This is a genomic window from bacterium (assembly GCA_024226335.1).
In the GTDB taxonomy this organism is placed as follows: Bacteria; Myxococcota_A; UBA9160; order SZUA-336; family SZUA-336; genus JAAELY01.
On the sequence record JAAELY010000341.1, the window covers coordinates 1 to 43823 of the forward strand.

At 62.7% G+C, this 43823-nt stretch carries 41 protein-coding genes and 1 pseudogene; 25 read left to right on the forward strand and 17 right to left on the reverse strand.

Translation table 11 applies throughout. The features are described 5' to 3' along the window. The 4 genes from GY725_17630 to GY725_17645 form a co-directional block, all read right to left on the reverse strand. Window positions 1–453 (reverse strand): dihydrodipicolinate synthase family protein (locus tag GY725_17630; GenBank protein ID MCP4006010.1); only part of this gene is annotated, 453 nt, incomplete at its 3' end. Continuing rightward, window positions 450–2246, reverse strand: a complete 1797-nt coding sequence (locus tag GY725_17635) for a DUF2264 domain-containing protein (GenBank protein ID MCP4006011.1) — start codon at window positions 2244–2246, stop codon at window positions 450–452. The genes GY725_17630 and GY725_17635, both read right to left, overlap by 4 nt. Beyond that, window positions 2243–3022: a TIM barrel protein gene (locus GY725_17640; protein MCP4006012.1), complete on the reverse strand. Its 780-nt coding sequence runs from the start codon at window positions 3020–3022 to the stop codon at window positions 2243–2245. Before GY725_17640 ends, GY725_17635 begins: the two co-directional genes overlap by 4 nt. Further along, window positions 3019–4029: a hydroxyacid dehydrogenase gene (locus GY725_17645; protein ID MCP4006013.1), complete on the reverse strand. Its 1011-nt coding sequence runs from the start codon at window positions 4027–4029 to the stop codon at window positions 3019–3021. The genes GY725_17640 and GY725_17645 overlap by 4 nt, the downstream gene beginning before the upstream one ends. A 50-nt stretch (window positions 4030–4079) precedes the next feature. On the opposite strand from GY725_17645, the gene GY725_17650 reads away from it, so the two are divergent. Next, window positions 4080–4778 carry a TetR/AcrR family transcriptional regulator gene (locus tag GY725_17650; protein ID MCP4006014.1) on the forward strand — a complete coding sequence of 233 codons (699 nt, stop codon included), beginning with the start codon at window positions 4080–4082 and terminating at the stop codon, window positions 4776–4778. A 134-nt stretch (window positions 4779–4912) separates the two neighbouring features. Here the strand turns inward: GY725_17650 and GY725_17655 are convergent, their stop codons facing one another. Next, entirely contained in the window at window positions 4913–6385 is a 1473-nt protein-coding gene (locus tag GY725_17655) for an acetyl-CoA acetyltransferase (protein ID MCP4006015.1), read from the reverse strand. Window positions 6386–6427: 42 nt separating this feature from the next. Between GY725_17655 and GY725_17660 the strand changes: the two genes are divergently transcribed. The 19 genes from GY725_17660 to GY725_17750 all read left to right on the forward strand — a co-directional run bounded on the left by GY725_17660 (window position 6428) and on the right by GY725_17750 (window position 26529). Further along, window positions 6428–6934: a nitroreductase family deazaflavin-dependent oxidoreductase gene (locus tag GY725_17660; GenBank protein MCP4006016.1), complete on the forward strand. Its 507-nt coding sequence runs from the start codon at window positions 6428–6430 to the stop codon at window positions 6932–6934. Window positions 6935–6943: 9 nt separating this feature from the next. After that, window positions 6944–8020, forward strand: a complete 1077-nt coding sequence (locus tag GY725_17665; protein MCP4006017.1) for a hypothetical protein — start codon at window positions 6944–6946, stop codon at window positions 8018–8020. A gap of 59 nt (window positions 8021–8079) precedes the next feature. Beyond that, window positions 8080–10455 (forward strand): CoA transferase, encoded by a 2376-nt coding sequence (locus GY725_17670; GenBank protein MCP4006018.1) that lies wholly within the window; start codon window positions 8080–8082, stop codon window positions 10453–10455. Further along, on the forward strand, window positions 10452–10943 hold the full coding sequence (locus GY725_17675) for a GreA/GreB family elongation factor (protein MCP4006019.1): 492 nt from the start codon (window positions 10452–10454) through the stop codon (window positions 10941–10943). The genes GY725_17670 and GY725_17675 overlap by 4 nt, the downstream gene beginning before the upstream one ends. 121 nt (window positions 10944–11064) lie before the next feature. Next, window positions 11065–12258, forward strand: a complete 1194-nt coding sequence (locus GY725_17680; protein MCP4006020.1) for an acyl-CoA dehydrogenase — start codon at window positions 11065–11067, stop codon at window positions 12256–12258. Between the two features lie 66 nt (window positions 12259–12324). Beyond that, window positions 12325–13464, forward strand: a complete 1140-nt coding sequence (locus tag GY725_17685) for an acyl-CoA dehydrogenase (protein MCP4006021.1) — start codon at window positions 12325–12327, stop codon at window positions 13462–13464. A 205-nt stretch (window positions 13465–13669) separates the two neighbouring features. Continuing rightward, window positions 13670–14902, forward strand: a complete 1233-nt coding sequence (locus GY725_17690) for a cytochrome P450 (protein ID MCP4006022.1) — start codon at window positions 13670–13672, stop codon at window positions 14900–14902. A gap of 24 nt (window positions 14903–14926) precedes the next feature. Continuing rightward, the gene (locus GY725_17695; protein MCP4006023.1) at window positions 14927–16174 is read left to right on the forward strand and encodes an amidohydrolase family protein; all 1248 of its coding nucleotides are present in this window, start codon (window positions 14927–14929) and stop codon (window positions 16172–16174) included. A gap of 5 nt (window positions 16175–16179) precedes the next feature. Continuing rightward, on the forward strand, window positions 16180–16590 hold the full coding sequence (locus GY725_17700; GenBank protein ID MCP4006024.1) for a glyoxalase: 411 nt from the start codon (window positions 16180–16182) through the stop codon (window positions 16588–16590). A 207-nt stretch (window positions 16591–16797) separates the two neighbouring features. Then, the gene (locus GY725_17705) at window positions 16798–17196 is read left to right on the forward strand and encodes a hypothetical protein (protein ID MCP4006025.1); all 399 of its coding nucleotides are present in this window, start codon (window positions 16798–16800) and stop codon (window positions 17194–17196) included. Then, window positions 17193–17570, forward strand: coding sequence for a hypothetical protein (locus tag GY725_17710; protein ID MCP4006026.1), 378 nt, complete (start codon window positions 17193–17195; stop codon window positions 17568–17570). The genes GY725_17705 and GY725_17710 overlap by 4 nt, the downstream gene beginning before the upstream one ends. Window positions 17571–17590: 20 nt before the next feature. Continuing rightward, window positions 17591–18808: a hypothetical protein gene (locus GY725_17715; protein MCP4006027.1), complete on the forward strand. Its 1218-nt coding sequence runs from the start codon at window positions 17591–17593 to the stop codon at window positions 18806–18808. Continuing rightward, window positions 18805–19296 (forward strand): hypothetical protein, encoded by a 492-nt coding sequence (locus GY725_17720; GenBank protein MCP4006028.1) that lies wholly within the window; start codon window positions 18805–18807, stop codon window positions 19294–19296. Before GY725_17715 ends, GY725_17720 begins: the two co-directional genes overlap by 4 nt. Then, window positions 19296–19976 (forward strand): hypothetical protein, encoded by a 681-nt coding sequence (locus GY725_17725; GenBank protein MCP4006029.1) that lies wholly within the window; start codon window positions 19296–19298, stop codon window positions 19974–19976. The genes GY725_17720 and GY725_17725 overlap by 1 nt, the downstream gene beginning before the upstream one ends. Next, window positions 19973–22261, forward strand: coding sequence for an MMPL family transporter (locus GY725_17730; protein ID MCP4006030.1), 2289 nt, complete (start codon window positions 19973–19975; stop codon window positions 22259–22261). The genes GY725_17725 and GY725_17730 overlap by 4 nt, the downstream gene beginning before the upstream one ends. Next, on the forward strand, window positions 22258–23586 hold the full coding sequence (locus GY725_17735) for a phenylacetate--CoA ligase family protein (GenBank protein ID MCP4006031.1): 1329 nt from the start codon (window positions 22258–22260) through the stop codon (window positions 23584–23586). The genes GY725_17730 and GY725_17735 overlap by 4 nt, the downstream gene beginning before the upstream one ends. Next, complete coding sequence (locus GY725_17740) at window positions 23583–24566, forward strand: methyltransferase domain-containing protein (protein ID MCP4006032.1); 984 nt, start codon at window positions 23583–23585, stop codon at window positions 24564–24566. Before GY725_17735 ends, GY725_17740 begins: the two co-directional genes overlap by 4 nt. Continuing rightward, window positions 24563–25573 carry a hypothetical protein gene (locus tag GY725_17745; GenBank protein MCP4006033.1) on the forward strand — a complete coding sequence of 337 codons (1011 nt, stop codon included), beginning with the start codon at window positions 24563–24565 and terminating at the stop codon, window positions 25571–25573. The genes GY725_17740 and GY725_17745 overlap by 4 nt, the downstream gene beginning before the upstream one ends. A 68-nt stretch (window positions 25574–25641) precedes the next feature. Further along, complete coding sequence (locus GY725_17750) at window positions 25642–26529, forward strand: hypothetical protein (protein ID MCP4006034.1); 888 nt, start codon at window positions 25642–25644, stop codon at window positions 26527–26529. Window positions 26530–26547: 18 nt separating this feature from the next. On the opposite strand, the gene GY725_17755 is transcribed toward GY725_17750, so the two are convergent. Both GY725_17755 and GY725_17760 read right to left on the reverse strand, forming a co-directional pair. After that, window positions 26548–27579: an aldo/keto reductase gene (locus GY725_17755; GenBank protein ID MCP4006035.1), complete on the reverse strand. Its 1032-nt coding sequence runs from the start codon at window positions 27577–27579 to the stop codon at window positions 26548–26550. A 108-nt stretch (window positions 27580–27687) separates the two neighbouring features. Beyond that, window positions 27688–28635, reverse strand: coding sequence for a TIGR03619 family F420-dependent LLM class oxidoreductase (locus GY725_17760; GenBank protein ID MCP4006036.1), 948 nt, complete (start codon window positions 28633–28635; stop codon window positions 27688–27690). A gap of 53 nt (window positions 28636–28688) precedes the next feature. Between GY725_17760 and GY725_17765 the strand changes: the two genes are divergently transcribed. Continuing rightward, a complete protein-coding gene (locus GY725_17765; protein MCP4006037.1) occupies window positions 28689–31088 on the forward strand; it encodes a heavy metal translocating P-type ATPase in 2400 nt (799 codons plus the stop codon). Between the two features lie 49 nt (window positions 31089–31137). Beyond that, the gene (locus GY725_17770) at window positions 31138–32112 is read left to right on the forward strand and encodes an NADPH:quinone oxidoreductase family protein (GenBank protein MCP4006038.1); all 975 of its coding nucleotides are present in this window, start codon (window positions 31138–31140) and stop codon (window positions 32110–32112) included. Between the two features lie 27 nt (window positions 32113–32139). On the opposite strand, the gene GY725_17775 is transcribed toward GY725_17770, so the two are convergent. From GY725_17775 to GY725_17805, 7 genes are all read right to left on the reverse strand, one after another. Then, on the reverse strand, window positions 32140–33015 hold the full coding sequence (locus GY725_17775) for a fumarylacetoacetate hydrolase family protein (protein MCP4006039.1): 876 nt from the start codon (window positions 33013–33015) through the stop codon (window positions 32140–32142). A 149-nt stretch (window positions 33016–33164) separates the two neighbouring features. Further along, window positions 33165–33368, reverse strand: a complete 204-nt coding sequence (locus tag GY725_17780; protein MCP4006040.1) for a hypothetical protein — start codon at window positions 33366–33368, stop codon at window positions 33165–33167. A 91-nt stretch (window positions 33369–33459) separates the two neighbouring features. Continuing rightward, window positions 33460–33636, reverse strand: a complete 177-nt coding sequence (locus GY725_17785; GenBank protein MCP4006041.1) for a hypothetical protein — start codon at window positions 33634–33636, stop codon at window positions 33460–33462. Between the two features lie 27 nt (window positions 33637–33663). After that, window positions 33664–34869, reverse strand: coding sequence for an amidohydrolase family protein (locus tag GY725_17790; protein ID MCP4006042.1), 1206 nt, complete (start codon window positions 34867–34869; stop codon window positions 33664–33666). Next, window positions 34866–35762 (reverse strand): ribosome small subunit-dependent GTPase A, encoded by an 897-nt coding sequence (gene rsgA / locus GY725_17795; GenBank protein ID MCP4006043.1) that lies wholly within the window; start codon window positions 35760–35762, stop codon window positions 34866–34868. Before rsgA ends, GY725_17790 begins: the two co-directional genes overlap by 4 nt. Then, window positions 35759–36493 carry a gamma-glutamyl-gamma-aminobutyrate hydrolase family protein gene (locus GY725_17800; protein ID MCP4006044.1) on the reverse strand — a complete coding sequence of 245 codons (735 nt, stop codon included), beginning with the start codon at window positions 36491–36493 and terminating at the stop codon, window positions 35759–35761. The genes rsgA and GY725_17800 overlap by 4 nt, the downstream gene beginning before the upstream one ends. Beyond that, complete coding sequence (locus GY725_17805) at window positions 36486–37892, reverse strand: glutamine synthetase (protein ID MCP4006045.1); 1407 nt, start codon at window positions 37890–37892, stop codon at window positions 36486–36488. The genes GY725_17800 and GY725_17805 overlap by 8 nt, the downstream gene beginning before the upstream one ends. A gap of 89 nt (window positions 37893–37981) precedes the next feature. Between GY725_17805 and GY725_17810 the strand changes: the two genes are divergently transcribed. Further along, window positions 37982–38866: an alpha/beta hydrolase gene (locus GY725_17810; GenBank protein ID MCP4006046.1), complete on the forward strand. Its 885-nt coding sequence runs from the start codon at window positions 37982–37984 to the stop codon at window positions 38864–38866. On the opposite strand, the gene GY725_17815 is transcribed toward GY725_17810, so the two are convergent. The 3 genes from GY725_17815 to GY725_17825 all read right to left on the reverse strand — a co-directional run bounded on the left by GY725_17815 (window position 38841) and on the right by GY725_17825 (window position 41845). Then, the gene (locus tag GY725_17815; GenBank protein ID MCP4006047.1) at window positions 38841–40043 is read right to left on the reverse strand and encodes an amidohydrolase family protein; all 1203 of its coding nucleotides are present in this window, start codon (window positions 40041–40043) and stop codon (window positions 38841–38843) included. The two genes, GY725_17810 and GY725_17815, sit on opposite strands and share 26 nt — an antisense overlap. Next, window positions 40040–41413 (reverse strand): amidohydrolase, encoded by a 1374-nt coding sequence (locus GY725_17820; GenBank protein ID MCP4006048.1) that lies wholly within the window; start codon window positions 41411–41413, stop codon window positions 40040–40042. The genes GY725_17815 and GY725_17820 overlap by 4 nt, the downstream gene beginning before the upstream one ends. 126 nt (window positions 41414–41539) lie before the next feature. Continuing rightward, window positions 41540–41845: a flagellar basal body rod protein gene (locus GY725_17825; protein MCP4006049.1), complete on the reverse strand. Its 306-nt coding sequence runs from the start codon at window positions 41843–41845 to the stop codon at window positions 41540–41542. Window positions 41846–42163: 318 nt separating this feature from the next. On the opposite strand from GY725_17825, the gene GY725_17830 reads away from it, so the two are divergent. After that, entirely contained in the window at window positions 42164–43087 is a 924-nt protein-coding gene (locus tag GY725_17830) for an integron integrase (GenBank protein MCP4006050.1), read from the forward strand. 205 nt (window positions 43088–43292) lie between these two features. Further along, window positions 43293–43682 (forward strand): annotated as a pseudogene (locus tag GY725_17835) (TIR domain-containing protein). Window positions 43683–43823 lie beyond the last annotated feature (141 nt).

The window sequence follows — 43823 nt, forward strand, 5'->3', positions numbered from 1 at the left end:
CATCGGGCCGAGTTCAAACCCGAGGTACGAGTCCCAGTCTGCGGCCATGCGAGCCTGCGCCCCGACCCAGTCTGACCCGCCGAGCGCGTTCAACCCGTGCGACGGAAAGAGGACGGGCGTACCCCCGCGCGATGCAATCTCTTCGACGGCGCGGTGGTACGCGGGCTCGTCGAGCGAGTCGCCCGGTTTGTCGGCGACGAACGCACCCGCGACGAAGTCATCCACACAGGCCTGCGTCGCGTCGAGGATCTTGACTCGGGTGGCGGCGTCCAGCGAGTGCACATAGCCCGTGTCCATGTTCACCGCAGGCACGAGCCCGGACTCGGCGGTGCGCGCCACGTGAGCTTCGAAACCGGCCCAGTCGATGTCGCCCGTCGCGCTGAACGGAAGCAGAACCGCAGACATGCCCGCAATCTTGCGGCGTGGTCGCAGGCGCTCGTGGGCGAGTGTCATCGCGGCGCGACCTCGTCCAGCCAGGCGAGCAACGCGGTCACGTCGCGGGGTGCTGCGTCGGCTGCCACGGACTCGTCATCGGTGCTGGCGCCGATCGCACACACGAGATCGTGAACCCCCGGCTCGAGATCGCCTGCGAGCCGGGGAATGACACTGAACGGGTGGGCCAGATTCGTATTGGGAGGCTGCGCAGAGCAGGTGGCCTCTCGATCGCCGACCAGGTCGACGGCCGCCGTCGCGCCGTGGGGCGAACTCGCTCGCGTCGCTCCGGACTTCGACAGCTCATCGAATCGACCGGGCACTTCGAGCCCCAACGCGAAACCGGTCTCGATCGTGCGCAGGCGACGATCGGTCACGACCCGATGGGCGCGCAGATGCCACGGCGCCCCTCCCGACAAGACCGAGTGTACGGTCACGCCCTGGCATGGCGACCAGCGCGAATAGACCCGCGTGTCGCGAACCTCGTGGCTCTCGACGGTCTCTCGCGCATAGCGCTGGCCACTGGCTGGGTCCTCGAATACGATCGTAGAGTCGCCCAGGCCCCGGGCCGGGTCAGCGCCGAGCGCGAAACGCGTCGAGTACGCCATGCGACTGTACTTCGCGATCCCCTGATTGAAGTAACTCATCCCGTCGTGACCGCCGCTCACTGCGACGCTCTGGCAGGCATCGCGCGCGACGACCATGCCCGCTCGGGGCAAGGCGTGCGGTTCGCCCGGTGGGGGCGCCGGTTCTTCCGCGACCGTCCAGAAGGGGTGGTCTTCGGGCGCGGCCAGACACAGGAAAGCCTTCAGCGCCCAGTACGGTGAACCCGCGGAGCTGTACTCCTCGCGCATCCACGGATTGTTGTAACACCAGCCCAGACTCAGTACGCCGTCGCGATCGGAGATCGGGTGCTGCGACCACCAGCGCAGGTGACGCAATAACTGTCCCTTGATCCGCCCCCAGGGCAGCGCTTCTTCGTCGGCGAGGACCAGGGCCGACCAGAAAGCGGCGGCGGCGAAGCGATAGGTCAGGCTGCGACCAAAGGACAGAGTTCCCCCGTCCGCGTCGAACCAGGTCTCGAAATCCGGCGCGTACAAGCGCGCGCGTTCGCGGAACCTGGCCGAACGCGGATCCTGCGGTCGCGCGTAGGCGTAGATGAGCCCGTAGGCGTGGATCGCCCAGGCCACATAGTGATCGCGGCTTCGCCCGAGACCGTCCATATACCAGCCATCGCCCAGGTAGTAACTGTCGATCTTGTCGAGCGAGGCTTCGACTGCGGCTTCGTCGGTCGGTCGTCCGACTCGCTCCAGACCCAGGTTCACCAGTACGCGGAAGAACTGCCAGTTGTTCGGGAACGGGTCGTGCTGGTTGATTCGCCCGAGCCAGGCGACGAGATGGTCGCGGGCTTTCTCATCGAGCGGTTCCCAGAGGACCTCCGGTACCAGAAGGAGGCCGAAGCCAACCGCGGCCTGTTCGACCATGGCCTGGGTGGCGCTCTCATACATGGACCAGTGTTCCGGGTGGTCCGGATCGGATCCTGCGGCCAGGCCGCGAACCCAGGGTTCCCAGTGATCCCACGTCCCGCCCCCGGCCACCAGGGGAGCCAGACCCCAAAGGGGCCGGGCATAACCTTCGAACTCGGCATCGGTGTGGCTGAAGGCCGCGGCATAACTTCCGAGCCGGACGCGCGCACCACCCGGACTGAAGTGCGGGAGAAGCGGAGTCACGAGATCGCGTACGGCGCGCTGCAGATCGCTGCGCGAGCGCAAGGGGTTTCCGGCGAGTGGATTCGCTCGGGGATCGGTCGTCATACACACTCCTCATCGATCCAGCCGGCGAGGACGGCGGCGTCGCGACGCAGGGCTTTTGGATCATCGTCGGGCAGGTATTCGAGGAACGCACAACGCGGTACGGGGAAAGTGCGTTCTTGTGCCGCCTGGCGCAGCGCAGCCCGCCACATGGGTTCCAGAAAATCGAGCGGCCGTCGCTGCGCGGGCGTCGGATCCCATGAGAAGACGTGCAGATGGGCCAGTCGGTCCTGCACACGCGCGAGTTCGGCCAGCGAATCTTCGGCCTTTGCACCGGCCACGGGTTGCCAGTACGTGAAGACGTTTGTTCCCGCACCTTCCAGTAGAGCGAGGGTGCTGGCCGCGGTCTCGGTAAGAGTACCGGGGTGGAACTCGAGGCCAATCGCAAGTCCGCGCCCGGCCGCGCGCACACCCGCCTCGCGGACGGCATCGGTGACATTAGCGCGCTCTTGCGCAGTCGAGTCCGGACCCGTTCCAAACGCCGCCCAGATGCGCAGAGTACTCGCCCCCAGCGCTTCGGTCGTGTCGAGGAGTGCGTCGAGTTCGGCGTCTTCGCTCTTTCCGGCGAAGTAATAGGAGCCGTACGAAGGGCAACTCAGGCCGGCGTCGCGACAACGCCGCGCGAGAGCGCCTGCCGCGGTCGGGTCGCCCGGAGGCACGTGGGCGTCGGAACCCCATTCCAGGGCCCGGAGACCGGATTCCTCCGCCATACGCAGAACCGCGTCCACTTCGTGTTTGCGAAAGCTGATCGAGCACAACCCCGGCAACACGACGCTCACGCCTGGCGCTCCAGTTCGGTGCGGCGCACTTCGTGATGCAGAGCTTCACCGCGAGCCAGGCGGCCGATCTCGTCGATGGCGAGCTGAGTCATGCGCGGGATCTCCGTGCCGAGCGAACCGGCGATATGGGGTGTCAGGAAGACATTGCTCAAGCCGCGCAGCGGAGAGTTATCGGGCAGTGGCTCCGGCTCGGAGGTATCGATGACCGCGCGAAGACGCCCGGAAACCAGCTCCACCTCGAGTGCTTCTGCGTTGCAGATCCGACCCCGTGCGGTGTTGATCAGTGTCGCCCCGTCGCGCATCCGCGCGAGTTCTCGCTTGCCGATCATTTCGGTCGTCTCGGGAATGAGCGGCGCGTGCAAGCTCACGACGTCGGAGCGTTCGAGGAGTTCGTCGAGACCGACCGGCTCGGTCGCCATGGCGCGGGCCTCGGCTTCGTCCAGATACGGATCAAAGAGCAGAACCCTCAGATCGAAAGGTGCGAGCATCTCGATCACACACCGACCGACGCGCGATGCACTGACGATCCCGACCACCTTGTTGCGATTGCCGACGTCGAACCCGACGCGTGCGGCGGCAGCCCCACTCGCGTGGTAACGCTGGTTGGAAGCGAAGGCGTCCTTGTTCGCGAGCAGGATCGCGGCGAGCGTGAACTCGGCGACGGGCACTGCGTTGGCGGCGGCCGCAGAACAGACCCGCACACCTCGCTCCCACAACTCCGGGGTGACCATTTCTTTAACCGTTCCGGCGGCGTGGGCGATGAGTTCGAGATTCGGAGCCAGATCGAGAGCCGCGGCGTCGATCGCCGGGCACCCCCAGCCCGTCAGCAGAACCGTCGCGTCGCGCAGCCTTTCGGCCGCGCCCTCGACCGCAAACCCCGCGAGCGGGGTCCGATCCGGCAGATCGGCGATCGCCTCCAGGGCGCTCCACTCCGTCTCGCCGCAGAGCAGGGATTCCAGTCCCGGGATGAAGACCGGCACGACCACCGGACGCCGCGTCGCAGGCATGCAAATTCCTTTACAACTAACTAGTTGGTTAGTACACTGTCCGGAACGAAATGGCAAGTACACGATCTCTCGGCCCAGGGGCCGCAAAGGCCACGAACAAGCCCGCGAAAGCCTCGCGAGCCGCTGCCCGGACTCGCCGACGCGAACCCGGGGACGCTCGCCGCTCGATCCTCGATGCGGCGACAAGCGAGTTCTCGGTCCACGGTCTGGCGGGCGCCCGGGTCGATCGCCTGGCCGCAGCCGCCGGGCTGAACAAGGCGATGATCTACCACTACTTCGGCGACAAGGAGGGCCTGTACCTGGCGGTGCTCGAGCGCGCCTACGCGGGAATTCGCGAGGCCGAAGCTCAGCTCGACTGGACCGACGCGCCGCCCGCAGAAGCGGTCCGTCGCCTGGTTCATTTCACCTGGGACTACTTCGTGGCCCACCCCGAGTTCCTGTCTCTGCTGAACACAGAGAACCTGCAACGAGCCAGATACGTGCGCCGCTCGGAACACGTAGCGCATCTGCAGTCGTCGCTTGTCGATGGGCTTCGCGCGGTGATCGCGCGCGGCGAGGCGAGCGGTGAATTCCGAAGAGACGTAGATCCTGTTCAGCTGTACTGGTCGATCGCTGCGCTCGGCTACTTCTATCTTTCGAATCGCCATACGCTCGCGGTCAGCTTCGAACGCGAACTCGACTCGCCGGAAGCTCTCGCCGCGCGACGCGATCACGTAACGGATGTCATTCTCGGCTACCTGCGTCCGTAGACAGATACCAGAGTTGCTCACGGTGCCGAGGCCGAGCCGTCAACGTCGGCAGCGCACGCGCCGAACCTATTCGGTTCGGTTCGACCTCCGAGAGCGGCTTCGGCGTTTCTGCGAGCGGCGAAAGGTTCAGAGATCTACGACACGCTCAGCTTGCCCTTGCCGTCGATGTTCCCGCTTCGGCCACAGAATTCCTCCCGCATCATCGCCTCTAGCACGGCTGGATCTTCTACCGTTCCCCAGGTGCGTCGACCGTCCTCTGTAAGACATGCCACGTGGGCGATTCTGGGTTGGCCGGACTTGTGCGCGACGGTATAGGCCTCCACGACGACCGGTCCCTCCCAGTCAATCAGTGCTTCGCGCAACGGACTTGCATCCGCCTGTTCCTGGAGGTTCTCGTAGCGAAAGCCGCCCTCGGGCTGTTCGGTGGAGTAGATCGCGAAGGCGTGTTTGGCCAACCACCCGCCATTGCCGTGAACCAGACCCCTGGAACCGCGATCCTCGCGGACGACTTCGGCCATGCGTGTGATGGCGTGAAGCGTGGCGCTGTTCAGCGGCCCGCCGCCAAACGTCAGTCCTCCGGTCACGGTAAGGGGGCGATTTTCGGGAACACCGAGTTCGTTTGCAGCGACCTGAACCGAGGACGGAAAGCAGCTGTAGAGATCCAGATGCTCGATCTCTTCGATCGTCTTGTTCGCGAGTTCGAGTACGCGTTTTCCCGCGATCCGCACTGCGGGCGAGCGGTGAAACTCCTTCCGGTTGGACAGGAAGAGACTGTCGTTGGCCTCGGTTGCGGAGTGCGGGAAAACGAGCTTGTCCTCGGGCACACCCGCCTCCCGTGCGGTTTTCAGCGAGCAGACAATGACGCCGGCGGCCATGTCGACCCGGGCATTGGCATTCATCAGTCGCGTGTAGGGATAGGAAATCATCGGATTGTCCGGCGAAGCCCGACCGATCTCCTGCGCCGTGTACGGTTTGCGAATCCAGGCATTGGGGTTGTCACGAGCGACCTCGTTGAAACCCGCCCAGAGTTCAGCGATCCGCTCTTCGTGAGTCGTCAGGGACTCGCCTTTCGCAGCGCGAAGCGCGCTGTCGATGATGGCGAAGATATCGCTGGCGCTGTTCATGCCGCGCGCAAGTTCGGCATCGTGAAAGATCGCCTTGTCCAGATCGACCATGCGATCGGGAACACCGGGCGCTTCGGTTTCCGTCAGTTCGACGCCCTGGCGTTGAGCCTGCCCCACGCTGCGACCTTTCTCGCCGCTGGTCACCAGCGCGACCCCGCAACGCCCCGCTTGAATCTCGCGGGCCGCGTCGATCACGCAGGCCTGCGCGTAGTTTCCGCCGTAGGGAGTGCCGACGGTCTCGTCCGGCATCGCGCTGAGTCTGCGCGCGATCTCACGTCCGGGATCTCCGTACGCCCAGGCACCGCGAAGCACGTAGATCGAATTCGCTCGCTGCAGGAGTTTCGGGGCTCCGGCGTCTTCGCCGGCCTGCTCGAGCGCGGCCACCATCATCTGCAGGGGTTCGGCCGCTTTGCGCGGATCCTCCAGACGCTGCAGAATCTGGCCCACGCCGACGATGACCGGGACTTCTTGCGATGAACTCATTCTCTCTCCTGGGATTGCTTGCGCAGCTGATATATTGCCTCGGTGGAAGAAAAAGTGGATCCCGAGCGTCAGGCCTCTGCCGAGAGTGACTTCGTCGTCTGGCTCTCCACCTCCCCCGTCTTCACCTGGCTGATCAAGAACGTGGCAGCGCGGCTGGATCCGCTGATCTTCCGGGCCACAAACGGTCGCTTGACTTCGCTGGGCCCTCCGACCATGCCCATGCTCACGATGACCGCGATCGGCCGCAAGTCCGGCCAGCCGCGATCCGTACACCTCGCCTGCCTGGAGCACGAAGGGGATCAACTGGTCGTGGCCAGTGCCATGGGTCAGCAGAAGCACCCGGCCTGGCGCTACAACATCGACGCAAACCCCCAGGTCGAGGTACAGATGCGCGGCGAGCGCTTCAACGCGCGGGCCCGGGTGTTGAGTGACTCAGAGAAACAGAAGGTCTGGGACGACGTGCGACACGCCATTCCACAGATGAAAGTCTACGAGAAGAGAACCGAGCGGAAGATTCGCGTGTACCGCTTGAACCGAATCGGTTCCTGAGGAGATCCCGTGACGCAGATGTACAAGGTCATCCAGTGGGCAACGGGTGTCGTGGGAAGTGCGGCCCTGCGCGGAATCGTACGGCATCCCAAGCTCGAACTCGTCGGAGTCAAGGTCTATAGCGATGCCAAGAAGGGGCTCGATGCCGGAGAGATCGTCGGTATCGATGAGACCGGAGTCATCGCGACACAGGACGTGGCCGAGATCATGGCGCTCGACGCCGATTGCGTGATCTACTGCCCGCTCCCCTGGGATCTGGGCGAGATGTGTCGTCTGCTGGAGTCCGGCAAGCACGTGATCACGCCCTGCCCTTACTGGTTTCCCTTCATCCAAAGCCCCGACGTTTCGGCCGCGATTGCCGCCGCGTGCAAGACGGGCGGTGTCAATATGCACGCCTCGGGATGCAATCCCGGCGGCATCGCCGAGCGCTTCCCTCTGACCTTCACCGGCTGGTGTAATCAGATCGATCGCATCACCATGACCGAATGCGGAGATTGCCGAACCTACAGTTCGGAAGGCGTCATGCGCAACGTGATGAACCTGGGCCGAACCCCCGACGAGGCCATGAGCAACCCTCTCAAGGCAATGCTGGCCAATAGCTGGTATGAGCCGATCGACATGATTGCCGAAGGCCTGGGAAGCAAGGTGATTTCCTACGAAGCGAAGCACGACTTCATCCTGGCCAATCAACCTATCGAGACCGCGGTCGGCATCATCGAGGAAGGCACGATCGCATTGAACCACTACAGGCATATCGGAACGACGCGAGAAGGCACCGAGATCATTCAGGAACAGATCTGGTACGTGGACGACATCAAACAGACGCGCCTGCAATCCAAGATGGACATCCCGCGCGAATCCGGCTGGCGAATCAAACTCGAAGGCGATGTGAACCTGAACATCGATATCGATTTCCCAGCTGAGCTGACACAGGATGAGCGTGTGGCGCAGGGACTGAGCACGACGGCTTTTCACCTGGTGAACTCCGTACCCCTGGTGTGTGAAGCGGATAATCCTGGGCTCAAGACTTTCCTGGATCTACCCATGATCACCGGATGCATGGGAACTCACGCAACAGATCGCTGAATGACAACACGGATCGGGTCAACTAACGAATCCTGATCGCGGTTCGCGAGGGGAACAACATGCGCGGGCTGAAAGACATACGGGTCATCGACGGCTCGAGCCATATCGCCGGGCCGTATTGTGGCAAGCTCTTTGCGGACGCCGGTGCGGATGTCATCAAGCTGGAAACGGCGACAGGTGATCCATTGCGCGGCTGGTCGGTCAATGGAGTCGATCTCGGCCCTGAAGACGCTGCGCTATTCCGGTATCTGAACGCATCGAAGCGAAGCGTCGTCGGCTCCCTCATCGATGGAGAATGCGATGACCTGATCGCGAGCGCGGACCTGCTGATCGAAGACCTGTCCGTCCAAGCCTACGATCGCAACGCAGTTCTCGAACGCCATCCCGGCCTGGTGATCCTCACGATCACGCCGTTTGGTTTGACGGGTCCGCTGGCCGACCGACCAGCCAGTGACTTCAGTATTCAGGCTGAATGCGGATCGCTAGGTGGGCGGCAGCGTATCGGTGGTGAGCCTTTTCAGGCGGGTGGAGGTGTAGCCGCGTGGGCCGGAGGCTGTTTCGCCTCGGTTCCTGCGCTGGCCGCGGTCCGAAGAGCGCAGGCGACGGGCCAGGGCGAGCACGTCGACTTTTCACTGCACGAAGTGACCGGGATGGCGACGAACTGCTACCTCGATCTGATGTGGAGCATCCTCGGCCGACCGCCGGTATCGGGTGCGCTGCCCAATATCGAAACACCTTCGATCGAACCCACCAGCGATGGCTTCGTCGGCTTCACCACCTACACACCGAAACAGATGTCCGACTTCATGCTCTTGATCGAACGCCCCGATCTCCATGAGTCAGGCGAATTCGATCAGTTCGGTCAGCGTCTCGGACGCTTCGAGGAGTGGGAGAAGGTCCTCCACGCCTACACCCAGAAGCACACGAGCCACGAGATCATCGAACGCGCCCACGAGTTGCGGATACCCGTCGCACCGATCTGCAATGGCCAGACGGTACTCGAGCAGGATCAGACCCAGGCGCGCGGAGTCTTCGTCGAGGATCCATCGGGCGGATTCAAACGACCGATTCCTCCGTATCGCATCGATCATCAGTCGCTCCCGAGCGCGCGCACCGCACCGCGTCTCGGCGAGCACGACGGCCGGATCGAAGCGCGAAACCCGCAGAGACCGCAACCCGAGGGAAACCGACGCCTGCCACTGGAGGGCATGCGCATCATCGATGTCACCACATGGTGGGCCGGCCCGATCGCCACGCAGATGCTGGCGATGCTCGGCGCCGACGTCATTCACGTCGAATCCATCCAGAAGATCGACGGCTGTCGGAGCGTGGGCAGCACTTTCGCGGCTCAACAGGAAGCCTGGTGGGAGTGCAGCTTCATCTACCTGTCGGCCAACACGAACAAGCGCGGCCTGACGTTGGACCTTTCCAGCCCCAAGGGGATGGAGGTGCTCGAAAAGCTGATCCTCGACGCCGACGCCCTGGTGGAGAACTACAGCCCGCGCGTGATGGACGGCTTCGGCGTCAGCTGGGAAAGGATTCAGGAACTCAATCCCCGCTGTCACTATGTTCGCATGCCGGCCTTCGGTCTGGACGGACCGTTGCGCGAAAACGTGGGCTTCGCCGCGACCATGGAGCAGATGAGCGGTCTGTCGTGGTTGACCGGACACCTCGAGGATCAACCGCGGATCCAACGCGGCCCGTGCGACCCGGTTGCGGGTGTACACGCCGCGTTCGCCTTGCTGGTCGCCATGGCCGAGCGCGATCACAGCCAACGCGGTCACTTCATCGAATGTTCAATGCTCGAAGCCGCACTGAACATCACCGCCGAGCAGGTGATCGAGCACACGGCCTACGGGAATCTGATGAGTCGGCAGGGGAATCGCAGTCCAGAAGCCGCACCCCAGGGACTGTACGCGTGTCGCGATCACCAGCTCGCCGAAAACCCGCAGTGGCTCGCGCTATCGGTCACCAGCGAAACGCAATGGCGGGCGCTCGTGGAGCTACTCGGACGACCGGAATGGGCCACCAAGATCGACGCAGATCTACCTTCGCGACGCGCCCTCCATGACGAGATCGACGAAGGACTGCGCAATGCATTCGCGCAACGCGACAGGGACACGTGGATCGAAGAGCTTCTCGCCGTCGGCGTGCCAGCCGCCGCGATCCTCGATCCCCGTTCGCTATCCACCCACCCGCACTACCTGGCACGTGGCTTCGTAGAGGAACTCGAGCATCCGGTCATCGGTCGCCAGTTGACGATGGGCGCACCCTTCCGCTTCGCCAGCGTCGAGCGCTGGCTGAACTGCGCAGCACCGACCCTCGGCCAGCACAACGACGAGATCCTGCGCGAACTCGGTTACAGCAAAGACGAGATCGACAACCTGGCAGCCGAAAAGATCATCGGAACTCTGCCCGAAGCTCACTCCCGGTGAAGACGATCGACAAGACACGGGTGCTCGAGGCGCTGCGCAAACGGATCGCTGATGCACTCGACGGTTTGACCGACTCGCAGAAAACGACCGCGGCCGGTGCAACTCACGAAGAGACACGCGCCGAAGATCCGAAGGACACGCGCGCCGTCGAGGCGAGCTACCTCGCCCGCGGACTCGCGCGGCGTGTCGAGGCGTTGGAAGCGGAAGCAGCGCGACTCGCGAGCATGACGCTCGCGAGCTTCGAACCCGACGATGCAGTGGCCATGACCGCGCTCATCGAGATCGAGGATCAGCTCAGCGGTCCTTCCATCGTTTTCCTCATTCCGGCCGGCGCCGGTGAAACGCTGGACGTGGATGGAACGATGATCCGTCCCGTGACACCGGGCTCACCCATGGGGCGGGCGTTGCTCGGAAAATGCGCTGGCGATGACATCGAACTGGAGCTACCGGCCGGGACTCGACATCTCAGCATTTCGTGGGTTGTCTGAGCGAAGAGCCCAACCGGGGTCGGAGCATTTCCCATACATGGGATCGATGTGTTATCTCCGAACGCGGAAAACGGATCCCGCGTCTCGTCCAGAGCAGCGGCCGCATTTGGAGGAATTACCGATGCCCGACGCATCTCTCGAAGCGTTCCGCTCGGAACTCGTCGAATGGCTGGAAGCGAACTGTCCGGCTTCACTTCGACCCGGCGCCACATCGACGAAAGAAGACCGCGATTCCTGGCAACAGGTCTATATCGAGCGCGGTTATACGATGCCAACCTGGCCGCGCGAATACGGCGGCGGAGGCCTTTCGAAGGACGAAGCCCGGGTTTTGAGCCATGAGATGGGACGCTTCGCAAACTGGGTCCCGGTGGCCAGCTTCTTTGGCACCTCGATGCTGGGACCCGTTCTGCTCGAGTTCGGCAACGAAGAGCAGAAGAAGGAGCACCTGCCCAAGATCGTGAGCTGTGAGATCCAGTGGTGCCAGGGGTACAGCGAGCCGGGGGCCGGTTCCGACCTCGCCAGTCTGCAGACCCGCGCGGTGCGCGACGGCGACAAGTACATCATCAACGGTTCGAAGATCTGGACGACGGGCGCGAACAACGCCGACTGGATTTTCTGTCTGACCCGCACCGATCCAGATGCGGCCAAGCACGATGGCATCAGCTTCATCCTTTTCGATCTGCGCCAGCCGGGCGTCACGATCTCGCCGATCCAGCTGATCAGCGGCGCCTCCGAGTTCTGCCAGGTTTTCTTCCAGGACGTCAAAGCCGAGGCTCGCAACCTGGTCGGCACACTGAATGGCGGCTGGACGATCGCCAAGCGCCTGCTCCAGCACGAACGGGCCATGCTCTCAGGCGGCACCGGAGGAGGAGGAGAGCGCCCCCAGGCCAAGAAGGGTCCGGTACCCGCTCCGACCAGTGCGTTGGCGGAAGCCGCGCGAGCCCATCTCGGTGAAAAGCAGGGTCAGTTGGCGGATTACCCGCTGCGCGATCGCATCGCCCAGAACGAGATGGACGCACTCTGCTTCGGGCTCACACTCAAGCGCAGCGGTGAGCAGGCGAAAGCCGGACAGGGTCCAGGACCGGCGACCTCCATGTTCAAGCTCTATGCGAGCGAATTGAACAAACGCCGCTCAGAGATATTGATGTCGGTGCGCGGCGCAGCGGCTCTGGGCTGGAGCGGCGATGAGTTCACCCCGCTCGACATCATGGAAACCCGTGGCTGGTTGCGCTCCAAGGGAAACTCGATCGAAGGCGGCACCTCCGAGGTGCAATTGAACGTCATCGCCAAGCGCGTTCTGGGCCTGCCGGACTGAGCGACCGGACCCGAACACGCAGCTACTTCCCGATTTCTTTCGACGCGATTCAAAGTGAGGACAGACATGAGCCTGGTACTGAGCGAAGAACAGGAACTCATCCAGCAGGCAGCTTCCGAGTTCCTGAAGGAGCAGACGCCGATCACACACCTGCGCGAGATGCGAGACAGCGAGGATCCGGTCGGCTTTTCAAAAGCGCTCTGGAAAGAGATGGCGGAACTCGGCTGGGCCGGCATCCCCTTTTCCGAAGATGTAGGCGGTGCAGGCCTGGGCCTGGCCGAACTCGGTGTGATCGTCGAGGAATGCGGACGCACTCTGTCCCCCTACCCTTTTCTATCGAGCGTCGTTCTGGCCGGCGGGGCGATTGCGCTCGGCGGTAGCGAAGCCCAGAAGCAGGAAATCCTGACGGGCCTCTGCAAGGGTGAAACTCTGCTCGCCCTCGCCTTCCAGGAGACCGGGCGCTTTTCGCCCTGGGCCATCGGCACCAAGGCGGAAAAAGCCGGAGATGGATTTCGGATTTCGGGCGAGAAGCTCTTCGTACTCGACGGCCACGTCGCCGACCATCTGGTGGTGGCCGCGCGAACCAGCGGCAGTTCGGGCGAAGAAAACGGCATCACACTCTTTCTGGTAGATCCCTCGACGCAGGGTTGCACGGTCACCCGCTCGAGCATGATCGACAGTCGCAACGCGGCGCGAGTCGCGCTCTCGGACGTGACGGTCACCTCCAGCGCCGTACTCGGCGAAGTCGATCGGGGTGCGGAAATCCTGAACGCGGTTTTCGATCGAGCCACAGCGATTCTTTCGGCTGAAATGGTGGGAATCATCTCCGAGGTCTTCGAACGCACCGTCACCTATCTGAAAGAACGCGAGCAGTTCGGAGTGCGGATCGGCACCTTCCAGGCGCTGAAACACCGCGCCGCTGAGATGTTCTGCGAAGTAGAACTGGCCCAGGCGGTCGTACTCGACGCCCTTCGGGCTCTGGACGAAGACCGGCCACACGCTTCGCGTGTGGTGAGTGCGGCCAAGGCGCGCTGCTCGGACGCTGCCAGTCTCATCACCTGCGAAGGCTTGCAGATGCACGGGGGCATCGGCATGACGGACGAAGAGGACATCGGCCTGTTTCTCAAGCGCGCGAAGACGGCCGAACTGAGCTTCGGCGATGCGGCCTTCCATCGCGACCGCTTCGCCCGCCTGACCGGATTCTGAGACCGGCTCGGCGAGGCCGCAGCACCGGGCCAGCCAAGGATCGTCGAAGGCTCTACTGCGTGGGACGAAGCGCCTTGCCTGGTGTTCGCGACTGGTGCAAGCTGGCACTAGTCGCCCCCGGAACGGGCGGCTCGCCAATGCCGGTTGGTACGAATCCTGCGTCGGAAGGGGTCGGGCACCGCCGGACACGAGGAGTTCGAAAACGATGTCCCAGATCGATCCCCACCGCCTGGTCGACCCTCAATCCTATGCCGCAAACGGCTACCCGTTTGCCGAATGGGCCCAACTCCGCCGAGAGTCCCCGCTCCAATTGTTCGAACCCGAGGGCTGGCCAGCCTTCTGGGCGGTCACGAAACATGCGGACATCGTGGAAATATCCAAGCAGCCGGAGCTCTTTCTGAACGGTCCGGGGATGACCCTGGTGCGGGACCGCGGACAGGATTCTGCAACCCAGCAGACGATCAAGACGATCATCAATATGGATCCTCCGGAGCACCGGAAGTACCGCGGGATTGCCAGTCCGTTTTTCACGCCGAGAGCTCTGCAGGGTCTCGACGGCCTGGTCGAGGAAACGGCGCGAACGCTGGTCGACGCTCTGGGACCCCAGGGCGAATGTGACTTCATTAACGAGATCGCCTCGACCTACCCGCTCAAAGTCATCTGCCGGATTCTGGGTGTGCCCGAAGCCGATGAGCCCTTCATCCTGAAACTCACCAACCAGCTCTTCGGTACCGAAGATCCGGAGTTCCAGCGCGAAGGTGAACGCATGGAGGCACTCCGCGAACTCTTCATGGAGTTCTGGGAGTATTTCGGCAAGGTGATGGCGGACCGCCGCGCAAATCCGCGTGACGACCTGGCCAGCATCTTTGCCAATGCGAAGATCGACGGCGAGCCGATGGGTGAGCTCGAGACAATGGGCTATTGCCTGGTGACATTCACGGCCGGGCACGAAACGACCCGAGGCGCCATCGGCGGCGGCATGCGCGTCCTGATCGATCAACCCGACCAACTAGCTTTATGGCAACGCAAGCCCGAGATCACACCTACGGCGATCGACGAGATCGTCCGCTTCGTGACGCCGGTCAACCACATGGTGCGAACGGCCTCCGAAGACTGCGAACTGAGTGGTCAACAGATCAGAGAAGGACAGCGACTGGTTCTGTTTTACGGCTCTGCCAATCGCGATGAAGACATCTTCGAGCGACCCGACGAACTCGACCTGGAACGGGACCCGAATCCGCACCTGGGATTCGGCATCGGCGAGCATTTCTGTCTGGGAGCGAACCTGGCCCGCAAGACGAGCGGTGCGATCTTCACGGAACTGGTCACACGACTCGAATCGATCGAAATCACGGGAAAGGTCGAGCGAACCGCTTCGAACCTGGTCCCGGGACTGAAGCATCTGCCCATCCGCTACCGACTCTCGGCGGCGGGCTGAGCCAACAACGAAAGGACGCACGACGTGGCGCGAATTATCTTCACAGGAGCAAATCTGGTCGACGGGAAAAGTGCCGCGCGGCGCGATGCAACGATCGTCGTCGAAGATGACCGCATAACATCTGTTGGAGATGATGCCGTCAAACCGGGGCCCGGAGATCGCCTGGTCGAACTCAACGGCGATACCCTGATGCCGGGAATGCATACGTGTCATTACCACGCCAGCTATCAAGACTACGGACTGGACATTTTTCCGATCGGAATCGACCAGCCGGGAGGCGTGCTGCTCCTGCGCTCCGCCAACGCGGTTCGTTCCGCATTGATGACCGGTTTCACGTCGATCGTAGGAGCCGGTGGCGGTGACGACATCGACGCCCAGCTCGTGATCGCGATCGAAGAAGGCATCATTCCCGGTCCGCGCATCCTGCCCTGCAGTCGCGACTTCGGAACGCGCGGCGGCTACATCGATCTGTCGAACTGGTGGTGGAAGCTCGGCAACACCGGAGCAAGTCTACTCCTGTCCGGACCCGACGAATTTCGGGATGGTGCGCGTAACGAAATGAAGCGCGGTGCCCAGATGATCAAGATGTATGTGACCGGCGGACACGGCAATACCAAGACCGCCACTTCGGAGTACAGCCGAGACGAACTCGAGGCCGTGGTTCGAACCGTTCACGAGCGAGGTCGGCTGGTGCGGGCGCATTGCGCCTGGAAATCCGAAATGCTCCAGTGCATCGAACTCGGCGTCGATGTGATCGACCACGGCGACGAGATCGATGATGAAGTGATCGCCGCCATGGTCGAGGCGGGAACCTTCCTGGTGCCCAGCGCTCTCTTCCTGGAGAAGCTACTGGGGATCGAAGAGCTTCGCGTTCCGGGTACCGAGGAACTGATCGAAACGACCGAACGGGAACTCGAAAACTTGAAGAAGTGGGTTCCCCGCGCCCAGAAGGCGGGCGTCCGACTCCTGCTCGGCGACGACTACGGCGCGGCTCCCCTGCCCCACGGAAACTACACCGAAGAGATGGAGTTCTACGTCAAGCACTTCGGCATCTCGCCGCTCGAGATCATTCGTTGGGCGACAGTGAACGGAGCGGAACTCGAGGGAGTGACCGATGAACTCGGCACGGTCGAGGAAGGCAAGCTCGCCGACCTGCTCGTGGTCAACGGAGATCCCAGTGTCGACATCAGCGTCCTGCGCGACCCGCAGAATCTGCGCATGATCATGAAGGGCGGGGAACTCGTGAAGGACGAGCTCCCGGCTGCGAGCTAGACATCTTGATCGCATCGGCTCCATCTGAAGCGAAGTTCGAACTCTTCGTAAACGATCCAATTACCTCGATCGAGTTCTACGAGGCGGCGGGTTTCGAAATCGTCGAAGCCAAGTCCGACGGCTACACGACCCTTCGCACGGGACCGATCGTGATCTCTCTTTCGCCGCTCTCTACCTGGATTCCCTTGCGCTGGCTGTCCGTACTTCGGGGACCGCCACTGGGCACCGAGATCGTGCTCTACGCCGATCGACTCGAAGATACGCAACGGCGCCTGACCGAAGCCGGATTCAAGCCCACTCCAGTCGTGCTTCAAGAATGGGGCCTGCGCGACTTTCGGGTTCGAGATCCGGAGGGCTACTACATCCGCTTCACGGAAGGGCGCGCCGCGACGCTGGCGCCGACTGGCTCCGAATAGCCGGGAGCCTGCGAAATCCCCCGGATTCCGCGCTCCGAACGATGAACCTGCCGCTTGCTGAGCGCCTGAAACCGGGCCGCCCAGCGGAGCTTCATCTCCCCTTCATATTCGCTTAACCGCGCTCTCATCCACCGCCCCGATGATGTCATCAGGTGAGCCCGATGCACCCGGTGGACGATCCGTCGGAGAGAACTTGTGGGAGAGCAGATGCGCGCGACCAAATTCAGATTTCTGGCACTTGCAGCCGTCGCGGTCTTTGCGTCGGGCTGCTTCTCGGTGCGACACAGCTACAACGGCGACAAGATCCTGACCACGGACGGGAGCATACCGGGGGTCACGCTACGACCCGCCGGGCACTTTGAAGCTCACGATCGACAGTTCTTCTGGCTTCACGGCGGCATTCCGGTGGGGGAAAACCTCAACGGCGCAGCACTGGCTGCAAAAGCGGCCGGAGAACACGATGGCGTCGTCAATCTGAAACTCTCGGATGGTCAAGACTTTACGGACATGGCGATCTCCCACGTAGCCTGCGTGCTCACTCTTCTATGTGGGACCTGGTCGGTGTGGGTCGAAGGCGATGTGGTCGACCTGGAGGACGGGCGATGAAGACGGCAAGCTTCAGAATTGCACTCGGACTCGCGATCGCCGGGTTGTGCAGCGGTTGTATGTTCAAGGTGAGCCACGAGTTGCCGCCGAAGACCTACTTCGGCAAGCTTCCCAACGCTCCTGCAGCCACGGAGCAGAAGTTCGAACGCCAGGGTCACAAGAACTGGTGGCTCGCGGGCCTGGTGCCGTACTCGGACTGGGGCACTCGGGATCTACTCGCATCAAGTAGCGGCGTACAGCGCATCGAGGATCTGGAGATCGAAACGACGTTCGACACGTTCGATACGATCGTGTGGGTGATTCCGGGTTTTGCCTACGGGTATTACCTCTGGGCACCACGCTCGATCAAGGTCAAAGGTGTCGAGGTCCGGTGACGAGGTGCTTCGAGATGACGATGGCGCGTTTGCTGGCGGTGCTCTTGTTCCTGCTACCGCTTGGCGCATTCGCAGGGGCGCTCGAGCGCGTCGACCTGCACGCGAGCAAGATCGAGGGCTGTAAAGGACTCCCCCTTCCGAGTACAGATCGCTCGTTGCGCATCTCTGGAAGCCGCGCGGTCGATGTAGACGCCCGCTACTGGGTTCTCGATCGCCCGGCAGCTTTTGAAAACGGTGTGGCCGTCACGCGTTATCGCGTAGGCGAGGGCCTGCTGCGGATCGAATCTCGACTCGCTTCGGATTTCACGCAGGAAGTCGTGTCGATCCGTGTGGAGCGAACGATCGAGCCATCATATCTGGCGATCTATCTGGCCGGAGTCACGCTGCCGTGCGAGCGACAAACGCGTTACTCGGTGAAGCGGGGCAAGGACACCGACGGCGACATCGAGCAGCTCGCCGAGTTCGACCGGAACCTGCACCAGGCCGAGGAGCTCGGGTACGATCGGCTTTTCAGCGAGGCCGAAGCCCTGCTGCGCCGCGCGATTGAGTTACGTCCCGACGACTCCGCTGCGCATTGGATGATGTCGCGCCTGAGTTATCTGCACCTGGAAGCGCGCGCGAGTGAGTTGCCGAGTTCTCAACGCGTTCAAGGCTACGAAGAGGCGGAGGTCTGGGCCGACCAGGCGGTCGCCCGCGCTCCCCTGAAAGCCGAGGGGTATCTCTGGCAGGGAGTCGCGCGCGGGCGCATCGCGACCAGCCTGGGCAATATTCGAATCGCTCTCCAGGGAGCCTTCGGAGGCCGGGGACCCAAGTGGCTGGAACAGACGCTGGCCAGGGCGGCTTCGCTGCAGGACGACTATCGCTTCTTTGGCTTCTCGACGCGCGCGGACGCACTGTACGCCCTGGCACAGTTCTACCGGCTCGCCCCGGACGCCTGGTATATGAGCGTCGTCGGAACGCGTGGCGACCTGGATCGTTCCATCGAACTCCTCGAGCAGGCCGTGGAGATCCAGCCGGTGCGAATCGAGTACCGCAAGGAACTGGCCGTCGGATTGCTGTGTCGCGGTAGCAGCGACGATATCGCTGCGGCGCGGTCACAACTCGAAGCGATCCTGCGGCTTCCCGCGATCAGCGCGATCGACGGCATCGACCACGCGCACGCGCGAGCCATGCTCGGCGAAAGCCCACAGAACATCTGCTGGTACTCGCGGGATGGCTTCCAGAAAGCGGACTCGTGAGGCGCGTCGCAAAGTTCTCGCTGCTGATCTGCATCATGGCCTTTGCCGTGAATCCGGCATTCTCGCAGGAACCGAAATCGGACAAGGGCCGCGTCTGGCAGATCAACGGTATTCGACTCGAACAAGACCAGATCGAACGACTGGCTCTCGACATGGCCGAGCGCACCGTAAAGGCCGTCGAGGAGAAGGTCGAGGGAATCGCCCTGGAAGACAGCCAGCGGAGCGCAATGCGCAAAGCCTACCGCAAGGTCTCACTGGACGTTTACGACGAAGTCGTGCGTGTCGTGAGTGAAGAAGCGACGAGTAATGCGCAGAAGGAGACGCGGGTACGCGAACTCATACTCGCCGGGCAGAAGCGCAGTCACGCGCTCCTGGTCGAAGTTCTCGACGATCGTCAGATGCGTCTGTACTCGAAGTGGGAGGACCAACAGGTGGAAGCATTCCAGAGCAAACGCTGGGAAAATCGACGCCGGCGGAGACGGCGCTGATGCTCCGCACGACACTCCTGCTAACACTCCTCCTGCTCGCGCCCAGCTCCGCTCACGCCGACGGATCGAACTCCGGAACATTGGACTCCGGAACATTAGACTGGGAGGTGCAAGAAGATCCCGCGGGGCCCGGTCTGACCTGGCTTCGCGGAGCGCGCGATGGAGTACTCGGACTCTTCGACACAGTCACCGACCTGCAGCTCAGCCTGTTCTCGGAGACGTCACTGCTTTTGGGTACGGTGGTCATGGCCGCTTCCGACACTGTAGGAGTCGTGGATGACAACCCGGTCACCCAATACGTCTTCAAGGCCGTAGCCAGCAAGTCGCTGGCCAAGACCGCCTACCTGCTGAATCTCGCCGGGAGCGAGGCCATTCTGGGAAGCCACGGATTGGAGAAGGAGTGGTACATCGAGGCGGCTCTGACCGAACTCAACCCGCTGCTCGGCGGCGATCCGGTAGGTCCAGCCATTCTGTTGGACCCACTCGACTTCTTCGATGACCGCATGGTGCACACTGCGGTGTACCGCTCTCGTATCCCAGGGACGGTGGCCCTCGCCTCGCTCGGAGCCGACGGTCTGCTGCGACCGCTGAGTTGCCTGGCGCGCATCGCCGGTCTACACAAACCTGCGGATGCGCTGCAGGCCAGCGCGACGGCCTTGATGCGCCGGGCCATCGATTGAGGAACTTCTCGAGCGCCGTCGAGCGTCTGGTTTCCGCTAGCGGAGCACTCTTGCTCGGTGCTGCGCTCCTGCTCACGCTGGGGCTCGGAATCGGATACGCGCAACTCGGCTGGACCAACGATCCCGAGGTCATCACTCTGGAAGGCTCGGATGATCTGGACTTCTACCGGGGCTTCGTCGAGCGCTGGGGCAGCGATGAACTGATCGTACTGGCCTACCCGGTCGAAAATGCTTTTGCACCGGCACGCCTGAAACAACTGCGCTCGCTGACCGATGCGCTGCTCGACCTGGATTCGGTCCGCTGGGTTGCATCCCTGGACACGGCATTCCAGATCGATACTGGCCCCTTCGGACCCTATGCGCGCCCACTGGTACCCGACGATGTCGAGTCCGCCGCCAGCCTGCGTGCGGAAGCACTTTCCAGCCCCTTCGTTCGCGATGCGCTGGTCTCGGCCGACGGTCGCGCATTGCTTCTGGCCGTCCAGCTGGCAGGTGCAGACCTGGACAACTCGGAGATCGAACGTTCGGTACTCGCCGGAATCGATCGAGTTCTAGAAGATCCCGAGTTCGCCGATCTACAGGTACACCGGGCAGGCTCTCCGGTATTCAATCGCGCGCTGACCGAACTCAACCAGCGGGACAATGCGCTTTTCACCCCGCTCGCGCTGGTGATCATCGCCCTCCTGCTCTCGGCGCTTTTCCGCAGTGTGCTGCCGACGGCCCTGGCACTTGGCGTCGTAGGGATGAGTCTGGTCTGGACTCTGGGCGTCATGGGCTGGCTGGGCGTTTCGATGAACATCACGACATCGTTGCTCCCTCCACTTCTGATGGTGATCGCCGTGGCCGACGCCGTACACATCATCGCCGCCTACATCGAAAGGCTGGGCGAAGGCGACTCCCGCGCCCAGGCCCTGCACTGGACGCTTTTCGAAGTCGCACCCGCATGCTTCTGGACCTCGCTGACGACGGCACTCGGCTTCGCGTCGCTCCTGCTCGTACGCATCGAAAGCGTGCGCGTGTTCGGAGTATTCGCCGTGCTCGGCGTCTGGATGGCCTTCGCAGTTGCGGTCATCGTGCTTCCGGCGGCGCTGATTCGTCTGCCTCTGGAGGGCGCGGCGCGACGACGTGCAGAGCTTCCCGTACTGCGCAGACTGGCCGGACTAGCATCGCGGCCGTGGACGGCGATCGTCGTGCTGGTTGTCGCACTGATCATCGGAGCGATCGGTGCTCCGAGAATCGAGGTCGCAACGCACGATGGCGAGTTCTTCCAAGCCTCCCACCCCGTAAACCTGGCCTATCGTTTCATCGAATCGAAGCTGCAAGGCGTGACTCCGCTGGAAATCGAGATTCGCGCACCGGAACCCGGAGCATTGCGAAGTCCGGCGGCGCTGCGCGGAATTCAGCACCTGCAAGCCCATCTTCAGGGACGTGAAGAGCTGACCGCGGGTACTTCGATCATCGATCTGATCCTGAGCACCTCCCCGGGAATCGATCTGGCGGACGACGCGGCCCTGGAACGCGCGCTCTTCCTGCTTCAGACGATCGCTCCTGAGGAAGTCGAACGCTTCCTGCACGAGGACGCAACGCTGGGCCGGATCAGTTCACGAGCAATGGCCATGACGTCGGCACAGAGTGAAGCTTTGATCGAAGGGCTGGAATCCCGGGCGGCCGAACTCTTCGACGCGGACTGGCAAGTGCGCTTCACCGGGCTGGTTCCGGTGTTTTCGCAGATGGAGCAATATCTGGTCGAAGGTCAGTTGCGCAGCTATCTGTTCGCGATCTTCGGCATCGGAGTCGCACTCTGGGTGATCTTCCGCTCGCTCTTCCTGGCCGTGCTCGCACTGGTAGCCAATCTGGTGCCGATCGGCATTGCGGCCGGCGTCATGGGCCTGGCCGAGATGCGCCTCGACGTGGCGACGATCATGGTCGCGTCGGTCGCGCTGGGCATCATCGTCGACGATACGATCCACGTGCTCCACGCTTTTAATCGCGCGCTCGCACAGGGACTGGAGGTCGAACCTGCGGTATCCCGGGCACTCGAAGTCGCTGGACGGCCGGTACTGCTCACGTCGCTGATTCTGGTCTGCGGATTTGCGGCGCTCGGGCTTTCGGATTTCCAGCCGACCGGGCATTTCGGGCTTCTGGTCAGCATCGCGGTAGCGGGTGCGCTCGTCGCAGACCTGATTGTGCTGCCCGCAGCACTCATGCGCCTGCCAGCCCACATAACAAGTTCGATCGGAAAAGGTATTCCGGACGAGAGTCCAGACAGGAGCCTCAAGGCATGATGTATTCGAGTACGCTGGTTTCGACACTCAACAAACTTCGCCTCCTTCCGATCACAAAGCGGCGTCTGTACATGACCCCGGCGAAGCTGGAAAGCGTTCAGTTGCGCATGCTGCAACGCACGCTTTTCGACGCTTACCGTCACGTACCGCTCTACACCGAGAAGTTCGACAAGGCGCGATTTCTTCCAGATGACCTGCGGAGCCTGAGCGACTTGGCTCGTTTTCCGATCACGGAGAAAGACGAAGTCCGCGACGCGTTTCCGAACGGATGCATCCGACGGGGTACCGATCTGGCGCAATGCCGCATCCAGCAGACCTCGGGATCCTCGGGTCAATGCATGGAGATCGCACTCGATCGCAAGAGCGACGACCACCGCACCCTGTTCACCGAAAGAGTCTACCGACTGCAGGGGTTCACTTTCTGGCGGCGGGCCGCCTATCTCTTCCCCTATCCGCTTCCGCTGCAGAAGAACCTCGGCTTGTACCGCAACAAGCACATTTCGACGGAATCGCCGCCGGAACAGATCGTGGCAACACTTCGCGACTGGCGACCTCATCTGCTGGCGGCCACACCCAGCGATCTTCTCGATTTGTGCGAGAAGGTCGATGACGACATGACGCAACTGGGAATCAAGGCCATCTCGGTGCACTCCGAACCCATGTCCGCAGATGAGAAGGCGTTCGTTTCGGGGCGCTTTGGCTGTCGGATCACCACCAACTACTACTGCAACGAAGCCTGGGCAATCGGCGCAGAGTGCAAGAGCGGTTCGCTGCATCAGTTTCCGGACAGCACCGTCGTGGAAATCGTCGATGACCGCGGCCACCCGATGCCGCGCGGCCAGATCGGACACGTGCTGGTCACTTCACTACACAACTACGCGCAGCCGTTCATCCGCTACCGTCTCGGAGACATGGCCGCGTGGGATCCTTCAAATGAACCCTGTGCTTGCGGTCTGGTTCTGCCTCGCCTGCTCGCATTGGAGGGTCGTGACGATGACTACATCGAGTACCCCGACGGTCGACGCGTTCGTCCGTCCAATCTCACGGTCGCTGTGAAGAGCCCCTGCTTCGAATACCCGGGAGAACAGATCTTCCGCGACTACCGGATCACCCAGGACTCTGACAGGAGCGTGACGGTCTATCTGGTTCCCGGCCGTGACCGCGAGCACTTCGACGAGTGCGCAAAACTGGGTCGCGCAAATCTCGCAACCGTTCTCGGAGAACCTTTCAGCGTATTCCTCGAAGTCTGCGACGGCCTCGATCGAGGCACCGGCGGCAAGCGCAAGATCGTGGAACGCCTGTTTCGGCGGGAGCCAAACGGGTGACTCCCGCCGATCTGCACAGATTGAGCTTCGACTTCCGCGCGGCGCGCGCAGTGTATGCGGGCGTAGAACTCGGGATCTTCGAAGCCCTGGCAGCCGGTCCGGTCGATGTGAAGACACTGTCCGAGAGACTCCCTGCGGATCCTCGGGGACTGCGCGTTCTTCTGGACGCGCTGACGGCACTCGATCTGCTGCTGCGCAATGACGATCACTACTCCCTTGGCGACTCTGCAGCCGTCGCACTCGTTCCCGACTCCGAGGGTTATCTGGGCAACCTCTTCCTGCACGATCTCTGGCACTGGACCAGCTGGGCGGGACTGGACGCGGTGGTTCGCGATGGCGCACCGCAGCCGGATCGCCAGCACGATCGACATCTGAGTGATCCCGCGGTTCTCACCCGCTTCCTGCCCAATTTCAACCTTGCCATGGAACAGAGTGGGCGGGAATTTCTGACTCCGCTTGCAGACCTGATCGCCGACCTCGAACCCGAATCCATTCTGGATCTCGGAGGGGGTGGCGGTGTGTTGTTGCTGGAACTGTTGGAGCGTCTACCCCGGGTGCGAGCCGTACTTGTCGAGCACGGCTTTGCGCTAGAGCATGCGCGCAAGAATATCGACGCCCACCCAGAGGGGAAGCGGCTCGAACTTCTCGATCTCGACTTCGAACAGAACGAGATCCCCTCGGGCCATGACGTCATCGTCCTGTCCCGCGTGATCATGGGCTTCACAGCAGAACGGGCGGCCCTCGTACTGAAAAGAGCCGCCGAGCAGCTGGCACCGGGCGGCGCACTGGTCGTGGCCGACTTCGATTCGACCTCGCGCGTCGGTGCGCTGCTTTCCCTCGACATGCTGCTCAACACCGGTGGCGGAGTGCACGATGGTCGTCTGATCCTCGACTGGATGGGCCAGGCCGGGCTGGAAGACGAAAGCCGTGGACATCTACTGCCCTATTTCGGTTTCTGGATCGGAAGGAAGCTACCTTGAAAGCGTTCGCCATCGCACTGAGCCTGCTATTCGCGTGTTGTACCGTCTCGGCCCGGGCCGAAGCAAGCGTGTACACGCCACCGCCCTGCCTCGACATGAGCTCGGCCGCGTCAGAAGAAGACCTCCTGCGCTGCTACGCACCTGTCTGGATCGCGCCCGAAACAGAAGCCAGCTACAACCGGATTGGATCGCCGGAGCTGTACCGCGGGTGGCTCGGTGGCACAAAGGCTCGTGTAGATACGAAACGGGCCACGATGTACGGCGAGATCCGACGCGATCAGATCGGCGATTCAGCGATCCTCCAGCTCGTCTATCGGATTCACTTCGAGAAGATTCCCCTGCGCTTTTCGCGTTACTTCTTCGAAGCTCATCGCAACGCCGGACTGCTCGTGGTGGTAACGCTCGACGAACAGAGTCGCAGACCGCTCTTCCTCACCGCAGTACATTCGTGTGGTTGTTACCGATACACACTTCCGACCGACCATCTGGAACGCTCGCAGCTTCCAGAGGAGTGGCCCGACGAAATCCGAATTTTCAGTCAACATCTACCCGGAGTTCTGGCCGTAGCCGGAAAGAAGGGAGCAAGACCCGTCATATCGCTGGCTCCCACCAGCCATCGCGTGACCGATCTGGACTTCAGCAGTCAGCTTCCGGAAGGCGGCGCCGTCGAACTTCCACTGATCCCGATGGACTCCCTGCGGAATCTGCCGATCGAAGGTGATCGGGAGGGGCGCAGAGGTTCCTTCTTCTACTCGTCGGGTCCACTGCGCGGCCACGTTCGCGGTGCCTGGAATCCCATGGAGGGGCTGACACTTTTCGGGCTCCTGTCCCTCGACCCGACGGTGGGAATGGACAAGGATTTTGGCGATCCGGAAGTGACCGGAACGACGTTCTACACTTCGCTGCCTTTCTGGAAGCACCAGCGCTCGCGCCTGGATCGCTTCGATTCGATCCTGCGCGACCTCGGCTTCCGGATGAGTGCGACGGAAACGGAAATGGCAGAGTGAGGCTCGCGGAAAGACGTGCGCACAAACGACTCCGGAGTTGATATTCACGACGTGGGCTTTCTGGCTTCGTGAGATTCCTTCGACTCGCCCTCCCGTGGGCCATCGGCGTCGGCATCTTCTTCGTGCTCTTCTGGCGGATCGATGCAGCCGAAACGCTGGCCGCACTGAAGGCCGGCGATCTTCTTCGCTACGCGCCGATCGCCTGTGGCTTCATCGCCCTGTGGTTGGCGATTGACGCGTACATACTCCACTGGCTGTTCTCGCGCATCGCAGGCCCGTTGAGTTTCGTGGAGATGGTCCGAATGCGAGCCGAGACCTACCCGGTCATGGTCGTCTCGTTCGATCTGGCCAGCGCTGCACTCGTGGCCGCGATTTGTCGGCGTACCGGTTCGCCGGTGACGCGCGTCGCCGGCGGAATGCTGGTGCACTATTTGGGAGATCTGGCCGCAGTCACGGGTCTGGCCTTCACCGCGTCGGTCTTCGTCGACTCTCCGCTCATCGCTGGACTGCGACCATTGCTGGCCGTATTGTTCATAGGCTTCAGCGCCGTATTGCTGGCGGGTCGACTCGGCCGGGGCGTGCTTCGCGGGCGCCCTGTCGTCGAGTCCCTGAGCGAACTGTCCGTCTCTGAAGTCGCTCGATTGATCGGCTCGCGGGTGATCTTTCAGGCGAGCTTCGCCGGATTCGTGTGGCTGACGCTTCCGAGCTTCGGCCTCGAGGTTTCCGCACTCGACGCCGCCGCGCGTATGCCGATCGTACTCAGCATCGGTGCGCTGCCGATCACGCCAGGGGGATTGGGTACGACCCAGGCGGCGATCAGCGGATTTTTTGGCGAGTTCGGCGACCCCGCAAAGGTTCTGGCCTACGGCCTGGTCTACGGTTTCACGCTGATCGCCCTGCGCCTGCCTCTGGGTCTCGGCGTATGGCTGCTATCGGGCCGACTCGAAAGCAGATGAATCGCGCGAACAGATCGTTCAGGACATTCCGAGCGAGAGCAGGTTCTGCACCGGCTGGTACAGCTCTTCCAGATAGGTGATATCGGCTTCGTCGAGAGTGATCTCGGCGGCCGCCACCAACTGGTCGAGTTGTTCGACCTTCGACACTCCCACGACGGGCGAGGTGATCTCGGACTTGCTCAACAACCAGGCGACCGCAATCTGTGCGGGCGTGTTGCCGTACTTCGCGGCGACCTCGATGACGCGATCGGCGATATCGAAGATGTGCTCGCCGCGGTACAGACCCTGCGTGCGCGCGCGGTCGCCACCCTGAGAGCGATTGGTGCTGCCGTGGTCGAAGCCGCCTTTGTAGGCGCCCGCGAGAATTCCGCGAGCCAGGGGTGACCACGGCGTAAGCGCAACACCGGTCCTTTCACAGTACGGGTTCATCTCCCGCTCTTCTTCGCGGTAAACCAGGTTGTAGTGGTTCTGCATCGAGATGAACTTCGTCCAGGAGTTCGCCTGAGCGGTCAGCTGCAATTCAGTGAACTGCCAGGCGAACATCGAAGATGCGCCGAGGTACAACGCCTTACCGGCCTTCACGACATCGTGCAGCGCTTCCAGTGTCTCTTCGATGGGAGGCTGGGCCTGCCCGGGAACGCCGTGGGGATGACGGTGAATCACCAGGTGATCGAGATAGTCGTGCCCGAGTCGCTTCAGACTGGCGTCGACGGCCTCCATCACGTGCTTGCGAGACAGACCGCCCTGGTTCGCTCCCCGCCCCATGGGCATGGAGATCTTCGTCGCGAGCACGTACTCGTCGCGCGGGAGCAACTCTCGCAGGAGTTTCCCGACGATCTCCTCGCAGGCCCCGAGCCCGTAGAAATCGGCACAGTCGAAATAGAACAGGCCCCGCTCGATGGCTGCCTGGAAGATGGGTCGCGCGTCTTCCAGGCCCAGAGTCCAGTCACCCTGGTGGCCGCGACCGGGCTCGCCAAAGTTCATCGTGCCAAGGCATAGCTGCGACACGCGCAATCCACTGTTCTTTCCGAGTTGAACCGCCTTGAGCATGACCTTGCGCACTCCCGTCGAGGTAAGGGTTTTCCCGAGCGGCCATCATAACCCAGCGCGCCGGCCGCGCGGGACTCGGAGAATCAGTTCAGGGACAGTTCAGTCCCGTCAACCGATCCGCCTGCGGAAGGCTTCGACAATCGGCGAAAGAAAATCGCGCGCTGCGGAGAACTCCCTCGGGAGCTTCGGATGGATGCGCAGATCCGTAATGCCCGCCGCGAGCAGATCGGGCACGACCGACATCGTCTCTTCCAGGTCGATCCCTCCGGCGGCGGAGCGCACCAGCGGCAGGAAGCTCGTCACCTGAAACTTCTTCGGATCGCGACCGGCCGCCACGAGTGCTTCGCGGATGCGCGCGAGTCCCACGACTGGATCCGTCGCATCGGGCCCCCAGGGAATCCAGCCGCTGCCGAAACGCACGATGCGCCGGAGCACATTCGGGTTGAGCGTTCCGCTGATCCAAAGCGGCACACCCCCGGACTGCAGCGGTTTGGGCACACAGTGGATGTTCTCGAAACTCACTTCGTCCGAAGCGTAGCTGGCCGAGCGTTCGCGCCAGAGCGTCTGGCAGATGTCGAGAGTCCGATCCAGGCGTGCTCCGCGATGCTCCCACGGAACGCCATTGGCCTCGTACTCCTCGCGTTGCCAACCCACGCCTACGCCCAGATCGAGCCGACCTTCGGAAAGTGCGTCGAGTGTCGCGCAGGTCTTCGCCAGATTCGCGGGCCGACGCAGACCGGCGATCAGGATCCCGGTCATCAGGCGCGCGCGCGTGGTGAGCGCGGCGCACATCGAAAGGACCACCAGCGGATCGAGCCAGGAGCCATCGGGACCGGTCGGTTGTCGGCCACCCTTTAGACCGCCTAGCTTTGGATCGCCGTAGGCTTCGAGGTTCTCGCCGAGAATCACGTGGTCCGAGACGACGAGCCGATCGATACCCGCGACATCCGCGGCACGCGCCTGCTCGAGCAACGGCCTCCAGCCCCCGGCCTCGGGGTCGCTCCTGGCGAAGTTCAAAATCTGCATCGACAGCGCGGGCCTGGGCGCATCGGACATCTGGCTTTCCATTCTTCTGGTTCGAGATCCCGGGGTCGGACTGGTCGGAGAAGATGCCTCGTCCCGCCCGGCGGTGCCGCCCGTTGTCGCGAGATGATCTTGGGGATACGCTGGCATCCTGCGGGTGGCGACCTGCGAATCCGAAGCGGAGGAAAAGCGTGGCTGAAGCGGAAAAAGTCGATCCCGTCTGTGGCATGACGGTGGCTCCCGATCGCCCGCATCGCTTCGTCTTCGACGGGCAGACCTACGGATTCTGCTCAAATGGCTGTCGCGAACGCTTCGGACGCGACCCGCACGGCTACCGGGACGGTACGCACGTGGAACCCGGCGGCGAGGGCGCCGAATACTGGGGCTGCCCGATGGATCCCGAAGTTCGCGAGGACGGACCCGGCGCGTGCCCGGTCTGCGGCATGGCATTGGAACCGATCGGAGGCGTTCCACCGGAGACGAACCCCGAACTGCTCGATATGACGCGCCGTCTGTGGATCTGCGCGCTGCTCACGATCCCGCTGTTCCTACTGGCCATGTCGGAGATGGTCGGGCTTTCAGCGCTTTCCGGAGTCGTATCGGCGGGAGCCGCGAACTGGTTGCAACTCGCACTCGCGAGTCCCGTGGTGCTCTGGGGAGCGGGGCCGTTTTTCAGTCGCGGCTGGACATCGCTGGTGACGCGCAACTTCAATATGTTCACCTTGATCGCGATCGGCACCGGCGCTGCTTTCGGCTATAGCGTGATCGCGACAGGTCTACCCGGGATCTTCCCGGAGTCCTTTCGCGGCGACGGCGGGCGGGTCGCGGTCTACTTCGAAGCTGCGGCGGTCATCGTCACACTGGTTCTGCTCGGTCAGGTGATGGAGTTGCGCGCGCGAAGCCGCACCGGAGATGCGATCCGCGCGCTACTCGACCTGGCACCGAAAACAGCCCGGCGCGTAAATGAGGATGGGAGCGAGGAAGACGTTGCCCTGGATCGGGTCTTGGTGGGAGAGCGACTGCGGGTGCGACCGGGCGAGAAGCTGCCGGTCGACGGTCGGGTGGTCGAGGGATCGAGTTCCATCGACGAATCGATGGTCACGGGCGAGCCGATTCCGGTGGAAAAGAGCGTTTCCGATGCGGTGATCGGCGCCACGCTGAACGGCACGGGAACTCTGGTGATCGAAGCCGAACGGGTCGGCGCCACCACCCTGCTCGCGCGGATCGTGCAACTGGTCGCCGAGGCGCAGCGCAGTCGCGCTCCCATACAGGCTTTTGCCGACCGCGTCGCGGGATACTTCGTTCCGTCGGTCATCGCGGTTTCGCTGCTCGCATTCGCCGCCTGGGCCGTATTCGGTCCCGAACCGCGCATGGCCCACGCCTTGATCAGCTCGGTGGCGGTCCTGATCATCGCGTGTCCCTGCGCGCTCGGCCTGGCCACGCCGATGTCGATCATGGTTGCAACCGGAAGGGCCGCGAGCGCCGGCGTGTTATTCCGAAACGCCGAAGCCATCGAGCGCATGCGCGATGTCGACACCCTGGTCGTGGACAAGACCGGAACGCTCACCGAAGGCAAGCCGACGCTGGCCAGCATCACGGCGTTCGACGGGTCGAGTGAAGAGACACTCCTACAACTCGCCGCGAGTCTGGAACACGCGAGTGAACACCCGCTCGCGGCTGCGATCGTCGCCGGTGCGGCTTCCAGGGGTATCGCAGCCCAGGAGATCGAGGCGTTCGAGTCACAGACGGGAAAAGGCGTCACGGGAATGCTGCGGGGCGTGCGCGTCGCCCTGGGCAATCGCGCCCTACTCGACGAGCTCGGGATTGATCCCACACCTCTGGAAGCGCACGCCGAGAAGTTGCGCGGTTTGGGCCAGACGGTCGTGTTTGCCAGCTCCGATGCTCAACTCGTCGGAATACTCGGCGTGGCCGATCCGATCAAGGACTCGACACCCCAGGCGCTCGAAAGCCTGCGCACGGAAGGTCTGCGCATCGTCATGCTCTCGGGAGACAGCCCGCGCACGGCACAGGCCGTGGCCGACCGACTGGGCATCGACGAAGTCATCGCCGGTGTTCTTCCGGATCAGAAGTCCGCCGCCATCCGCGAACTACAAGAGTCCGGAAGGATCGTGGCGATGGCCGGCGACGGCATCAACGACGCACCGGCACTTGCGCAGGCCGACGTCGGTATCGCCATGGGAACCGGAACCGATGTCGCCATGGAAAGTGCCTCGGTCACCCTCGTAAAGGGAGATCTGCGCGGCATCGCACGCGCGCGCGAGCTTTCCCGCGCGACGATGCGCAACATCCAACAGAATCTCTTCTTCGCTTTCGTCTACAACGCCCTGGGTGTACCTGTAGCCGCGGGTGCGCTTTACCCGTTCGTGGGCCTGCTCCTCGATCCCATGCTCGCCGCCGCCGCCATGAGCTTCAGCTCGGTGTCGGTCATTACGAATGCACTGCGCCTGCGCAACACCCGTCTATAGCGGGCAGCTCGCGTGGTAGATTGTCCCATCACCGTCAGGAGAAGAACCGTTGAAAGCCGTCGTCTGTAAAGAATTCGGACCGCCCGAAAAGCTGGTCGTCGAAGAAGTGGAAGATCCCCGCCCCGGTCCCGGACAGGTCCTGATCGACATCAAGGCGGCGGCCGTTACGTTTCCCGACTGCCTGATGCTGGAGGACAAGTACCAGTTCAAGGCGACCCCGCCGTTCATTCCCGGCGGAGAAGTCGGAGGCGTGATCGCAGAGCTCGGCGAAGGCGTCGAGGGATTCTCTGTAGGCGATCGCGTGATGGGCAGTCTGAGCATGGTCGGCGGCTTCGCCGAAAGAGCCGTCGCGGCCGCCGGTGCGACGCGGCTTCTACCGGACGGCGTGGGTTTCGCAGAATCGACCGGCCTGATGTACGCCTACGGAACGGGCTACTACGGACTGAAGTACCGCGGGGACCTGCAAGCCGGTGAAACGCTCCTGGTACTGGGTGCGGGCGGAAACGTAGGTCTGGCTGCGGTCGAACTCGGCAAACTGATGGGTGCGCGGGTGATCGCGGCGGCCTCGAGCGACGAGAAACTCGAGTTGTGTCGCAATAGAGGTGCTGACGGAACGATCAACTACGCGACCGAGAATCTGAAAGAACGCACGAAGGCGCTGACCGACGGCCGGGGAGCCGATGTGGTGTACGACGCGGTCGGAGGCGACTACGCCGAGGCTGCACTGCGCGCAACCGCCTGGGGCGGACGCTTCCTGGTGATTGGCTTCACTGCGGGCATCCCGAAGATTCCGCTGAATCTGGCTCTGCTCAAGAGCTGTCAGATCGTGGGCGTGTTCCTGGGAGCGATGGTCGCGCGCGAGCCTGAAACACGCGACGCGATCATGCGCGACCTGCTCGACTTCACGGCATCGGGCAAGCTGAAACCGCACGTCTCCAGACGTTATTCGCTCGACGACGCCCACCAGTCGCTACGCGATCTACTGGATCGCAAAGCCCTGGGCAAAGTCGTCATCGAGCCCTAGCCCGGAGTTCTCACCCCGACGGATTCATCAACCAATTCGCCGCGTGTCTTCGGGCTCGTCGATCACGGGGTTTTCGATCTCGCCGATACCTTCGATTTCGATGCGTACGGCATCTCCCGACTTCAAGAGCACGGGCGGCTTCATGGCGATGCCGACTCCCGATGGCGTGCCCGTCGCGATCACGTCACCCGGCTCGAGGGTGAACGCGGTCGAGAGATGCTCGACGAGTGTGTAGCAGTCGAAAATCAGTTGTTTGGTATTGGAATCCTGACGCAACTCGCCGTTGACCCAGGTGCGAAGCGGGAGCCGATGCGGATCGCCGATCTCATCCTTGGTCACCAGCCAGGGACCGATCGGTCCGTGCGTGTCGAAGCTCTTGCCGATCGTCCAGGTGGGAATACGCAACTGCCAGTCGCGCACGGTCGCGTCGTTCACCACCAGATAACCGGCGATCACCTCGGCCGCATCGTCGCGCGAGACGTGCCGACAGCGCTTGCCGATCACCATTCCGAGTTCGCCTTCGTAGTCCAGAACCTGCGAGGCGCGCGGCAGGTGAATCGGACCCGTCGGCCCGGTGACGCAGGTCGACTGTTTGTTGAAAATCGTGGGGTGCTTGGGCGTTTCGATACCCGACTCCGCCACGTGATCGGCGTAGTTGAGTCCGACGGCCAGGAATTTGGGCGGGCGCGCGATCGGCGCTTCGAGCTTCACATCGGACAGGGCCATCCGGGAAGCGCTCGGCAATGCGGCATGGGCGGCCTGTAGCGCGGAATCGCCCGCTTCGAGAAAAGCGACCATCTCTTGGGGAAGATCGGGTGCGGCCACTGCCAGGTCGATGATCTGATCGCCTTCGACGACGCCGATGCGCGTCGAGCCTGCGTGAGTGAACGTGGCGAGCTTCATGTATGGCCTCCTGTGGTCGGCAACCGGGTTCGGTTTACTCATGCGAGTATGGCCGAGGTGCGCGCGGATGGCCAATCGAGTCGTGGCCGGCAATCCGGAAAAGGAGCTTGTACCTGCCCAGCGCCAGGAGGCGGAATACCCGCAGCCTGCTAGGCGGCGGGGTTGTTCTTCCGAACCGGTTCTTCGTCCGGACTGGCAGGGGGCTTCTTCATGCTGGCGAGCATCATCGTCCCCAGACCCAGGAGGATCTCGTCCCCCATCGGGATCATGTCGGGGATCACGAGGTCGAGCAGGAAAATGGAGCCGGTCAACAGGAACAGGGTGGGAAAGCGCAGCCCCTGGGCGTAGCGCATGAAGAACTGGATCAGCGGATTGCCGGTACTGGCCATCCGCTGAAGATACAGGGTCGCAACGCGCTCGCACAGGATGTTCTGGAGCGGAGACTCAGGTGTCCTTTTTGGACTCCGAAGCGGCGGCGACCAGCTCGCAGTCGTGCGAGAGGTGCGAGATCACGTAGATGCTCAGACAGACGGTGAAGAAGATCGTGCCTTCAAAGCCCCAGTAATAAACGGCGGGGCTGAGAATGGCTGCGAATGCCAGTTCCTTGAGGCGGGTCATCATCTGTCCAGCTCATCGGCCGGCGGGGATCTACTCGTGAACCTCTGCTGGAGAAAACTTGCGCCCTCGCGCGAATACAGCTCGCGGATGCTGGAGGGCCGCCAGGTCGGCGGTCGGATCGGCCTCGACGATCAGGACATCTGCAGACAGACCCGGTCGCAGTGCGCCCGTGAGGTTGTCCAGGAGGAGCGCGCGCGCACTCTCCGAAGTCGCGCTGCGCAGGGCTTCGACGGGCGTCAGTGACGCGAAGCGCGCAAACACGGCCAGGGCGTTCGGTAGATGGTGGTGATGGACGTTGGGGATCCCAGCGTCGGTCGAAGCGATCAGGTGCACACCGCGCGTGCGAAGTTCGCGAAGCGCGCCCTGCATGCGCGTCCCGAACTTCCCGAGTGATCCGTCTTCCTTGATGAAGCGCTTCCAACCGGTGTTCAGGGTCGGGGAAGCCCAGATTCCGGCGCGTGCCATTTCATCGATCACCTGTGGATCCACGTCGCTGGCAAAGCCCTCATCGCCCACGAAACTACAGTGCTCGATCGTGCGCACGCGCGCCTGTGCTGCGTGCGAGATGCCTTCCGTACCGTGACAGTGCGCGGCGACCGAGCGGCCGTGGCTCGTGGATTCCTCGACCAGAGCGCGCATCTGGTCGACGGGGAATTGCGCGCTCCTGGGATCGGTTCCCTTCGTGATCACTCCGCCGGTTGCCATCACCTTGATCCAGTCCGCTCCGTGCTCGACCTGACGGCGCACGGTCTCGCGAATCTGCGCTTCGTTGGCGGATTCACCGCCCCAGAACCAGCAGTGTCCGCGCGGCGAAGTGATCGGCTGGCCCACGCATAACAGACGCGGACCGGGGACCTGGCCGCTGGCGATGCGATCTCGCAACTCCAGTTCGTGCCAGGCCGCTCCGCCGAGATCACGCGCTGTGGTGATGCCGGCTCGCAGCATGGCCTCGGCGCGTGTCTGCATGGCGCGCACGAGGTCTTCGAGGGGCAGGGCCAGCTGGGCGTCGGCGGAACGCACTTCCGGGTCGAGCGTCAGGTGCACGTGCGCGTCGATCAGTCCGGGTAGCGCGTAGGCGCCTTCGAAATCGATGACCTCGGCGTCCTGGCAGAGTGCTTGCTCTTGCCCGATTGCGGCAATGTATTCGCCTTCGATGCGCAGGATCTGGGGAGTCTCCGAGACCGCCTCTGAAACTCCGTCCCAGATTCGCAGCCCGGTCAAGGCAAGCGCGCTCAACTTCCCGCCTCGTTCAGGAGCTTGCGATAGCTCGAAAGACGCGACGCGCGAATCTTCCCGGCTTCGACGGCCGCGCGAACCGCGCAATCGGGTTCGGCATCGTGCGCGCAATCGCGAAAGCGGCACTCGTCCGAGTACCTGGCGAGTTCGGGATAGACCTCGCGGATCAGGCCGGTGTCGACCGGACCCGTGGCGATCTCTCGCACTCCGGGCGTGTCGACGGCAATCGCCCCATTGGCCAGCTTCAACCAGACCGCGCGCGTCGTCGTGTGGCGGCCTCGCTGGTACTTCTGACTGATCTCCTGGGTCTGGAGTCGGAGTTCGGGTTCCAGGGCATTGAGCAGGGATGACTTGCCCACTCCGCTGTGGCCGGCGAATACCGTGCTCTTGCCGGACATGCTGGCCTGAAGGGCTTCGAGACCCGCGCCCGATTCGGCCGAGACCGGCAGCACCTCGATCACTTCTTCGTAGGCGCGAATCTCGTCGGGAAGCGCGGCCCCTTCGAGCAAGTCGATCTTGTTCACGACCAGCGTCGCATCCAGGCCACCCGCCAGTGCGGCCAATAGAAAACGATCGACGGCCCCGGCGCGGAAGGGCGGCTCCTTGACCGAAGCCACGATCGCCAGTCGGTCGATGTTCGCGGCGATCACCTGTTCTTTGTGCAATGCCCGCGGTCGCCGACGGGCCAGACGCGTGCGGCGCGGCAGCAGGTCGATGACGACCTCCCGCTCGAGTTCGAAGCTGACCTCGTCCCCGACGGCGAGCGACTTTTCCGCGTGGGCGTGCTTGCCCACAAGGCGAAGCGAAATCACGCGATCCGCGTGCACGACTTCACAACCGCCGCGGAAAACACCGATCACGGTGCCGGTCGCGACGTCTGTCGGCGCGCTCAACGATCTCCTCGCGCGCGGGCGACCACGGCGTCGAAGAGCCGTTTCTGAATCGGATCCTCAGGCACTTGCATCTCGGGGTGCCACTGTACACCCAGCGCCCAGGGATGGTCTTCGACCTCGATCGCCTCGACCACACCGTCGGCCGCGGATCCGACGACGCGCACGCCGCTTCCCAGGCGGCGAATCGCCTGGTGGTGCCAGGAACAGACGGGAAATTCCAGTTGGGCGTAGATCTTCTCCAGCGCACAACCCGCCTCCAGGCGGACCGGATGATGGGTGGGCAGACGCGGGGGCAGACGGTGCAGGACGGTCTCGCCAAACGTATCCGGAACGTGCACTTCCAGATCCCCGCCCAGTACCAGATTCAGGACCTGTGCACCGCGACAGATCCCCAATACAGGCAGGTTCTCGCGTTCCAGGGCGGCCCGTGTGATGGTCATCTCGAACTCGTCGCGCGCCGGGTTGATCATGTACACGGCTTCGTGCTCGGGACCCTGGTACAGCGCGGGGTCGAGATCACCACCCCCGGCGATGATCAATGCGTCGAGGCGCGCGAGCAGAACACCGACGGGCGCGGCCGAAGGCGTGACCAGGACCGGCACGCCACCGGAAGCGGCAACTGCATCGACATAGGCCTGGGGCAGAGAGAACGCTGCCAGGAGTCCCTCGACTTCCGGACCGTAGGTCGTGATGCCGATGAGCGGCCGCTGTGTTTCGGACGAACTAGCCACGCTCGAAGAATCGCTCCCGTTCCCAGGTCGTAACCGCCGAGTCGAACTTCGATTTCTCGGTATGCGCGAAGTGCAGGTAGTGCTCGATCACATCGTCGCCGAACGCCTTGCGCAGAAAACTACTCTTTTCGACCTCTTCGATCGCTTCGCCGAGGGTTCGCGGCACCTGCTCCAAGTCTTCCATTTCGTACAGATTGCCTGCGAAGATGGGGGGTGGCTCGAGTTCTCGCTCGATGCCGTCGAGGCCCGCCGCGATCAGCGCTGCGAAAGCCAGGTAGGGATTGGCGTCGGCGCCCGGGATGCGGCACTCGGTGCGCAACGACTTGCCGTGACCGACGATGCGGAAACCGGCCGTGCGATTGTCGAAAGCCCAACCGATCGCCGTCGGTGCAAACGTTCCGGCCACGAAGCGCTTGTACGAGTTGACGTTGGGCGCGAGGAAGAGCGTGATCTCGCGGGCGTGTTCGATCAGTCCCGCCAACCAGTGGCGGAACAGCGGTGAGGCATCGATCTCGGTTCCCGGGATCGGTGTCTCGCTGCCCGCAAAGGCAGAGGTCGGCAGCTTGCCCGCATTCCACAGACTGGTGTGGACGTGCATGCTGCTACCGGCCATGGATTCGTCCCACTTCGCCATGAACGTGATCGATAGATCCTGAGCGGCTGCGATCTCCTTGGCCGCGTTCTTGTACAGCACGTGGCGGTCGGCCATCTCGAGCATTTCGCAGTAGCGCAGGTTGATCTCCTGCTGTCCCGGACCCCATTCCCCTTTGCTGAACTCCACGGGGATTCCGGAGTCGTCGAGTTGGCGGCGGATCTCACCGACCAGCGGTTCGATCTGCGTGCCCTGGAGCACGTGATAGTCCTCGACGTAGTTCCCGTAGGTTTCGAGCTTCTGGTAGCCCTTCTCGCGCGCGCCCGCGTAGGAGTCGCGGAACGCGAAGAATTCCAGCTCCGACGCCCCCATCGCCGAGTATCCGAGATCCGAAAGCCGCTCCAGCTGGTTCTTCAGAATCTGTCGCGGCGCAACCGCCACGGGCTCGTTCTTCGCCTCGTCGACGATGTCGCAGATCACGATCGCGGTGCGGTCGAGCCAGCTCGCCACGCGCAGGGTCGACCAATCCGGCAGGCACTGGAAGTCGCCGTAGCCGGATTCCCAGGACGTGTAGGCATAACCGGGCACCGGGTCCATCTCCATATCGCAGGCCAGCAGGTAATCGCAGCAGTGCATACCGTGGTCGGCGGTCTCCTCGACGAAGAAATGACCCGTGATGCGCTTGCCGATCAAACGCCCGTAGAGGTCCGGAAATACCGTCAGGACGGTTTCGATCTCTTCGGTTTCGATTTTCGCCTCGAGCGCGTCCCGAGTGAGGCGTCCGAGTTCTGCGCGTCGTTTGTTCATGCGGCTCCCGTCTCCTGGCGGCCCGGCAGGCTGCCGGTAACTGGTTGTAACCGATCCCCGGGGCCCCAGCCAAGTGCTATAGATGAATCATGAATAGCGGACTGCCCGGACCGACTTCGCACACGTATTTCTCTCAGCGGCTGCGGCTCCACTATGTGGACTGGGGCAATGAAGACGCCCCGCCGCTGCTGCTGGTGCACGGGGGGCGCGATCACTGCCGAAACTGGGATTGGGTCGTGGCGGCCCTGCGGGATCGCTATCACATCATCGCCCCGGATCTGCGCGGACACGGCGATTCCCAGTGGGTCACGAGTACCGGCTACTCGATGATCGACTACGTCTACGATATCGCGCAGCTGATCGATCAGAAGAAGCTGGCCCCGCTCACGATCATCGGGCACTCCCTGGGAGGGGCCGTCAGTCTGATGTACTCGGGAATCTTCCCGGACAACGTCGTGCGCCTGGTCGCGGTCGAGGGCCTGGGCCCGTCTCCGGAAATGGCCAAGAAGCGCGTCCAGCGCCCCGCGCACGAACGCATGCAGGAGTGGGTCGAGTCGCATCGCAAGATGGCCGGGCGGCGACCCCGTCACTACGCGAGCATCGAAGAAGCGGTCTCACGCATGCAGGAAGCCAATCCGCACCTCACGCCGGAGCAGGCGCACCACCTGACAGTACACGGAGTGAACCAGAACGAAGACGGCAGCTATAGCTGGAAGTTCGACAACTACGTGCGCTCGTCTTCGCCCTATACCTTCAACCTGCGCGAAGCTCGGGAACTCTGGGGACGAATCCACTGCCCCACTCTTCTGGTGCGCGGGGTGGAGAGCTGGGCGAGCGATCCCGAAAAAGACGGTCGGGCGGCCCAACTGCCCAATGCGCGAGTGGTCAACATCGAAGGCGCCGCGCACTGGGTACATCACGATCAACTCGAGACCTTCTTGTCGGAGGTCACGGCGTTTCTGGAGGAGTCGTGACCGGTCGATAGCGTTCGGTCAGCAAATCCTGACGGGTCTGAAGATCGACCTCGACTCCCCGCACGAAGACCCGCTCGGCCCAGGTCGTCAGTTCGAACGGATCTCCGTTCCAGACCACGAGATTTGCGAGCGCTCCCTTGCGCAGGGTTCCCGTGTCCTTCATCCCGAATACTCGCGCGGGATTGCGGGTGATTGCGGCCATCGCCGCTTCAGGGGGATAGTTATTGGCCACCGCCACGCCGGCGATATGGCGCAGGCGATGCGCCAGATGCGAGGCACCGGCCTGCGCGAAAACCACGCGGACCCCGGCCTGATGCAGGCGCAGGGCGTTGTCGGAGCGGCTTTGCAGGCGGGAAAAACTCGAAGGCAGGTTGAGCAGTGGGTTCACGATTACCGGCACCTTCGCTTTCGCGATCGCATCCGCGACACGCCAGCCCTCGGCGGCACCCGACAGAACGGCACTCAGGCGATGCTCGCGTGCAAACGCCAGGACCGTTTCGATGTCGCTGGCGCGATCGACCGCGAAGACCACGGGCAGCTCTCCGTCGAGTGCACGGCGCAGGACTTCGACATCGGCGGCCGACACCGAGAGGTTCCGCAGACGTCGGGCGATATAGGGACCGCGATTGCCGTGATACACGCGCGCGTCCTGGAAGGCTTCGCGCAGGCGTAGGAAGGCCACTGAACGGGAACCGCGACCGCGACCCGAACCCACATTCACGTGCAAGGCCAGCGCCGCGCTTCGCACCGGTTGCTCTTCGATCAGATCCGCCCAGATCGAGACTCCGGAAACCAGTCCGCCCGACGGCATGACCACGGCCGAAGTAATTCCGGCTGCGCGGGCGGCGGGCAGCGTGAACGAAGCGGGGTTGAAGGTATCGACGACGCGCAAGGCCGCGCGAATCGGATCGTGGTCTTTGGGCAGAGTCGCTTCCACCGACGACGCCTCGAGCGAAACCTCGTTCACGCCCAGGCGCGAAGAGGCGTCGACGAATCCGGGTGTGATGATGCGACCGCGCACGTCGATCCGCTCGGCATCGGCCGGAATACTCAGATCGGTGCCGACCGCCTCCACGCGATTGCCTTCGATCAGAAGAGTCGCGTTTTCGATCGCGGGACCGGTCCCGGTGTGAACGGTGCCTCCGACCAGAGCCAGCGTGAGCATCAGACGAATCACGGTCGCCTCCGAATCCCGAGTTCGAAATCCGAAATCGGTTCGCGCGCGTTGCTGCGCTCGTAGACCAGTTGTCCGGCGATATAGACCTGTTCGGCCTTCGAGTAGACGCTGAACGGATCACCGGACCAGATCACGAGGTCGGCCTGTTTGCCAGGCGAAAGACTGCCGGTGAGCTCGTCGATGCCCAACACCCAGGCCGCGTTGAGCGTGACCCAGCGCAGTGCGTGTTCTGGATCGATCTTCAGTCCGGCGCGCCGTCCGTAAGCCATGGCCTTGGCGGCCTGTTGGTTCATGCGTTGAATGTCGTAAGGCGAATCGGAATGCAATGCGACGCGCACACCCGCGCGATCCAGAAGAGCGGCACCCGCCGGTACGGCGTCGAGAAGTTCCATCTTCACGCCCCACCAGTCCGCCCAGACCACGGCCCCGACTTCGGCCTGGGCCAGTCGATCCGCGATCTTATAGGCCTCGACCGCGTGGTGAAACGCGCGCGGCCGGATATCGAACTCCCCGAACAGGTCCAGCCGCAAGAGCATCTCGTCTGCGCGGTAGCAGTGGTTCTGGATCAAGATCTCACCCGATACGACACGCGCCAGTGCATCCTTGGCGTGGTCGAGCGGCTTGTTGGGATCCGCTTCGTAGTGCCTTGCGTTTTCGAGTTGCTGGCGCAGCATCGCGACTTCCGCCATGCGCGTGGCCGGCTTGCTCTTCTTGTGCTTGCCGTAGACGCGCTTGGGGTTTTCGCCGCACGCCATCTTCATGGTGGTGGGTGCGCCGGGAAAGCGCATCTCGCGCGCCGAAAGAGCCGGGCGCAGACGCAGGGTCACGCCCTGCCCGCCGACCAGATTCGCCGAACCCGGCAGGACGTGGATGGTGGTGACGCCGCCCGCGAGCGCGCGTTCGATCGCGGCATCTTGCGGCCAGAAACTCTCTTCGGCGCGAACTTCTGGCTTGAAGGGTCCGCTCGCCTCGTTGCCATCGGCATGGGGTGCAACCGACGGCACCGCATACACACCGATGTGGGAATGCGGATCGATCAGCCCGGGAGTGATCCAACGGCCCGAGGCATCGATGCGCGTCGCGTCGGCGGGCGCGCTCAAGCCACGACCGACCGCGACAATCCGCTGCCCGCGCACCAGCACATCGGCCGGACGGAGCGTCGGGCCGTCCGCCGTCATGACCGTGGCCCCCTGCAAGAGCAGGACGGGCCCCTCGGCCTGGAGTGCGGAATTCGGCGTGGTTTCGGGTTCAGCAGAAGGAGTTGGGGACGAGGCCTGGAATATGCCGAGCGCACCGGGCAACGCACACCCGCTGCCCACCAGCGAGACCCCACAGAACACGAAAATCCCGACACGAAGAGAGAACTTCATGCGGGCAATACTAGCGTCCAGAGCGTGAGGTGATGGCCCCCCGGAATGCGCGAGACGGATAGCGCGTTCCAGGGGGCCGCATCAGCCCGAAGCCGCCTTGTTCAGGTTAAGCTCAACGGGCGGAGACTATGTTCGGATGTCGAGCAGACCTCCGATGAGGCCTAGTTCGGTCTCCAGCGCCCGGGCTGATGCTCTTGCCTGCACCGCAGCGAGATTCGACGTCACGATCTCGCGCGCCAGGTCGACCTCAGAAGGCTCTGTCGACCGGGTCACGGTGGTTCTGGCCCCACCACTCTGCACTTCGGATTGATGACTCCGAAGCGGCCTGAAACCCTCGGTGAGCATGTTCGCCACATTGTGGCTGGAGGCACGAATCTGCCTCTTGGCTGCATGGATGCCCGAGAGGGCCTTGGAAAGGCCAGAAGTCTGCATTCACTCTCCACTGTTTTCTTGTTGGCGTATCGGTCCACAGATGTCACAACTTGAGCATCGGGGAACACGGCCCGAAGCACGCACTCCGCGCGCAACTCGAAGAGCGCATCCGCCGGCCGAAACCGCAGAAATCGCGCCGGTCGGCGGCATGAGACCAGATGTTCACCGGGCATGGCTCTCCGGTAAGCTATGTTAGGGGAACCCCGGGTCCCGCGGAGATGACCCCTCTTGAGTGATTCCACGCGATCTCGCCGGGCGCGGACAGCGACCCGTCCACCTTCACAAGCCCCTCGTCTACTCGACCGCGTTCGCACACGCATGCGCGTACGGCACTACAGTCTGCGGACGGAGAACGCATACGTCGGCTGGATCAAACGCTACATCCACCACCACGGCCTTCGCCATCCAGACGAGATGGGCAACATCGAAGTCGTGGAGTTCCTTTCGGATCTCGCCGTTCGCGGTGAGGTCTCTGCCTCGACCCAGAACCAGGCCCTGGCGGCGCTGATCTTCCTGTATCGGGAGATCCTGGGAAGGGAACTGGAAGGGCTCGACAGCGCCGTACGAGCTCGCACCCCCAAGCACCTGCCCGTCGTGCTGACCCGGCAGGAGGTAAAAGCCGTGTTGGAGACACTTGACGGTGTGCAAGCCTTCGTTGCCGGCCTCCTGTACGGATCGGGCCTCCGCCTGCTCGAGTGTCTAGGGCTGCGAATTCACGATCTCGACCCCGACCGGCACCAGATTCTGGTACGCGAGCCAAAGGGCCGCCAGGATCGAGTCACTCTATTCCCCGACTCACTGCGACTCCCACTCCGCGACCACCTCGAACAGACCCGCGCACTCTACGACGCAGATCGACGCAACGGCACCCCCGGCGTCGCCCTCCCCCACGCACTCGCGCGGAAGTATCCACAGGCCCCCTACGAGTGGGGCTGGACATGGATCTTCCCGGCCCCAAACCTTTCAATCGATCCCAGAAGCGGCATCCGACGCCGCCACCACCTTCACGAGAGTGGAATCCAACGAGCGGTCCGGCGAGCAGCAACACGAGCCCACGTGACCAAGAGGGTCACACCTCATACGTTCCGCCACTCGTTTGCGACCCACCTCCTGGAAGACGGCGCGGACATCCGCACCGTCCAGACGCTCCTCGGACACAAGGACGTGAAGACGACGATGATCTACACCCACGTCCTTGACCGCGGCCCCATGGCCGTCCAGAGCCCTTTCGACCGGCTATGACCTCACCAGAACCAGCACACCCGCCTGCCAAAATAAATCTTTATGCGACTCGAACTGTCGCAATAACGCGCCGAATAAGACGAAACCGCTTGTAAGTAGCTGTTCTTTGGAAGAATATGATTTTGACGGTCGGACGTTATCCGACTCAGCCGCGCATGGGGTGCGGTTGTCGAATAGTAGTTAGCAATAAAAAGGAGAATCAAACATGAAGGTATTTTTAAGCTGGTCAGGAGGAAAAAGTCATAAAGTGGCTTTAGTCTTTCGTGATTGGTTCCCGTCAGTTATTCAATCCCTTGTTCCATATGTATCTTCCGAAGATATAGATAAAGGAACTCGTTGGAGTACTGATATAGCCAAAGAGCTTGAAGATTCGTCCTTCGGGATTTTGTGTGTTACCAAAGAAAACCTCACAGCACCTTGGCTAACATTTGAGGCAGGTGCATTGTCAAAAACAATGGATAAATCCTTTGTCAGTCCATTCTTGTTTGACATTAAGCGATCCGAAGTTGACGGGCCAATATTACAATTTCAATCTACAATCTTCAGTCAAGAGGATATGCTGAAGCTGGTAAAAACGCATAATAAGGCATGCGGTGCGGAACCTGTCAACGCCGATGAGACACTCGATTGTTTGATTTACTGAGCAATTCCTCCTGTCGTTGATGATTCGGGTGGGTTGATCCAGACCGCTTCGGGAAGCGGACTGGGCTTCGGGGTGCCCCGGACGAAGCGTTCA

Bases quoted from the DNA above. Each gene is read 5' to 3' on its own strand.
- GY725_17635 (MCP4006011.1), bottom strand. From the start codon at position 2,246: ATGACGACCGATCCCCGAGCGAATCCACTCGCCGGAAACCCCTTGCGC.
- GY725_17645 (MCP4006013.1), bottom strand. From the start codon at position 4,029: ATGCCTGCGACGCGGCGTCCGGTGGTCGTGCCGGTCTTCATCCCGGGA.
- GY725_17650 (MCP4006014.1), top strand. From the start codon at position 4,080: ATGGCAAGTACACGATCTCTCGGCCCAGGGGCCGCAAAGGCCACGAAC.
- GY725_17655 (MCP4006015.1), bottom strand. From the start codon at position 6,385: ATGAGTTCATCGCAAGAAGTCCCGGTCATCGTCGGCGTGGGCCAGATT.
- GY725_17670 (MCP4006018.1), top strand. From the start codon at position 8,080: ATGCGCGGGCTGAAAGACATACGGGTCATCGACGGCTCGAGCCATATC.
- GY725_17680 (MCP4006020.1), top strand. From the start codon at position 11,065: ATGCCCGACGCATCTCTCGAAGCGTTCCGCTCGGAACTCGTCGAATGG.
- GY725_17685 (MCP4006021.1), top strand. From the start codon at position 12,325: ATGAGCCTGGTACTGAGCGAAGAACAGGAACTCATCCAGCAGGCAGCT.
- GY725_17690 (MCP4006022.1), top strand. From the start codon at position 13,670: ATGTCCCAGATCGATCCCCACCGCCTGGTCGACCCTCAATCCTATGCC.
- GY725_17705 (MCP4006025.1), top strand. From the start codon at position 16,798: ATGCGCGCGACCAAATTCAGATTTCTGGCACTTGCAGCCGTCGCGGTC.
- GY725_17710 (MCP4006026.1), top strand. From the start codon at position 17,193: ATGAAGACGGCAAGCTTCAGAATTGCACTCGGACTCGCGATCGCCGGG.
- GY725_17715 (MCP4006027.1), top strand. From the start codon at position 17,591: ATGGCGCGTTTGCTGGCGGTGCTCTTGTTCCTGCTACCGCTTGGCGCA.
- GY725_17725 (MCP4006029.1), top strand. From the start codon at position 19,296: ATGCTCCGCACGACACTCCTGCTAACACTCCTCCTGCTCGCGCCCAGC.
- GY725_17735 (MCP4006031.1), top strand. From the start codon at position 22,258: ATGATGTATTCGAGTACGCTGGTTTCGACACTCAACAAACTTCGCCTC.
- GY725_17755 (MCP4006035.1), bottom strand. From the start codon at position 27,579: ATGCTCAAGGCGGTTCAACTCGGAAAGAACAGTGGATTGCGCGTGTCG.
- GY725_17760 (MCP4006036.1), bottom strand. From the start codon at position 28,635: ATGTCCGATGCGCCCAGGCCCGCGCTGTCGATGCAGATTTTGAACTTC.
- GY725_17765 (MCP4006037.1), top strand. From the start codon at position 28,689: ATGCCTCGTCCCGCCCGGCGGTGCCGCCCGTTGTCGCGAGATGATCTT.
- GY725_17775 (MCP4006039.1), bottom strand. From the start codon at position 33,015: ATGAAGCTCGCCACGTTCACTCACGCAGGCTCGACGCGCATCGGCGTC.
- GY725_17780 (MCP4006040.1), bottom strand. From the start codon at position 33,368: ATGCGCTACGCCCAGGGGCTGCGCTTTCCCACCCTGTTCCTGTTGACC.
- GY725_17785 (MCP4006041.1), bottom strand. From the start codon at position 33,636: ATGATGACCCGCCTCAAGGAACTGGCATTCGCAGCCATTCTCAGCCCC.
- GY725_17805 (MCP4006045.1), bottom strand. From the start codon at position 37,892: ATGAACAAACGACGCGCAGAACTCGGACGCCTCACTCGGGACGCGCTC.
- GY725_17810 (MCP4006046.1), top strand. From the start codon at position 37,982: ATGAATAGCGGACTGCCCGGACCGACTTCGCACACGTATTTCTCTCAG.
- GY725_17820 (MCP4006048.1), bottom strand. From the start codon at position 41,413: ATGAAGTTCTCTCTTCGTGTCGGGATTTTCGTGTTCTGTGGGGTCTCG.
- GY725_17825 (MCP4006049.1), bottom strand. From the start codon at position 41,845: ATGCAGACTTCTGGCCTTTCCAAGGCCCTCTCGGGCATCCATGCAGCC.
- GY725_17830 (MCP4006050.1), top strand. From the start codon at position 42,164: ATGCGCGTACGGCACTACAGTCTGCGGACGGAGAACGCATACGTCGGC.